At 42.7% G+C, this 57671-nt stretch carries 54 protein-coding genes and 1 pseudogene (1 of these 55 running past the window's edge); 15 read left to right on the top strand and 40 right to left on the bottom strand.

Annotation, left to right across the window (positions count from 1 at the left end; genetic code table 11):
• The 4 genes from AB3N61_RS17330 to AB3N61_RS17315 form a co-directional block, all read left to right on the top strand.
• Window positions 1-931, top strand: partial view of a protein kinase gene (locus AB3N61_RS17330; protein WP_367899283.1) — the 3' portion only. The gene continues 23 nt to the left of window position 1, outside the view; only the last 931 of its 954 coding nucleotides appear in the window; the start codon falls outside the window, past its left edge; it ends in the stop codon at window positions 929-931.
• A gap of 49 nt (window positions 932-980) precedes the next feature.
• A complete protein-coding gene (locus AB3N61_RS17325; protein ID WP_367899282.1) occupies window positions 981-2567 on the top strand; it encodes an LA_3751/LA_3752 family putative glycosyltransferase in 1587 nt (528 codons plus the stop codon).
• A 45-nt stretch (window positions 2568-2612) separates the two neighbouring features.
• A complete protein-coding gene (locus tag AB3N61_RS17320; RefSeq protein WP_367899281.1) occupies window positions 2613-3842 on the top strand; it encodes an ankyrin repeat domain-containing protein in 1230 nt (409 codons plus the stop codon).
• Between the two features lie 320 nt (window positions 3843-4162).
• Window positions 4163-4969 (top strand): acyl-CoA desaturase, encoded by an 807-nt coding sequence (locus AB3N61_RS17315; protein ID WP_020770046.1) that lies wholly within the window; start codon window positions 4163-4165, stop codon window positions 4967-4969.
• Window positions 4970-5030: 61 nt separating this feature from the next.
• On the opposite strand, the gene AB3N61_RS17310 is transcribed toward AB3N61_RS17315, so the two are convergent.
• Window positions 5031-5510, bottom strand: a complete 480-nt coding sequence (locus AB3N61_RS17310; protein WP_020770076.1) for a hypothetical protein — start codon at window positions 5508-5510, stop codon at window positions 5031-5033.
• Window positions 5511-5991: 481 nt separating this feature from the next.
• Between AB3N61_RS17310 and AB3N61_RS17305 the strand changes: the two genes are divergently transcribed.
• The 3 genes from AB3N61_RS17305 to AB3N61_RS17295 are packed head-to-tail and all read left to right on the top strand — an operon-like array spanning window position 5992 to window position 9663.
• The gene (locus tag AB3N61_RS17305) at window positions 5992-8373 is read left to right on the top strand and encodes a SpoIIE family protein phosphatase (protein ID WP_020769936.1); all 2382 of its coding nucleotides are present in this window, start codon (window positions 5992-5994) and stop codon (window positions 8371-8373) included.
• Between the two features lie 47 nt (window positions 8374-8420).
• Window positions 8421-9323, top strand: a complete 903-nt coding sequence (locus AB3N61_RS17300) for an NAD(+)/NADH kinase (protein WP_020769982.1) — start codon at window positions 8421-8423, stop codon at window positions 9321-9323.
• A complete protein-coding gene (locus tag AB3N61_RS17295) occupies window positions 9316-9663 on the top strand; it encodes an STAS domain-containing protein (RefSeq protein ID WP_020770065.1) in 348 nt (115 codons plus the stop codon). Before AB3N61_RS17300 ends, AB3N61_RS17295 begins: the two co-directional genes overlap by 8 nt.
• Here the strand turns inward: AB3N61_RS17295 and AB3N61_RS17290 are convergent.
• Entirely contained in the window at window positions 9660-11330 is a 1671-nt protein-coding gene (locus tag AB3N61_RS17290) for a PhoX family protein (protein WP_367899280.1), read from the bottom strand. The two genes, AB3N61_RS17295 and AB3N61_RS17290, sit on opposite strands and share 4 nt — an antisense overlap.
• 109 nt (window positions 11331-11439) lie before the next feature.
• Between AB3N61_RS17290 and AB3N61_RS17285 the strand changes: the two genes are divergently transcribed.
• On the top strand, window positions 11440-11934 hold the full coding sequence (locus tag AB3N61_RS17285) for a hypothetical protein (protein WP_367899279.1): 495 nt from the start codon (window positions 11440-11442) through the stop codon (window positions 11932-11934).
• Here the strand turns inward: AB3N61_RS17285 and AB3N61_RS17280 are convergent.
• From AB3N61_RS17280 to AB3N61_RS17200, 18 genes and pseudogenes are all read right to left on the bottom strand, one after another.
• On the bottom strand, window positions 11915-12442 hold the full coding sequence (locus tag AB3N61_RS17280; RefSeq protein ID WP_020769951.1) for a hypothetical protein: 528 nt from the start codon (window positions 12440-12442) through the stop codon (window positions 11915-11917). The genes AB3N61_RS17285 and AB3N61_RS17280 overlap by 20 nt on opposite strands.
• Before the next feature lie 57 nt (window positions 12443-12499).
• Window positions 12500-14329, bottom strand: a complete 1830-nt coding sequence (gene htpG / locus AB3N61_RS17275) for a molecular chaperone HtpG (protein ID WP_020770092.1) — start codon at window positions 14327-14329, stop codon at window positions 12500-12502.
• Complete coding sequence (locus AB3N61_RS17270; RefSeq protein WP_367899278.1) at window positions 14326-15921, bottom strand: BatD family protein; 1596 nt, start codon at window positions 15919-15921, stop codon at window positions 14326-14328. The genes htpG and AB3N61_RS17270 overlap by 4 nt, the downstream gene beginning before the upstream one ends.
• Window positions 15918-16616: a TPR repeat-containing protein BatC gene (gene batC, locus AB3N61_RS19025; protein ID WP_369750160.1), complete on the bottom strand. Its 699-nt coding sequence runs from the start codon at window positions 16614-16616 to the stop codon at window positions 15918-15920. Before batC ends, AB3N61_RS17270 begins: the two co-directional genes overlap by 4 nt.
• 15 nt (window positions 16617-16631) lie before the next feature.
• A pseudogene (batB, locus tag AB3N61_RS19020) lies at window positions 16632-17627 on the bottom strand (VWA domain-containing protein BatB); the annotation flags it as partial.
• A complete protein-coding gene (gene batA, locus AB3N61_RS17260; protein WP_367899277.1) occupies window positions 17624-18568 on the bottom strand; it encodes a VWA domain-containing protein BatA in 945 nt (314 codons plus the stop codon). The gene batA and the pseudogene batB, both read right to left, overlap by 4 nt.
• Entirely contained in the window at window positions 18565-19467 is a 903-nt protein-coding gene (locus tag AB3N61_RS17255; RefSeq protein WP_367899276.1) for an LB_053 family protein, read from the bottom strand. Before AB3N61_RS17255 ends, batA begins: the two co-directional genes overlap by 4 nt.
• Window positions 19464-20288 carry a DUF58 domain-containing protein gene (locus tag AB3N61_RS17250; RefSeq protein WP_367899275.1) on the bottom strand — a complete coding sequence of 275 codons (825 nt, stop codon included), beginning with the start codon at window positions 20286-20288 and terminating at the stop codon, window positions 19464-19466. Before AB3N61_RS17250 ends, AB3N61_RS17255 begins: the two co-directional genes overlap by 4 nt.
• Before the next feature lie 14 nt (window positions 20289-20302).
• Window positions 20303-21313 (bottom strand): AAA family ATPase, encoded by a 1011-nt coding sequence (locus tag AB3N61_RS17245; protein ID WP_020770069.1) that lies wholly within the window; start codon window positions 21311-21313, stop codon window positions 20303-20305.
• An 11-nt stretch (window positions 21314-21324) separates the two neighbouring features.
• Complete coding sequence (locus tag AB3N61_RS17240; protein WP_052005223.1) at window positions 21325-21939, bottom strand: LIC20036 family protein; 615 nt, start codon at window positions 21937-21939, stop codon at window positions 21325-21327.
• A gap of 206 nt (window positions 21940-22145) precedes the next feature.
• A complete protein-coding gene (locus tag AB3N61_RS17235) occupies window positions 22146-23432 on the bottom strand; it encodes an LIC20035 family adhesin (protein ID WP_367899274.1) in 1287 nt (428 codons plus the stop codon).
• A gap of 302 nt (window positions 23433-23734) precedes the next feature.
• On the bottom strand, window positions 23735-24823 hold the full coding sequence (locus AB3N61_RS17230) for a DUF1574 domain-containing protein (RefSeq protein ID WP_367899273.1): 1089 nt from the start codon (window positions 24821-24823) through the stop codon (window positions 23735-23737).
• 44 nt (window positions 24824-24867) lie between these two features.
• On the bottom strand, window positions 24868-25233 hold the full coding sequence (locus tag AB3N61_RS17225; RefSeq protein ID WP_020770129.1) for a hypothetical protein: 366 nt from the start codon (window positions 25231-25233) through the stop codon (window positions 24868-24870).
• A 155-nt stretch (window positions 25234-25388) separates the two neighbouring features.
• The gene (locus AB3N61_RS17220) at window positions 25389-25808 is read right to left on the bottom strand and encodes an SRPBCC family protein (protein ID WP_020770105.1); all 420 of its coding nucleotides are present in this window, start codon (window positions 25806-25808) and stop codon (window positions 25389-25391) included.
• 15 nt (window positions 25809-25823) lie between these two features.
• Window positions 25824-26636 carry an SDR family oxidoreductase gene (locus tag AB3N61_RS17215; RefSeq protein WP_020769976.1) on the bottom strand — a complete coding sequence of 271 codons (813 nt, stop codon included), beginning with the start codon at window positions 26634-26636 and terminating at the stop codon, window positions 25824-25826.
• 50 nt (window positions 26637-26686) lie between these two features.
• A complete protein-coding gene (locus tag AB3N61_RS17210) occupies window positions 26687-27973 on the bottom strand; it encodes an NAD(P)/FAD-dependent oxidoreductase (protein WP_020769952.1) in 1287 nt (428 codons plus the stop codon).
• Complete coding sequence (locus AB3N61_RS17205) at window positions 27966-28481, bottom strand: low molecular weight protein-tyrosine-phosphatase (protein ID WP_020770123.1); 516 nt, start codon at window positions 28479-28481, stop codon at window positions 27966-27968. The genes AB3N61_RS17210 and AB3N61_RS17205 overlap by 8 nt, the downstream gene beginning before the upstream one ends.
• A 12-nt stretch (window positions 28482-28493) precedes the next feature.
• A complete protein-coding gene (locus tag AB3N61_RS17200; RefSeq protein ID WP_036089864.1) occupies window positions 28494-29258 on the bottom strand; it encodes an SDR family NAD(P)-dependent oxidoreductase in 765 nt (254 codons plus the stop codon).
• A 129-nt stretch (window positions 29259-29387) separates the two neighbouring features.
• Between AB3N61_RS17200 and AB3N61_RS17195 the strand changes: the two genes are divergently transcribed.
• Window positions 29388-30410: a GGDEF domain-containing protein gene (locus tag AB3N61_RS17195; protein ID WP_020770048.1), complete on the top strand. Its 1023-nt coding sequence runs from the start codon at window positions 29388-29390 to the stop codon at window positions 30408-30410.
• Here the strand turns inward: AB3N61_RS17195 and AB3N61_RS17190 are convergent, their stop codons facing one another.
• The 4 genes from AB3N61_RS17190 to AB3N61_RS17175 form a co-directional block, all read right to left on the bottom strand.
• Entirely contained in the window at window positions 30411-30809 is a 399-nt protein-coding gene (locus AB3N61_RS17190; protein WP_036089790.1) for a cyclic nucleotide-binding domain-containing protein, read from the bottom strand.
• A 394-nt stretch (window positions 30810-31203) separates the two neighbouring features.
• Window positions 31204-31809, bottom strand: coding sequence for an NADPH-dependent FMN reductase (locus AB3N61_RS17185; RefSeq protein WP_367899272.1), 606 nt, complete (start codon window positions 31807-31809; stop codon window positions 31204-31206).
• A gap of 108 nt (window positions 31810-31917) precedes the next feature.
• The gene (locus AB3N61_RS17180) at window positions 31918-32619 is read right to left on the bottom strand and encodes a ParB/RepB/Spo0J family partition protein (protein WP_367899271.1); all 702 of its coding nucleotides are present in this window, start codon (window positions 32617-32619) and stop codon (window positions 31918-31920) included.
• Entirely contained in the window at window positions 32603-33529 is a 927-nt protein-coding gene (locus tag AB3N61_RS17175) for a ParA family protein (RefSeq protein WP_020770072.1), read from the bottom strand. The genes AB3N61_RS17180 and AB3N61_RS17175 overlap by 17 nt, the downstream gene beginning before the upstream one ends.
• Window positions 33530-33716: 187 nt before the next feature.
• On the opposite strand from AB3N61_RS17175, the gene AB3N61_RS17170 reads away from it, so the two are divergent.
• The 5 genes from AB3N61_RS17170 (at window position 33717) to AB3N61_RS17150 (ending at window position 38017) form a co-directional block, all read left to right on the top strand.
• Entirely contained in the window at window positions 33717-34811 is a 1095-nt protein-coding gene (locus AB3N61_RS17170) for a putative porin (protein ID WP_367899270.1), read from the top strand.
• Entirely contained in the window at window positions 34808-35914 is a 1107-nt protein-coding gene (gene hemH, locus AB3N61_RS17165; protein WP_367899269.1) for a ferrochelatase, read from the top strand. The genes AB3N61_RS17170 and hemH overlap by 4 nt, the downstream gene beginning before the upstream one ends.
• Before the next feature lie 67 nt (window positions 35915-35981).
• Entirely contained in the window at window positions 35982-36338 is a 357-nt protein-coding gene (locus AB3N61_RS17160) for a YciI family protein (protein WP_020770157.1), read from the top strand.
• Between the two features lie 25 nt (window positions 36339-36363).
• The gene (locus AB3N61_RS17155) at window positions 36364-37596 is read left to right on the top strand and encodes an RNA polymerase sigma factor (protein WP_367899268.1); all 1233 of its coding nucleotides are present in this window, start codon (window positions 36364-36366) and stop codon (window positions 37594-37596) included.
• A 4-nt stretch (window positions 37597-37600) separates the two neighbouring features.
• The gene (locus tag AB3N61_RS17150) at window positions 37601-38017 is read left to right on the top strand and encodes an SRPBCC family protein (protein ID WP_367899267.1); all 417 of its coding nucleotides are present in this window, start codon (window positions 37601-37603) and stop codon (window positions 38015-38017) included.
• A 6-nt stretch (window positions 38018-38023) separates the two neighbouring features.
• Here AB3N61_RS17150 and hemG read toward each other — a convergent pair whose 3' ends face one another.
• From hemG to AB3N61_RS17095, 11 genes are all read right to left on the bottom strand, one after another.
• Window positions 38024-39328, bottom strand: a complete 1305-nt coding sequence (gene hemG / locus AB3N61_RS17145; protein ID WP_020770037.1) for a protoporphyrinogen oxidase — start codon at window positions 39326-39328, stop codon at window positions 38024-38026.
• A gap of 81 nt (window positions 39329-39409) precedes the next feature.
• The gene (locus tag AB3N61_RS17140; RefSeq protein ID WP_367899266.1) at window positions 39410-40375 is read right to left on the bottom strand and encodes an LA_0442/LA_0875 N-terminal domain-containing protein; all 966 of its coding nucleotides are present in this window, start codon (window positions 40373-40375) and stop codon (window positions 39410-39412) included.
• Between the two features lie 126 nt (window positions 40376-40501).
• Window positions 40502-41851, bottom strand: coding sequence for an oxygen-independent coproporphyrinogen III oxidase (gene hemN / locus AB3N61_RS17135; RefSeq protein ID WP_367899265.1), 1350 nt, complete (start codon window positions 41849-41851; stop codon window positions 40502-40504).
• On the bottom strand, window positions 41848-42870 hold the full coding sequence (locus AB3N61_RS17130; protein WP_367899264.1) for a uroporphyrinogen decarboxylase family protein: 1023 nt from the start codon (window positions 42868-42870) through the stop codon (window positions 41848-41850). Before AB3N61_RS17130 ends, hemN begins: the two co-directional genes overlap by 4 nt.
• A complete protein-coding gene (locus AB3N61_RS17125; protein ID WP_367899263.1) occupies window positions 42863-43555 on the bottom strand; it encodes a response regulator transcription factor in 693 nt (230 codons plus the stop codon). The genes AB3N61_RS17130 and AB3N61_RS17125 overlap by 8 nt, the downstream gene beginning before the upstream one ends.
• Window positions 43552-44481, bottom strand: a complete 930-nt coding sequence (locus tag AB3N61_RS17120) for a sensor histidine kinase (RefSeq protein ID WP_020770039.1) — start codon at window positions 44479-44481, stop codon at window positions 43552-43554. Before AB3N61_RS17120 ends, AB3N61_RS17125 begins: the two co-directional genes overlap by 4 nt.
• A complete protein-coding gene (gene hemL, locus AB3N61_RS17115; RefSeq protein ID WP_367899262.1) occupies window positions 44478-45773 on the bottom strand; it encodes a glutamate-1-semialdehyde 2,1-aminomutase in 1296 nt (431 codons plus the stop codon). Before hemL ends, AB3N61_RS17120 begins: the two co-directional genes overlap by 4 nt.
• Window positions 45773-46738 carry a porphobilinogen synthase gene (gene hemB / locus AB3N61_RS17110; protein ID WP_367899261.1) on the bottom strand — a complete coding sequence of 322 codons (966 nt, stop codon included), beginning with the start codon at window positions 46736-46738 and terminating at the stop codon, window positions 45773-45775. Before hemB ends, hemL begins: the two co-directional genes overlap by 1 nt.
• A complete protein-coding gene (locus AB3N61_RS17105; protein WP_367899260.1) occupies window positions 46735-48297 on the bottom strand; it encodes a uroporphyrinogen synthase in 1563 nt (520 codons plus the stop codon). The genes hemB and AB3N61_RS17105 overlap by 4 nt, the downstream gene beginning before the upstream one ends.
• Window positions 48282-49169, bottom strand: coding sequence for a glutamyl-tRNAGlu reductase (locus AB3N61_RS17100; RefSeq protein WP_020770027.1), 888 nt, complete (start codon window positions 49167-49169; stop codon window positions 48282-48284). Before AB3N61_RS17100 ends, AB3N61_RS17105 begins: the two co-directional genes overlap by 16 nt.
• A 303-nt stretch (window positions 49170-49472) precedes the next feature.
• The gene (locus AB3N61_RS17095) at window positions 49473-50300 is read right to left on the bottom strand and encodes an HAD-IIB family hydrolase (protein ID WP_367899346.1); all 828 of its coding nucleotides are present in this window, start codon (window positions 50298-50300) and stop codon (window positions 49473-49475) included.
• A gap of 253 nt (window positions 50301-50553) precedes the next feature.
• On the opposite strand from AB3N61_RS17095, the gene AB3N61_RS17090 reads away from it, so the two are divergent.
• Window positions 50554-51381, top strand: a complete 828-nt coding sequence (locus tag AB3N61_RS17090; protein WP_367899345.1) for a 1,4-dihydroxy-6-naphthoate synthase — start codon at window positions 50554-50556, stop codon at window positions 51379-51381.
• Here AB3N61_RS17090 and metF read toward each other — a convergent pair.
• The 5 genes from metF to AB3N61_RS17065 all read right to left on the bottom strand — a co-directional run bounded on the left by metF (window position 51378) and on the right by AB3N61_RS17065 (window position 57671).
• Complete coding sequence (metF, locus tag AB3N61_RS17085; protein WP_367899259.1) at window positions 51378-52250, bottom strand: methylenetetrahydrofolate reductase [NAD(P)H]; 873 nt, start codon at window positions 52248-52250, stop codon at window positions 51378-51380. The genes AB3N61_RS17090 and metF overlap by 4 nt on opposite strands.
• A gap of 30 nt (window positions 52251-52280) precedes the next feature.
• Window positions 52281-54788, bottom strand: a complete 2508-nt coding sequence (locus AB3N61_RS17080) for a discoidin domain-containing protein (protein WP_367899258.1) — start codon at window positions 54786-54788, stop codon at window positions 52281-52283.
• A 21-nt stretch (window positions 54789-54809) separates the two neighbouring features.
• Window positions 54810-55703, bottom strand: coding sequence for a helix-turn-helix domain-containing protein (locus tag AB3N61_RS17075; protein WP_367899257.1), 894 nt, complete (start codon window positions 55701-55703; stop codon window positions 54810-54812).
• Window positions 55704-56089: 386 nt separating this feature from the next.
• Complete coding sequence (locus AB3N61_RS17070; protein WP_367899256.1) at window positions 56090-56935, bottom strand: ParB/RepB/Spo0J family partition protein; 846 nt, start codon at window positions 56933-56935, stop codon at window positions 56090-56092.
• Entirely contained in the window at window positions 56919-57671 is a 753-nt protein-coding gene (locus AB3N61_RS17065) for a ParA family protein (RefSeq protein ID WP_008589135.1), read from the bottom strand. The genes AB3N61_RS17070 and AB3N61_RS17065 overlap by 17 nt, the downstream gene beginning before the upstream one ends.

Here is a 57671-nt window from a genome sequence, read left to right as displayed (position 1 = left end):
GGAACTCAAAGAACTGATCCAAGAAGCTTCTCAAGGGGAAAAATATCCTCTTGCGAAGCTGATCAGCGAACTGGAAAAACCGGATTCATTCGAATTTCGTAAAGTCCTATTCAAAGAGCTGGAAAACTCCGGCTTTAATGGAGACAGGTCCGTCACTATCGGATTTACTGGAACTCCTGGAGCAGGAAAATCCTCACTCTTAGGAGAGATCTCCACCAATTTTTTACAAACAGTCCCAGATAAAAAAATGGCGGTAGTTGCCATAGATCCTTCCAGTCATATTAGCGGCGGCTCTTTACTAGGAGATCGCACAAGGCTTTCGCTCCCAGTCCGCGAAAAGAGGATCTTTTTCAGATCTCAACCCAGCCAATTGGAACTGGGAGGTTTAAATCCTTATACTTACCATGTGATCCGACTGCTCCGTTGTTTTTTCGATTTTATATTCGTTGAAACGGTTGGGATCGGGCAAAACGAGATAGAAGTCTCCAAATTGGCGGATCTTTCCTTTTTAGTCATGGTCCCTTTGGGAGGAGACCAGATCCAATTCATGAAAAGCGGGATCATGGAAGTCCCGGACGCATTCATATTAAACAAATGTGATGAAGAATCCTTAGCAAGAGCTAGTTTCCATACTCTTTCGACCACTCTCGAATTTTTACGAGATATTGTTCCAGGAGGAAGTATCCCCCCTATTTTCCTGACCAGTGTAAAAACGAAAAAAGGCATCCAAGAACTATTGGATTTTGTTTTGAAAAGTAAACCTCATCCGAAAAGATCTTCGGAAACCAAGGTCCAGATCGAAAAATGGATCAAGACCGAGTATGGGAATTTTGGGCTTTCTTTCTCCGAGAAGTTAGGAAATATTCCCCAAAAGAATTATGAAGATTGGGAAAGTTTCTTTCAATCAGAAATTCGTAAAAGACTATTATAAATTCTAGATACTTAGATCTTATTTAAGTATTTTCAAAGAGGCGAAATAGATGAGATCCGTATTTAAAAAAAGAAATCTCCTAGGGTTCTTATCCCTATTTCTTTTCTGCATCGTCCTGATCAAATCATCTAAACCGGAAATTTCACTTGCATACGATTCCAGAACAAAATCTCTCCAGACCCACGCATTAGTTTACTCAGGTTTCCGATCGGAAGCGCTTCCCTACCCTGCAAAGTTTATAGATCCGAAAGAAGAATTCCTTCCAATGCCTGCGAATAATTATACAAAATCGGGAGATTCGACTATCTCCGTTTTTCCGATATTACTTGCCGCACTCGCAACTCCTTTTTATTATTTTGCAGGAAACCAAGGATTACCTTATTTTAATTTACTCGGAGTTTTCGTATTTTTTTGGATCTTAAGAAAATTTTGGAAAGCATCCAACACTTTTATAACACTCGCATTCTTCGGATCTTATCTTCCCATCCTAATGATGGAATTTGCGGAACATACATTGTTTATAGCGATCCTACTCGCAAGTCTTACCTTCTTATACAAAAGAGCGGGATTTTATGCAGGGATTTTTGCCGGATTATCCATTTGGTTTAGACATGAAGGCATTGTATTTGCCGGTTGTATCTTATTGGCCTCCTGGATTAGCGAAGGATTTCCGCTATTCAATAAAAAAATAAAATGGAATACTTCTAATACGTTCCGTTTCGGTCTTGGATTTGCACTTATATTTTTCGTTTTCGTCCTGTTCAATTATCTTAGATATTCTTCCTTTTTAGGTCCTAGATTTCATGCAAATTACGGTGAATCCGGAGCCGGCTTTGTGCATAAGATCCAATGGGCCCTCGGTTTCTTATTCTTAAATAAGATAGATGAAACAATTCGGATCGGATTTTTTATCTACATGCCGTTTGCTCTAATAGGGTCGGGCATTCTTCTTTTTAATTTCCGCAAAATTTCCGTAAGAAGAAAAACAATCGTTCTAGGAGCATTATTCTTTCTTTTTACGATCCCGTTTTTAGCGCCAAACTACGGATTCTGGGAATGGGGACCTAGATATTTGAGTGCAGGAATTCCTCCTGCGACCTTGGTACTATTCTGGTTTTGGAATTATTTTGCGAGAAGGAGGAATCGACTCATTCAAAAGTACAGTTTCGGAATTCTGATCTCAATTCCTTTGATCATGACTTTTATCGGGTTAAATTTCTTAAATCAATCCAGAAAACAACTTCTAAAAACATACACTTTATTCCATGAGTTAAAAGCGGATACATTCATATTCCATGATTTTTCCGTAATGTACTTTATGGGAAATGATTACTTATCCAAAAATGTCTTGTGCGCTCCTAAAGAGGATTCTTTATCCGCATTATTAAGGACCATTTCCCAAAAAGTGAAAGGCAAAAGGATCGCACTCATCCAGATCAAAGAAGAATTGATCACTCCTGAAAAATTGGAAAAGACCAGAAAAAGTCCCGTTTTCGATATCATGCTGAAAACGGAACCTTGGAAGAGTAAGAATATCCCCTCCAAAATTTCGGATTTCTATCCGAATGTGCAAAAGGTAGATTCTCCTTTTTTTGATATCTGGGTTGGGGATTTTGAACCCCCCGTTAAGTTATAATAAATTATTGATTGATTTAAACCGGATTTTTTGTCCAATCATTGGATGAAATTTTCCTCAGGTTTATTCTTCGTAAGTTTATTACTTTTATTTTCGTTCGGTCCTGCTTTCTCGGAAGAACTCAAATTCGTTCATCCAACGAATGCTGTCGGTAGCACATTCTCCGGAATCAAAAAAAGAGCGGAACTTCCCTCCCCTACCGTCTCCGGTACAGGTTTAAAAGCGGTTGCGATCGTTGGTGAAGTGGATGGAAATGAAGGCCCTAAGACCAGAGAATACGTAAATAATATCAAAGGTCTCGTAAAAGTCCTAAAAGAAAGAGGAGTTTCCGTCAGCGAATTTTATCCTCCGAATAATCCTTGGTCAGGGATCAAAGAAGCATCAGAAAATGCGAATATAGTTTTGTATGCAGGACACGGGGTCGGTACCAACTTGAACCAGCCTCCTTACGATCAAAGATCCGTAGGCGGATTTTATTTGGGAAAAGAATTCGTGTCGAATGAGCAGATTTCTTCGGGTTTAAAACCCGCCCCCGGAGCAATCGTTCTATTTTTAGGAGCTTGTTTTACCGCGGGGAATATGGCTTATGATATGGGTGTGATCCGGGACGAAGAGACCAAAAAAAGGATCTCTATGTATTCTTCTCCTTTTTTGGAGACCGGATTCAAAGGATATTATGCAACTTGGGCGCCTTGGACCGCTCAGACAATTCTAGCGTTATTATTTACGAATAAGAATTACGGTGATGTTTATTTTAGCCAAACAAATCCACAGGAAGTAACTAAAATTTCCCATCCGAATTCTTCCGGATCCTCCTTGTATTATCATACGAAACCCCCCGCTTCTAGGCCTGTTTATGATTATGCCTTTGCAGGTGATCCTTCCAATTTTTTGAGATCTGAGAGTTCAAATACGGATACGGAGACCAAAATTTCGGAAGAAGAAAGACTAAAACAAAATCGTATCTTGATCGCAAACCTTTACGATAAGAACGAAAATGGATCCTTGGAATCTCTTGAAAAAGGCGCCGATCCTAATGCGGATTATCAGGGCTGGAAGCCGATCCATCTTGCAATCGTATTCGATCTTCCGAATGTAGTGAAAGAATTAGTTCGTAAAAAAGCCTCCATCAACGCTCAGGCGGACGGGTATACCCCTTTGTCTTTGGCACTTGTCTACGAACGAAAAGAGATCGCCGAGTTTTTGGAAAAAGAAGGTGGGACTAGAAGCAGGGCCGCCTTTAAAAAACCGAAGTTCCCGAATTTGAAAAAGTAGATAGTGTCTTATTATTAAACATAACTATCTGCTGTTTCGTTTGACCTTCGGTCACCGACTCAGCGGAGAATAAGCTTGGAGTGCTCGCAAAGTGCTGCGACAGGGATACGAAGGGCTTTAGTCCGGCCTGCCGGACGAGCGCGAATGCGCGAGCCCGTAGTAGCCCGATCCGAAGGAGTCGCCCAAAACCTGCCTTTTTTGCGGAGGAATCCTTCTAAAGAGACCATAATCGCCTATATTTCTCCGGTTCACCCTCACATTTTTTTGCAACCTACCCTCCCCAAATGACTCGTATCTTGTAGAAAAAAAGGGAGCCCTCCATGGCAATCATTCTAAGTTTTTTTGCGGCACACTGGATTTTAGCCGCTTTCGTTCAGTCGTTCTTTTTACATCGTTATTCTGCGCACCAGATGTTCAAACTGAACCGTTTCTGGGAAAAGTTCTTCTATTTCTTTACTTTCGTTGTGCAAGGTTCTTCCTTTCTCAATCCGAGAGCTTATGCCATTCTTCACAGAAGGCATCACGCATATAGCGACACGGAAAAAGATCCGCATTCTCCGGTAGCTTCTAAAGGGTTTTTAGATATGATGTGGACGACCGCTGTCGTTTACGAAAATATTTTGGATCGTAAAGAAGAAGTGGAGAAGGAATTCAAAGGAAATTATCCTGAGATCCCTTGGTTCGATCGTTTTGCGGATTCTTGGTTTGTTCGTTTGTTCTTCGGAACTTCTTATACTCTTTTCTATATGGCTTTTGTTCCGGCTGACGCAGTTTGGCTCTATGCTTTATTACCGATCCACTATCTAATGGGACCGACTCACGGAGCTATCGTAAACTGGTGCGGACATATGTATGGTTACCGCAACCACGCAAAAAATCCGGACAATTCCAAAAACACCTTAGCTGTGGACTTTTTGATCATGGGAGAATTGTACCAGAACAATCACCACGCTCACCCGAATTCCCCGAACTTCGCCTTCCGTTGGTTCGAGTTGGATCTTACATACCAAGTGATGAAGGTACTACATTTTATGGGGATCATCACCATCCAAAGAGCGGTCTGGACCGAAAAAGGAAGAAAAGAACTTTCAGGTACGGCTCCTTCTCCCCTAGCCGACGTAGCTTAGTTTAAGACCTCAAGTTCTTAAAGTAGAATGTTATAAGGCCGCTTGGGAACAAGCGGCTTTTTTATTCTTCTCGGATCCGATCCAAGTCTCCTCTCATCTCTTTGTCGTATTCTTTCATTAAGAGAGGATAAAATTCCGGGCTTAATTCTATTTTCCCGTTCAATACCAATTGGAATAATGCGCGGACCAATTCTTCTTTTTCGAAACCGGTACAGATCCACTCCAAAAGTTCCAGCGCTAGGTCGAGTCTACCTTCTACCGAGATCGTTTTGCGAAAGATGTCCTGGACCTCTTTATCTTTTCCGGCCTCCAGGAAACTTCTGAGTTCCACAGGCATACTTTGTAAAAGGAGTTGTTTTTTTGCGTTCGGAGTAAAAAGGAATTCGGATTGTCCATCGGGCAAGTGAGAGTAAATAGCCTTTTGTATTTCTTCTTTAGAATGTCCTAAGGCGACTAAGGTCCTTCCCAATACCTCTCCCAACACGAAATCTTCCAGAGGGCGAAACGGAAAGCCCTGCTTTTTAGGTTCCTGATCTTCCATCTTGTTAGAGTTCCTACCGACCGTATCCCGGTCAAGTCCATAGAGGCGCTGAGTTTGAAAGAGACGCAGGGTGTTTTCGCACAGAGGTCACGGAGGGTTTAATTTGTTTGTCAATGTTGGAATTCCTACATCGTATTCCAGACTTACTGATCCTATCTCTGTGTGCTCAGTGACCTCTGTGCGAAGCTTGTTTTCTTATTTTTGTTTCGCACGGAGAGCACAAAGAACACAGAGGAGCAGGATTCGTGTGAATTTTAAGAAACGACTTCAAAATATTCCAGAGGACCTAAACTCTGTGCCTTCCATACCGACTAACTACCCATTAGGCGGAATATTTTTGTAACCTGAATTTCACGAATCCTTAGTACGAATGGGATTTTTCCAGTGTAAGTTTTAAATCTCTTTTTCCAAAGAAAAGAAAAGGCTAAAAATACAAAGTGTGCCTTCCCGATTTAGGGAGATTTCATTTCCGGAACAATATATGAGTTTTAGACAGAAAATTTTTCTCATTCTGGGAGCAAGCCAGCTTCTTTTAGTACTTATCCTCGCGGTCACATTCATACAAATGATCGACCAAGTAAAAAACGAACCCCAGGACAAACGAGCATTAGACCGCTCCTTAGAGTTCAGGAAGGAACTCAAACATAAGGAAGAAGTTATCCGTCTTCTTTTAAAAGAAATAGAAAGAAATCAAAAAACTCTTTCTATTTTAGAGAACGGTTTGGGTAATCGAGGTATTCTTCAAAACAACCTGGAATATATCAAAGGTATTATGACTCAGTATGGTCTTTCTATCTTTGAGATCCATGATAGAACAGGACATGTTTATTTTAGATTTCATAGACCGGCCGATTATGGCGACGATAAGTCGGGACAGAAGATCGTTCAGGAAGCTTTGCAAGGTAGAATCGCTTCTACCCTAGAGATCGGCCATAGCGGTCTTGGGCTTAGGGTCACCGCACCGCTTAAGAACGGAGGGATCTTGATGGTGGGCCAGGTAGTGGACGATAAATTCATCCAGGCAATCACAGGTTCGGAAGACGTTCACCTTGCCATTTATGAAAAAGAAAAACTGATTTCCTTTTCGGACAATACAATCTCCAAATATTTAGGGGATAGAAAACCGAAAGACCTTGTGGGAATTTCCAGATTCACTTTGGAAGGAAGACATTATTATCTGACTCAAGTCCCTTATGAAAATCAAGGATTAAGTAATCTTAAACTAGATTTCGTTCTCCTGATAGATGAGACCGAGTTGTATGAATCTACTCGAAACCTTTGGTTATATTGTGGCCTCATCGCCCTTGCGGTTTTCGGCGGGATCTTATTCGCATCCTATAGATTTTCCAGAGATATTATAGACGCTGTTAAGGCTCTTAACTTCGCGATGCAAAACCCGAACGAAGACGAATCCAAAATTGTGGACTTAAATCGTTCCGATGAATTGGGAGAAATGGCGGAAGTATTCATCGAAATGAAGAAGGATCTTTTGGACCACCAAATGTTCTTGGAAAAAAAGGTGGAGGAGAAAACCAAAGAATTACAGGAAACCTTGGACGATCTCCGCACATTGAAGGAAAAACAAGACGGAGATTATTACCTGACTTCCCTACTTCTACGTCCGCTTGCTACCACTAAGTATGAAAGCCCGAATACTAAGATCAGCGGCATCTTAAGACAAAAGAAAACTTTCGTATTCAGAAAAAAGGAGGCCGACATAGGCGGGGACCTGGTTTCCATCAGCGAAATCACATTGTACGGCAAAAAATACCTGAGTATCATGAACTCCGACGCTATGGGGAAATCCATCCAAGGAGCGGGTGGTGCACTCGTAATGGGAACAGTATTCAAAGCGATCGTAACCAGGACTCAACTTTCCAGAAGTAACCAGAAAAAAACCCCCGAAAAATGGCTCAAAGACTGCTACACCGAATTACAAAACGTATTCGTTACATTCGACGGCACGATGCTTGTTTCAGCATTACTTTGTCTTCTGGATGAAGAAACCGGTGCATTATATTCCATTAATGCAGAACATCCTAATATGGTATTGTACCGAGATGCTAAGGCAAACTTTTTGGATTCGGACTTCCCGATCCGTAAATTAGGTTTTTCGGAAAATACAACCGAACCTTTGGTGCGAGTGGATAAACTGGAAGCTGGAGACAGGATCTTCTTAGGCTCGGATGGAAGAGACGATATCCTCCTATATGACCCGAACTCGCCTGAGCCTGTAATGAACGAAGACGAAAACTTATTCTTAAGATTCGTGGAACTTTCCGGCGGAAATTTGGAAGATCTAGAAAGACTGATTAACGCCGCAGGAGAAATTTCAGACGATCTAAGTCTTTTAAGTATCAGTTATAAAGAGGTGAAAATTCCTTCTTCTCGCACGAAAGTAATTTCGGAAGAATACAATCGGTTACTACAGATCGGGATCAAAGAGTATAAAAAAGGGAATACCGAAAAGACTAAGGAAGTTTTTGTACAAGCGTTAGCGATCGACGATTCGGACCCTGCACTTTACAAACAAATGGCAAGGATCTGTATCAACGCGAAAGAATTCGAAGAAGGTGCGAAATATTCAGAGACGTATCTTTCAAAGATCCCGTTCGACAACGAGTATATCTTCTATCTTTCCTATTGCCTCAGAAAAACCAAGGATTACTGGAAGTCTTTGGAATTCGCGGAAAAACTCAGATCCAGAGAACCTGAAAATATTAGAAATCTAAAACATTTGGTCGCTTTATACAGACTTACCGGAAATCGAATGAAGTTCAGAGCCACTATGTCCGTTCTAAAATTGATCCTCGCAGACTCGGACCCTAAGGCAAATAATTCCTCGGAACCCGCATTGGTTTGATTTTTTTCGTTTTCTGGGAGACCTAGTTCCGTCCAAATTGGTAATCCATGTCGGCGGAAATGCGAAAAAAGATCGAATCTGTTCTGGTAGTCATCAAAAGAACAAAATACGAATTAGATCTGGAGAGTTACGGCTCTCTGGATGAATTCAAAAGAGTAGCACAGATCCAAAACGATTCTTTCTCTAGGATCTACCAATCCCATCTTAGACAGATCCAAAGCAGAGAAGAGTTAAAACGTACTTTCCCGAACGGGAAGTTCATATTCCGAGAAGAATTAGAAAATATAGATATTTCAGATTATGATCTTGTGATCGCATTAGGCGGGGATAATCACTTCACTTACGTTGCCCATCATGCTTTGGACAATCTAGTCCTAGGGTGCAATTCGGATCCGGAAACTTCGGTAGGCGCCCTTTTATCCTTTCATACTTCCGATATTTCCAAAGCTGTTTCCCAAAATTGGGAAAATGTTCAAATAGAAGAATGGCCCAGGATCAATGTTAGGATCGAATATCCTGACGGCAAAGCGATAGAAACTTTCCAAGGGATAAGCGAAATTTCTATCCGGAACAATAGCCCCGATTTGACTAGCCGATTTTTGATCTCTCATGAACAGGTCACCGAAGAACAGAAATGTTCCGGGCTTCTAGTATATACCGGAGCGGGTTCTACCGGCTGGGTTATGTCTTGCGAAAATAAAGACGTAAGCTTTGACAAGCAAGAGCCTTATTTCAAAGTGTACTGTAGAGAGTTGCGTAAAAAAGAAAGTTTCCAGTATAAGTTGGATCACTTCACTGTTCGCAATTCTTTCCGTCTAATATCGGAAATGCGCGGAGGGATCTCCATCGATTCCTTGGCGGAACGTATATACGATTTCCCTCCCGGGGCAAAAGCGGACTTTTCCGTTTCTCCGGAAAGATTGCGGGTGCTGGTACAAAAACATGGATAGTTTGAAAATTCTAGAACAGGATGCAGGCCAAGAGATCAAAGTTTATTTGGTTTCCGGCCGACTAGACGAATCCACCTTTCCCCTGTTTAAGGAAAAAGTATTGGATGTGACCCATGCAAACAACACAGTCTTAAACCTATCCGATCTCAAATATGTTTCTAGTTCCGGCATCCGCGCTATCTTCGAATTAAAGAACAGACTATCCGGCGAAGGCAAAAAACTTTTACTCACAGAAGCGGGAGAGAAGGTCATTCAGATCTTCAATCTATTAGGCCTTTGGAAACCTTTCGTCCATTTTGAAAAAGAAGAAGACGCAATCGCTGCTTGCCTTAAAAACTAAGCCCTTCTGATAACTACCACACCCGGCCTCGGAATATCTCCCTTTGTTCTCCTAGGCCAGCGACTCGTGGGAAGATCGTAATCCTTCGTATCTTCTCCCGGATGCTGCACGGATAAGAATAAATACTCTTCGTCGGGTGTAAACCATGGACCTGTAAATTCAGCACCGATCGGCGCTGAAGCGAATTGGAATGCTTTCCCGGCATCTTCTCCGCTCGTAGGAATAAAAAACAAACCGTTATTCCCGAATTTTTTGAAGATGGATTTTCCGAGCAAACGAGTTGTCATGTCGGTTACCATCCAGAGATTTCCGGAAGAATCAAAGACCAAATTATCCGGAGAAGAAAATCCGCTCTTCCCTCCACCTGCAACGAACACTTCGAACTCGAAACGGACCGATTCGGCATCGGAATTTTCCTCTTTGATACGAACGATCTGTCCGTAAAAATTTCCATGGGAATCGTTATTAGTGAAGGAAACAAAAACAGATTTATCTAATGGATGGACTTCCAGATCTTCCGGCCTGTCCATTGGAGTCCCGCCTGCAGTTTTTGCGGCATCTCTGCAGGATATTAAGACATCCGCTTGGGTCTTAAATTTTAATTTCCCCTCTTTATCTTTTGCGTTTTTCAAATTCGGGTTTTTTTCAAGGTCTAATGGAACCCATACACATTTTTCGAAATTGCCTACGTATAATGTTCCTTCATCCAAAAGTTCCGAGTTCAATTTTCCTTTTTTAGGATCATATTTTTTTTCCGAGACGAACTTATAAACACATTGGTCCTTGGAATCGTCTCCCATATACACGACTAATTTTCCGGAAGGAGAAACGGTTAACGCAGCATTCTCATGAGAAAATCTTCCGAGCGCGGTATGTTTTACCGGAGTGGAAAAAGGATCGAAAGGATCCACTTCTATGATCCAACCGTATTCTTTGGAGTCTTCCAGTTTACAATCTTCCACGACCATTTCGTAGTTCTCTTCACAAGAAAGTACGGTATCCCATAATGTTCTGCCGCCGGAACAGTTGGCGAAGGTTCCATACACTTTTGATTTACCTGCGATCGCCTCGGAACCCGCTACAGGACCTTTTAGTTGGAATTCCGACCTTCCATGTAACCTTCTTCCGTATTTAGAATCGGGATCCAATACCCAAGTACCGTTTAATTTGCGAAGCCCGATCACTGAACCGCCTAAGGAGTAGAGATATTTTTCGATCTGTTCGGAAGTTCTATTATTCGGGCCTGTTTGGTTATAGTCGTAACCGGTTACATAATATTCTAATTCATTTAAGTACTCGTGATTGGTCCAAAGAAGCGCTGAATTTGGATCATTCGGAAATTGGAAGAAACAATTGAAATCAGCCGCATATCCGAAAGTATCTCCCTTTGAGTTGATCTTATCTCCATACACTGCGATCAGATCATACTTAAAACCGGCGGCTAAGATCAGATCGTCTTGAGTATTCGGTTTTATAGGTTTAAAATTATTTCCCGGAATTTTTGAAAAGTTTCCCTTTTTTGTTTTTTGGGAAGAAGAATGTGTAGAAGGTACTTTTTTAGACGGATCTTTTGCGGTTTCGGAAAAAAGATCCAAGGTCCGAACGGCAGTCAGAGCCAACATTCCCTTTCCCATATACTTTAAAAAGTCTGACCTAGATACCTTCATATCCTAAGAATATTGCTCCAGACTCTCTATACCATTCGTTTTTTCTTCCTATAAGAAAAGGAAACTTAGTTGTAATAATCCCTATCAAAAAAGATGATAAAGACTGAGAATGAAACCGAACTCTACCCCATTCTACAAGATCCTCTTTCTCATGGGCTGGGTTTCTCTCGCTTTCTTTCTTCCGCTTTCCGCCGCAGTTTATTGGGAAAATAAAAGTTTAGAATCCATCTACAAAAATTTATCTCTTCCTGGAAACAAGGAGTTCGGAGTTCTGGTTGAGAATACAAAACTCCACAAGTTAGGCAGAACGGTAAATGTGTACACGTACTTGGTGCCGGACGAACAAGGCAAAAAACACGAGGTTACGGAAGAAGTAGATCAAACCACGAATCGTAGAATGAGAGTGGGAGATACGGTGCAAGTCCGCACGTTCGTTTGGAACAGTTTCGGTAAAACGAAGATCCTAGGCAGGATTGTGGGGAACACGGCCCCGCCTCCCGGTTTCGGTTTTATGCAGGACTTTTTATTATTCGGGATCTTGTTCTCTTTCGGATTGGTATTAGTTAGCCTTTATTTCAGAACGTTTAAGGCTGAGGTAGAGTAGAAGAATTAAAGGCGCTGTCCTTTTTAAAGATCAACTGCACCTGGTAAGGCTCTTGGATATATCTGGCAGGATTCATTTCGTACGAGATAAAGCAGTAATACTTTTCATAAACGATCACGAACATAAACTCTTTAAATTTTATAAACTGCATTTGTTTTCTGATCCCGCGCATCCAAATGGAATCCTCGAAAACACGCTCGTATCTTACCGAGTTTGCGTTTACTTTTTTTAGTTCTTCCGGATTCATCTTTTCCGGATCCCTTTTTCTCAACTCAAGTTTTAGGGAACGGATCAGATTGTATTCCAACTTCTCCTTTTCCAAAACATCCAAATTAGGAAGGGTTTTAAAATAATATTCGTAGTATTCCTTATCTAAGGACTTGCCGTCCTTATGCACCTCTCCGTCCTCCTCGGAAGACGACTTACCCTTGCTCGGCTCCTGAGAATAAATACCGGCAGTAGTCAGTAAAGTAAGTGTTATTATAATCGGGAAAATCGGTGTCCGCATACCGGTACCAATAAAGATATCGGTACGATCTCCGATTTTCCCCCTTTTTTTTCGGAATTAATCCGAGGAAAGATCTTCCAACAGGTCCCTTTGGCGGCGGATCAATTCGCTCAATTCTTCCTCTCCGATCAGTTTCGCGCCTAACAAGGCCAGATCGTACACGGAACGGGCCAATTTTTCCGCCTTCTCCGGATACACACCTTTGGAAAGATGTAATATATTTTTGAGCAATTTGGACTTACGGTTCAATAGAAGAGTATGATTCTTCAAAAAGTCACCGGGCTTTTGTCCATACATCTGGCCCATCTCCGCCAAACGCCTAAGATGTTCCGGCAGCAGGATCACGGAAGGAATATCCTCCGACTTGAGAGCTTCCGTTTTGATCTCCACGCCTTCTTTGGCGATCGCCTTGGAGAAAATTTCCTTCAGTCTATCTTCCGCTGTTTTGTTGTCTTGGTCTGCGAGATCAGGACTTGCTTCCTTATCCAAAACTTGGTCCGCAAGTTCCGAATCCACTCTCTGGAACTTCCAATCCGGATTTTTGCCTTCTAAAAATTGGAGGAAATGATTGTCTATTCGGGAATCGACAAGCAATGCTTCCAGTCCTTGGGACTTGAGAAGGTCCATATATACGGATGTCAGTTCAGCTTCTCCCGCATAATATATTTTACCGGAGTTCTTTTCCTTATTTCTCTCCACGTAATCTTCCAATTTCGTTAAATCACCGTTAGACGATCGGAAGAAGATGAGATCTTTTGCGGACTCGTAAAATTTCTCGTCGGTCATCATCCCATATTTAACGAATAAGGAGATCTCTTCCCAGTTCTTACGGAATTCGTCCGGATTTTTGGTCCATTCTTCCTGCAGTCTGTCGGAAACTTTTTTGACGATATGAGAAGAGATCTTTTTAACCAATGGATCGTTTTGCAGATAAGATCTGGAAACGTTCAGAGGAAGATCCGGAATATCCAAAGTCCCCTGTAGAACGGTCAAAAATTGAGGTACCAATTCTTTTGCTTCGTCGGAGACAAACACATGATTACAGTAGAGTTTGATCCCCATACGATTAGCGTCTAACTCGTGTTTGAGTCTTGGGAAATACAAAATCCCTTGCAGCCTAAAAGGATAGTCCACATTCAAGTGAACATGGAATAAAGGCTCTCCTGCAAAAGGGAACAGATATTGATAGAACTCGTCATACTGTTCCTTTTTAACGGAAGAAGGTTGTTCGCTCCACAATGGGGTTTGTTTATTCGCCTTCTCCCCTTTTACGTAAATAGGAACCGGAAGAAAATCGCAGTATTTGCGGATTAACTCTTTCAGTTTCCATTGGTCCAAATATTCTCCGGAATCCGCATCTAGATACAAACTGATCTTGGTTCCTCTTTCGGACCTATCACCCGGTCTTAGAGAGAACTCCGTACCTGATTCGCTTTCCCAAACGACGGGAGTACTCCCCTTTTTATAAGACTTTGTCTCAATCTTCACCTTAGAAGAAACCATAAAGCTGGAATAGAATCCCAAACCGAAATGGCCGATAATCTCGGTCTTATCCCCTTCCGCTTGGTATTTTTTTACGAATTCTTCCGCACCGGAAAATGCGATCTGGTTGATATAACGATTCACTTCTTCATCGGTCATCCCGATGCCGTTGTCTTGGACGGTCAAGATCCTAGCTTCTTGGTCGAAATCCAGATCGATCCTATAGTCGGTGCCGCCTTCAAATTCCTCATTCAAGGAGATTTTCCTAAGTTTAGCAATAGCGTCGCATGCGTTAGAAACCAGCTCTCTCAAGAATATGTCTTTTTCGGAATATAACCATTTTTTAATGATTGGGAAAATATTCTCCGTTTCTACGGAGATTCTGCCTTTTACTTCTTCGCTCATTCGGATTCCTCCTTCTGTATTTTATCAGACAACCAACGGGAGATCCTAAGAAGAGTTTCTCGGGAAGAAGGTCCCAGACTCTTATAGGTTTCGGTCAATGGGACCGTTTCGGACTTCCAACCCGCAAGAAGACTAGCCTCTTCCTCCGGCAATCCCTTGGTCATCACTGAATGTTTCAAAACAAAACCTCTTTTGGAACCTATCCAGAGGTCAAGTCGTTTCAATATTACTTCTGCTTGGTATTTTTTACGCAGAGTCAAAACCGCGAAAATACCTGCCCCAATCAATAGGGAAGAAAGAAGAATATAAACTGCCAGAAAAGAACCGCCCCGGCTTGTCGCATCCTCGGGAGCAATATCCTGTTTCGGCCTGGAAGGACCGATTTCCAAATCGGGAAAACGAAGAGAAACAGTTTCATATTTTCCCAAACCTGGATTGAAAAAAGTAAATTTCAGATCTTCCGGTTTCCAGATTCCTTCTTTTTTAGGTAGCACGGAATAATAATAAGAATGATTCAGATAAAATCCGAATTCTCCAGGGCCAAGCTCTCTAAAATCTCTTTGCTGCCTTGTTTGTAAAAAAGTGATCTCCGGATAACAAGGAGGGTCACATACACTCAATAAAGGATCTTTAATGGAAGAAAGATTTCCGTTCCCGGAAATGGTCAGCTTAAACTGAAAAGGTTCTCCTAAAAAAGCGGCTTTAGGATATTCTTCTAAACTTATCTTAAAATTACCGACCGCACCTTTAAATCCGGTCGGAGCAGGGGAAGGCAGATCCTTTACGAAAATTTTACTCGGGATCGTCTTAATACTCCTCATATGAAAGAAGGACTGCTGTCTTCCTTCCAAATGAAATACCGTGGAACCTAAAGAATATTCACCTTTTCTCAAAGGTGTCAGGATGAAAGTTTCCTTATTATAAACAGCCGTTTCGAATTCTATTCCTTCGTAAATCACCTGTTCCGGGATCAAAAGATTGATACCCGAAAGCGCCTCGCTCCTGAAATAAGGAAATTCGATGGAACTGGAAAAATCCCGATCAATATAAGGACGTATCGCGTTTCTGTAATATAGAGTGAAAAATCCCAGGATCGGCTCCCCTACCCAGACTTGTTCCTTGTTCGTTCGAAAAAGGACCTTCAAATCCCCATCTTCAGGACCATCGGTCTCTTCGCTGAAAAAATACCGATTCGAGAAAAAACCGGAAGATTTATTTGTAGTGGAACTTCTTGGAGAAATTTCCAAAGCCATCATTCCGGTCGCCACCTTTTGTCCATCTACTTCTACCTCTATTTCCGGGACGGAATAACGTCCGGGCGCAGAAGCTGTTAGCCTATACTTAATTAGTTTTTTACGATATACTTTGAAGTTTACTATGGTGGTGTTCTCTTCGGTTCCCCAGTAAACCGCCTTGATCCCTTGTCCGTTCCATTCTTTCTCGATCAATCGGACTTGAGCGCTGCCTTCCGTTTCTAGAATGATAAATACAGCGTCTCCCAGGTCCGCTCTGGTTTGGCTAAGATAAAATTTGGGACCTTGTGCAAATAAAGGCAAAACTCCTAATAATAAAAGAAGAAGGAAACGTTTCACCAGAACACCTCTTTGTTCCTAGAACCTGGGCTTCTTCTTTTCACCGGATCTAGATCCATGGACTCCATGATACGATCTAATTCGTCCTCCATCTTGGATCTGTTTTTATCTTTCTGATCCTTTCCGGCGCCGGACTTGGATTGTTTTTCCGCCTTCTCCTTCCCTTTAGAACCTTGTTTGGATGCGGAGGATTTGTCTTCCTTTTCCTCGGATAAACTTTCTTTGTTTTCGGAACCTTCTTTTCCTTCCGGAGGGGGAAGTTTACGCAACCATTCCAAATTTTTTTTAGCGGATTCTAAATTAGGGTTTTCCTTTAGAGAGCGAAGATAATGTTCCGCCGCTTTTTTACGATCTCCCATCTTTAGATAAGAATTTCCTAAATTAAAATGAGATTGTGCTCTTAAGGTCGAATCCTTCGAGTCAGCGGATTTTTCGAAATGACGGATCGCCTTGTCTAAGTTCCCGGATCTGTATTCACAATCTCCTCGATTGAATTCCAACCTAGGATCTTCCGGAAAATACGGATCCGCTTCTTTGTATCTTTCCAAGGAACTTTTATAATCTCCTTGCTCGTAGGAATTCTTACCCTCTTTGATCCGATTCCCTCCGGGATCTAATTCAAAGGTATAAACATCTCTCGACCAAAAAGAGAGAAGGAGCAAAAGAACAGGAGCTGCTTTTTTGGTAAGACCCACCAAATATTTTCCTAAGAACTCTAACACGAAAAAATCAAATAACAAAAGTAGAAGTGCAGGCACTAAAAATTTTTTAGCTCCTTCTGCCCTTCGTCCATTGCGGATCCTTTGTCCCGTGTTTTTTTCCATGGAGCCGATCCAAGATCTTATATCTCCAATTTCCGGAGTTTCGGAATCTAAAGATAAATATCTGCCTTCGTTCGCATACGCCAGTTCCTTTAAAAATCCTGGATTGGATTTAGAGATAATCACACCCGGAGAATTTTCATAAGGAGCTAAGGATCCGTCTCTGGTTAAAAATCCGTATACTCTAGAACCATCTTCCGAATATCCGATAGGCCCTCCTGTTGGAGTTCCTACAGACCAAACCCAAACCTCGGCCGGAAATTTTACAATCCCTGGAGAATCCATATCTTCTCCATCCGATATTAAAACTAAAATACGATTTCGTAATACTTGATTGGAGTTTAAAACTTCTTCCGCTTTTTTAAATGCGGACTTCAAATCAGTTCCTCTGTCCCCTACTATATCCACATCCAGACCTCTCACATACTCCGAAAAGGCGCGAATATCCGAAGTCATAGGACAATACACGAACGGAGAAGCGGCAAACACGATCATACCAAACCTGTTCCCGTTTAACTGGGGAAGAAGTCTTAGGATCGTTTCTTTCGCTCTTATGATCCGAGAAGGACGAGTATCCACCGATTGCATGGAAAGACTAACATCCACTAAGAACAGAAAGTCCACGCCTCTGGAGACCTCCTCTTCCTTAGACTTGGTAGATTCCGTTCGTTGGTATGCAAAATAAGAAAGATAGAAAACGGACGCAAGCAGCAAGATCCTTACAAAAACTATATAAAAAGGAGGGACCTTGGATTCTCTTGGCAGACCTGGATAAAACTTTTTCCAGCGACTCCAATAAAAATAGAATGCAAATTTAAACAAAGTGTAAGCAAAAAAGATCAGCCCAAGTGAGATCCAAAAAGATTCTAAAAAAGTTTCGCTCATACGTAATACCGAAACACCCAAGATCTCAAAAGTAGATCCAAACCTAAAAAAGCCAGGGCATAGGTCAGAAAGATTAAGGATTCCGACTCTCTCACTTCTTCCGGAGGTAAGATCAGAAGATCCTTTTCCAAAGAGTCGATGGATGCCAATACCTCCCGCAACTCACCGATATCTTCCGCTCTATAAAATACTCCTCCCGTTTTTTTGGAAAGTATATCCAAAATTTCGAAATTCACCTCATAAGATTGGTCTTCTTTTCCGATCCCTATGGAATAAATTTTAACTCCTACACCTTTTGCGATCTCCGTAGCTGTGACCGGATCTATACGACCCGTATTCGAAGCACCATCAGTTATGAGCACGATCACTTTAGATTTCGCAGGCGACCTTCGTAATCTATAACAAGATAGGATCAGTGCGTCTCCGATAGCTGTCCCTTGTTCCGGGACCGTTTCTTCCTCTGCTTGACTTAATATTTCTTCTAATACTTCCCTATCGCTTGTTAATGGTGATTGCAGATAAGCTCCTCCCGCAAATACTACCAATCCCAAACGATCATTTTCTCTTTTTCTAATAAACTCTTTGAGTAATTTTTTAGAAACTCCTAGACGGGTTTCGGGTAAGAAGTCCCTACTCTTGGACATTGAACCGGAGACGTCCAGTGCCAAAATGATATCCACTCCCTTGGTTTCGTCGGGAAGAAATCTATATCTTTTCCCGGGACCTGCGACTGAGATCACGAATATCGTTAGGGCAACGGGTCGAATTAATGGTGCAACCGAAGATAAAAACCGTTTTGCGGAGAAGGAACCGTATTGGACTTTTCCCGGGATCCTGAGTTCCATTCCCAAGGCCGGTTGGTTTTTCCAATAGGAATAGAATGTCCAGATCCAAATCGGAAGAATTAGAAAAAGATAATAAGGAGACTCCCATTCCGTCATTTGGAAAGCGCCTCCTTCCAATAATCCCAGGCCTTCAAAGCCTCGGAAGAAGAGATCTCCACTTCCTCTCCGGAATATTGCGCTTTACGGAAAGTATTCTCCCAATTTCGAACTTCCCCTTCTTCCAATCCGAATGAATCATAAATACGTTGGAATAATTCCGCTTCCGTTAGATGCGCAAATGGGGCATTCATTTTTTTCGCCATATTCTCCCGGATATAACCGGATAGGACCCTATAAAAGTTCCTGGCAAATACCGGAGGAGAATTGATTATCTCATCCAATTTACTTTCGTATATTAGAATTTTCTGAACCCAAGGATCCGCCTCCACAAGTGCGTCCATGGTCCTTTTGGATGCGGTTTGGTTTAAATACCAAGCGTAAAAGATCCCAAAACTCAATGCAGCCAGACCCGCAAGGATTGCTGCTAATTTCCAACCGTACTTCCCTGAGAATTCCAAGGGTGGCAGGATCTCTTCAGGGGTTTTGTCCTTCTCCCCCAGGGAAGAACGAACGTTAAGAATCGCTTCCGAACGGAATTCTTTTCCGTCCTTATCCTTCCAAATAATAGGAAGGGAAAATTTTCCGGAAGCGTAATACGAAACAACCAACTTGATCTTTGTGTCGGAAACTTCGGAAGTGATGACTTCGAATAACGGAAGATCCGGAGAATCCGGATCAGGATACATTCCCTTGGAAGGGAGTTCAGGATCCAGGACTTCTCCTTGTTGGAATTCCAACAAATATTCCGCCTGATCTCCTATTCCAACTTCTTTAGGTTCCCAATCTTCGTTCCAAGCAAAAGTCGGGGCTGCAAAAAGCAGAATGGAAAAATAAAAAGTATAGTATAAAAATTGAATACGATCCAAGGATCTACGACGGAACTGCCCCGCCTTCATGACATACTTCTCCAATATTCCAGAAGTTTATTCGGGTCCGTGTCTTTTCCTTCCAGTTCCAAACATCTGGACTTAAATAGAAATTCCAGATTTTTGCGGATACTCCCTCCCGCCGGAAAAGGAAGATTACCTGTTTCAGGATCTTTTAATAAAAAAAATTGGAAAAAACCTTTGGGAGCGGTTTCCTCCAAACTGTCCTTGAATCGTATTGCATGTAGAGTATGGAATTTTCTGAGTCCTGTAAGTTTTTTTAAAGAAGGAAGTCCGTGAAAATCGGAAAGTATATACGAATCGGTGTATCTTCTGATCCTGTTTTTTAAGAGTACGAACGGAAGTTTAGGATCCGTTTTTAGTTTTTTATGCGGATAAGAACGGACTTTTTCCAAAGCGGAGAGAGCTTCTGCCGTGTTACGAATATATCCCGTCTCCCATTCTAACTTGTCCGAATAGAGTAAGATCTTGGCAAGATTTCCTTTTCGTACATAAAGTAAAACTAATAGAGCTAAGACTTGAAAAGCATTCTCCGCCTTGGTCCATTCCGAGCTGCTCCAGTCCATGGATTCGGAAACATCCAGGAAAAAAACTCCGAGTCTTTCCTTTTCTTCGTAAAATTCCCTTACATGCAATTCTCCGAATCTGGAGGTAACATTCCAATCGATCAGTCTCGTATCATCTCCAACTGCATAAGGACGTACATCCTTAAAGTCGATTCCCCTGCCTTTCCTAGAACTTGTAGCCGTGCCTTGCCTATTCCGAAGAGAAAATCCTCTCTCTGGACAATCCAAAAGTTGGATCAGGCTTTGGTATTCTTTACGGAACATTTTAGTTAATTAGATCAAAGCACCTGGGTAGCGTCCGAAACGATCCGGACTACCGACTCGATCCCCACATCTTCGGAGATCGCTTCGAAGGTAAGTAAGATTCTATGACGAAGGATCTCAGGTAGAACGGCCTTCACATCCTCGGGAGCCACATAGTCCCTTCCCTCCCATAAAGCCTTTGCCCTGGATGCTTTTAGTAAGCTCAAACTTGCCCTAGGAGAGGCCCCATGTTTTACGTAAGGAAGAAGATCCGGCACTGTCTTTTCTTCCGGACGGGTATTTCTTACCAAACGAACTATATAACTTTTTAATTTAGGTTCCACATGCACTCGATCCACAAGGGAGGAGATTTTGAGAACATCTTTAGCAGTTGCAGTTTTTTTAATACGTTTCGGGCCGGTAGCGAGTCTGCCATGCTGTTCCAAGATCGCTAGTTCCTCGTCCATATCGGGATAATCCACAAGGACTTTCATAAAAAAACGGTCCATCTGTGCTTCCGGTAACGGATAAGTACCGTCTTGGTCGATCGGATTCTCGGTAGCGAGTACTAAAAAAGGCCTCTCCAAAGGAAAAGTATTGTCACCGATAGTGACCGTTCTTTCCTCCATACATTCCAAAAGAGCGGACTGTACTTTTGCCGGCGCTCTATTGATCTCGTCCGCAAGTAAAACTCCGGTAAAGATGGGACCTTTACGAGTATTGAATTCACCGTTTTTTGGATTGAATACGACTGTCCCGATCAGGTCGGCAGGAAGAAGGTCCGGCGTAAACTGCACTCTTTTAAAATCCAGATCCAGCGCCGATGACAAAGATTTTGCCAAAAGTGTTTTTGCAAGTCCAGGCATCCCTTCTAAAAGAACATGGCCTTGGCATGCTAATGAGATGAGTAGATTTTTTACTACTGCCTCTTGGCCTGTGATCTCTCCCGTCAGTTCCAGCCGGATTCGATCTAACGTATCTTTTGCAAATTGGATATCTGATTCGGTTAAGGGAATATTTTCACGATCTTTGGCAATGGATTCCATAGTATTTCCTATTAACGTTCTGCAAGCCAGCGGCCGGAACTATTTGTACCTTGGTAAGCGCCTTGGATTTTTTTACCGTCCAAATCTCCTGTATACGTTTGGGTGAAAGGTACATTGCTACCTATCTCGGAGCATCTTGCCCCAGCACAGGATCTCACAAAACGAATGGACTTCCCTGTGACCCGTATACCGGTCAAGATCTCGTTGGATCCTTTTCCCCAATTCGTAAAACGTAAAGTGGCTCCTATCCCTCCCGTCTTACGGGGAAAAATACTCAACACTCCCTTATGAATTCCAACTTGCAGCTTATAAGTACCTACAAAGGATTTCTCCGTGTCGCTCAAAGGGACCTGATCCGAGTTCAAACTTTGAGCATCCTCTAAAAACTCTATCTTCTCCACTGTTTCCAGAGGGATAGAAAAATCGGGGTCTTGCAATATTACATTTTTAGAATTTAATGAGACCAGAGTCCCTTCCGTAAACGACCCACTATAGGTCACCTTTGCCTGTCGATTTATGGAGCTACATCCTCGGACAAAATATCCGAGTAAGAAAAACAAAGGAGCAGCCACCAGTATTCCTAGGCTGATTTTTTTGAGATCATTATTAGTTATAATTTTTTCCAAGGCAAGGATTCCCTTTTTTCCATTCTGTATCCATGTTGGAATTCCAACATAGAACGGAGAAAAATTTTACGGATTAAGAAAAGAATTACTGTTAGTCGGAAGCCCGGAGAATCACCTCCAAACTTTTCGCACCAATAGTCCGTTCCGGGTGCTAAAAGCCTGAACCATTCGGAACAGGCTTTTAGAAATGACACAAGGGGTAAAGATCACTTACAGCCCTGCAGTTCCCCCATTTTAGGATTTTCTCTACCGTTTACGTAATATTTTTTACCCTGAGGCGTGGTCCAACAATCGTTTTTTTGGTTGGTTCCAGGCATTATCGGACCTTGCCCGATCTTCGCTCCGGACTCGTCGTACTCGACCGCAGTACCGTTTGCGGCGATTTCAAAGGACTTCTTGCCGTTTTTATAATATGCAAACGGGAAATCAGGCTTATATTTAGCCTTCAGCTCGTCCGCCTTTTCATCCATGAGCAGAAGGTCGAAAAGAAGTTTTCCTTTACCGACGATCGTTCCGTCCTTGTCATATACCTCTGCCGAACTCATCATCATTTCGTTCATCATGGTCCCTTTATACGCAGGATTTCCGTTGCTCCAATAGAAGGTCCATTCTCCCTTACGGGTATGGTCTCTCTGCCCTTCCGCGAATAGCTTTCCGTTTTTATAATATTCTTTCCAAGCACCAATTCTAAGGGATTTTTTTTCGGCCCCCGCACCTTTTGGAGCGTAGTTACCTTCGGACTGGGGAGATCCGTTCTCGTAATAGTTTTTCCAATAACCCGTTTTTAGGTCGTCCGAATTATTTCCTTCGGAAGAGACAGTATTCCCGTCTTTATGATAATTCGTTTCTTTACCGCTTTTTTTGCCGTCTTTGAATTCGATTACGGATTTTTTAGCTCCATCTTCATTATAATAATCTTTCCAAGTCCCTACTTTTTTATCGTCCGCGTAAGTGCCTTCGTCACTCAAGATTCCTTTGTCCGTTTTAGACCAGTACGGTCCATTCTTCTTGTCGGCTTTGTAAATCGTACTTTCAAGTTGTGTCCCGTCTTTCGCGAGTTTTTTCTCTTCACCTTCTTTTAATCCGGCAACATAAGGAGTTTCTCTTAACGTTTCTCCTGTTTCGTACAATGTTTTCCAAATACCTTCTCTTTTATCGTCTTTGTAATCACCTACACGAACCAGAACCGAGAATTTATTCTTTTGAAGATCTTCCTTCTCCACATATTCTTTCCAAGCGCCGTTACGTTTTAATTTTTTGATCTGATCCGGAGTCAAAGCGCTGACTTGATCCGGAGTACAAGGTTTACCGGCGCACTCCAGCTTGACCGGACCTTCTGCCTTTAAATTGAATGTTTCTTTGAATTTTTCTACTCTGATATTCGGCTCTAAAATTTGGAACTCGGCCGCTTTGCCCTTATTTTCAACGACGCTCGTCGAAGAACATCCGATCAAAAGAGAAATTGAAACCGCTGTGGATAGAATTTTTTTCATGGGTTCGCCTTTTGGGGAAAATCTAACGAAGCAAAATTAAGGCAGACAATTCTTCTCGTCAACCTCCTTTCCCAGTGTCCGGCAAATTGACCTTACAATTATCAGTAAGATAGATAAAAAAGAACAAAGGGGGCGCGGGTCCGCATGAGAAAAAGAGCTTTTACAATTTTAGGTCGCACGGAGTTCACAGAGGCCACGAAGTGATTGCGGTGTTTGAATTCCAACAGCCCAATTCAAACTCATTCTATCTCTGTGCGCTCTGTACGAAACTATCTTACGAAAAATAGAGAATGAAAGCCGGATTACTCTCCCGGATATCTCATTCTTAAAAAACGTAAGAATGGACGATAACAGTCCACAGCCATATGACCGCTGTCCGCAAAAGTATTACACTCGTAGTCGGGCGCTTCCGCCATATCGATGATAGGGATCCCGAACTTTTGGTTGATGGGACGTATCCTGTCCCACCAAGGAGCCGGGATATTCAGTTCTTTCAGAAGTTTTTCCAATGGTAGAGAAACTTCCGGACGGACCACCAAAGTAGGAACTTTTTCTTTTGTCACTCTATCCAGGATCTTTTCGTAAAAGGAAAATTGCATTTCGGAGGGTGAATATTTAGGGTAGATCCAACCGATCGTACGGATGGAACTTGCTTCCAATTTGCCGAAGTCCTTCTCCATAAAACCGCCGGCAGGAGAGATCGCATTCCCCTTGTCTCGATGCAGAGATTCTATGGTCAGTTTTTTGATCAGATCCGCTTGTTCGAATTTTTTATTTGTAAGGTGAGAATATACATTCGTCAGGTACGGCTTGTTCTTACTCACTCCGAAGAAATAATTTCCCAGATAATAGTTTACGTTTTCCTTACCTAGGTCCCATGCATTGGAAAGAACGAATCTAAGATCGAAACTATTCGCTAAATTCGATTTTTTGAATGTAGTACTGTTTGCATTAAATTGGAAAGGATCCGCTTCCATAACCAGAAAGTCCGGCTTGACGCCCGCTTCGAATAATCTTTCGAGAAAATAGAGATAATAGGCGGGAGTGGTCACCGCAGACGAAAGATTATATACTTCCCAATCCGGATAGAAGTCCAGGATCTCCTCGTTCTTGAAATACAACATTCTGGAAGAGCCCATTAGAAGTACTAATTTTTTATCGGACTTCTTCCCCGCGCTCTTGCCGAACTTGGAGATCATCTCCTCTAAGAGATCCTGCTTAACGTCGTAATAGATATAGGTTAATTCTACTTTTACGTAGTCTCTGACCTTATCCAAAAAGAACAATTTATCTATGGCAAATATGAATATAAAAAGAAGTACGGGATAAAATAGAAACGGATGGGTGAAAAAATTAATTTTTTCGTTCTGCGGACGTTCGTTCTCGGACACGAACTCAAGACTCCCCGGTGAACCGGGGATGTCAATAGATTATATCAAGCAGTTGCGAGAGTTTCGGTAGCTCTGCGGCGTTTTTGAAGATCTGTCAGCCATTCTTCGGTGGCTTTGCAGTATCCTACCAAACGTTTTACATGCATACGCCGCTCGGGATGTAGGATCTCCCTCGCTTCGCGGACGATCTCTTCCACTATTTTGATATGAAAGGAGAAGTGGCTGGTAAATAAGTTAAAGTATTCTTTGTCTGTGGTGAGCCAATTTTTGGATTGGATATCATTAAAGAAGTTTTCCATCTTAGTGATATCTGAGTCGAATTCGGAATCGTACGGAGAGTTTAAAATCGAAATCGTATCCGTGATATCCGTAAGACTTTGGAAATAAGAGTCTAGTTCTGGAAAGTTCACTGTATACCGCCTTGAAAAGCAGCTCGCTAGCCTTGGTCTCTCATGGAGAAAAAGACCGCGAACACCCTATAATCGGGGCTCTAATGTCATCTTTTTTTAGGGACCCGAGAGTTCAAGCGGAAAATAAAAACAAGATCCTAGGTTAATTAGAACCCTTAGTTCTTCCTGAGATACTGTAACAAATGCATACTTTCTTCGTCCCAGCCTTCGGAGGCGGCCTCGATCCAATGGTCGAATTTTTCTCCTATAGGATATCCTGAGTTAGTGAGTTTAAGAACAGTGGAATCTCCGTCTTTTTCGAACTCTAATTTGAGTTCTATATCACCTGCGGGATGGTCTTGCCACTGAAGTATTAACTCTTGGAAAGGAACTATTTTTTTATAAATACCCGTAGACGTAAGTTCTCCTTCAGGCCCTAGATTCCAAGTCCAGGAAAAAGTACCGCCAAGTTTAGGACGCCCTGTCACCTTATCGGCTAACCAATGAATCAACTCTTCGTTGACCGTGACGGCACTCCAGACTTTTTCCAAAGGAAAATCATATTTGAATTCTTTAATAATACTTCTAGTTTCCATATAGACTTCAGTCCTTTAATGAAAGTCCTTATAAAGTTTTTTGTATAATACCTTTTCCAAAAACGAAGGAGAAATATTCCTCATCCATTGAACGAACCACCCGCTCTTATCCATTACCACAAGCCTTGAATTTGGATCCTCGATCGCGAGGATCATCTTTTCTGCAACTTCCTCCGGAGTTTTACTCTTTCCGGAGTAATGGGGTTCTCCCAGTTTCTGGCCGTCCCCGTCTATACCGCTCGCTCTTAGATTTGTCTTTGTATAAGGAGGACAGAATATGATAAAACGCAAACCTTCTTCCGAAAGTTCTATACGCGCGGATTCCATAACGGCATGTAATGCGGATTTGGAAGAAGAATAAGCGCTTCTTGCAGGTATCCCGTATAGCCCACTGACTGTAGACGTAACCATAACCGCCCCTTTATTCCTTTTTAAGAAGGGAAGAAGTCTCATTGTAAGGAAGACGGGGCCGAAAAAGTTCACTTCAAACGCTTTCCTAAAAGCTTCAATTTGAGTTTGATCGAATCTGGAATGAGCGGTTATGCCGGCGTTATTAAAAAGAACATCGACGCCGTCTGTCAGTTTCGCCAACTTAGCGACGGCTTTATTGATCTCTTTTTCGGAAGAAAGATCCGCTTGGATATGGAAAATTTCAGCAGGTCGTTTTTCCTTCTTCTTGGAAATTTTACGAACTAACTCCGGTTCCGATCTGGAAAGATTGATAATCTTGCAAGGAACCTGGGACAAACTTTCTAATAAAGCTTCTCCTATCCCCGAAGATCCTCCGGTAATTACGATTGTCTTGCCTTTCCAAAGATCTGTCCGCATCGAACTTATTCTTTTATTATGTACGGCCTATTCAAGGATTATTTTCAGCGTTAATTCGGCTGAGAAGACCCGACTGAATTGGATTCAACCTCATCCTGGATCAATCTTGCTTCTGCACGAAACGTAATATAAGACCAAACCCAAGTGATAAAGATGGAGATCTTATTCTTAAATCCTACCTGATAGAAAATATGGATGAATAACCAAACTACCCAGCCGAAAAACCCTCTCAGTCTGAAACGTCCGACCTGGGCGACTGCATCCTGCCTCCCGATAGTCGCCATACTTCCTTTGTCTAGATAATGGAAAGGTTTTCTTTTTTTAGATTTCAGATCCCCGCGAATCAAAGATGCAACATACCTACCTTGCTGCATTGCTACCGGAGAGACTCCAGGTAAAGGTTTTTCCAAACCTTTGGAATAATTCGCGATATCACCGATAACAAAAACTTCGGGATGACCTTCCACATTGCAGAACTCATCCACCATTACTCTTCCCATCCTATCAGTAGGAACTCCTAAGGTAGCTCCTATAGAATTTGCCTGCACTCCGGCTGCCCAGATCACGGTAGAAGAAGGAATTGTTCTTCCTTCTATCTTAACTCCGTTCTGATCTATTTCGAGGACTTTGGTTCCTGTTAAAACTTCCACTCCCCTTTTTTCCAGACGAATCTTCGCAAACTCGCTTAACTTAGGAGCGAATGAGGCAAGAAGCCTAGGAGACGCCTCGATCAGAGTGATCTTTGCCAAGGCAGGATCGATGGTATGGAATTCGTTTCGAACGATCTCATGAGAAAGTTCCGCGATGGAACCGGCAAGTTCCACACCTGTAGGACCTCCACCGATAATTACGTAATTTAAATGTTTTTTGGCTACTTCCGGATCTCCCGCTAGTTCCGCTTGCTCGAAAGAGGTTAAAATTTTAGTGCGAATAGAAAGTGCGTCTTTAAGGGACTTTAATCCGATCGAGTATTTTTTCCAATGATCGTTCCCGAAATAGCCCGATTTAGCACCCGCGGCCAATATTAAATAATCGTAATCTTCTGTATGCCCTTGAAAATGGACTTTTTTAGCCTGGATGTCCACCTTCTCCACTTCTCCCAAATAGACCGTTACGTTCTTTTTGTCCCCGATAAGGGATCTGGTCGGGATCGCAATGTCGGCGGGGCTCAATACCGCAGTCGCTACTTGGTATAATAACGGTTGGAACAAATGATGGTTTTTTTTATCGATGGCGATGATTTCCAGATCTTCTTCTTTGGATAATTTTTTGATCGCCTGCAATCCCCCGAAACCCACTCCGATTACTACTACTTTCTTTTTTTCACCCTTAGGCATTCTTTACTCCATTTTTACTCAAGACGTATTCCAGAAATCCTTCCGACGCCTCGAAAACGATCTGGTGAACTTCCTCGAAGTCCTTCAAAGTTCCATAATACGGATCAGGAACCTCGGATTCCTTTCCTTGGCCCTTCTGAAACTTTCGGAACAAATGAATTTTTTTTCTTTCTTCTTCATTCGAAGCGAGTGCTCCCAGATCTTTATGGTTGGATCTGTCCATCGCCAGAATAAAATCGTAATATTCAAAATCGGATCTTTTAAATTGTCTCGCCTTATGAGTGAGTTCTATTCCCTTCTTACGGGCTGTTTGCCTGGTCCTGGGGTCGGCCAATTCTCCGATATGGTAGCGAGAAGTTCCGCAGGAATCCACTTCAAATAAGGAAGAAAGGCCCCTCTTCTCCAGAAGATCGATAAATGCACCTTCCGCCGCGGGAGATCTACAGATATTCCCCAAACATACGAAGAGGATCTTGTAAATATTTGAAGAATCTGGAGTTCCTACCATAACCAAAAACCTTTATCTAGGCCCGATCTTTTCCCATAAAAACTCTGGGATCGATTTCATCAGAACTCCGATCAATGCCCAAGGAAACCAAGGCACAGTGGCGGATCGAACTCCTGACTCTATCCTATCGTAAATTTTTTTAGCGCCCTTTTCTGCGGAAACAAGAAAAGGACGGGATTTCAGCTTTTGATTGATCGGCGTATCGATAAAACCGGGATGAATGACTGTGACCTTCACACCGAATTGTCTGACTTCTCCCCTAAGCGCTTCCAAATATGTGGAAACTGCGGCCTTAGAAGTGGAATAACTTGCCGAACCTGGGAGGCCTCTAAAAGAAGCCACGGAAGAAATTCCTACGATCTGTCCTTTTTTTTGTTCTCTAAAGATCGGCTGCAAAGAGGAAATGCCAGCCATGAGTCCGATCAAATTTGTATCGATCACCTTCTTGTCAGCTTCGAAACTTTTTTGACCGAACGAAGAGTTGGTAGAGATACCGGCATTCGCAATAAATAGATCCACTCCTCCTAACTCCTTAGCGAGTTTCGGAAGTACTTTAAAATTATCTCCCGATTCGGAAACATCCAAAGAAGCCAAGATCACTTTACCTCCTTTTTGAAAGGAGCGGATCTCTTTTGCAAGATCCTCTAAAACTTTTTTTCTTCTGGAAGTGATCGCTAGATCATGGCCTGCTTTTCCGTATAAAAGTGCAAGCTCTCTGCCAATACCGGAGCTAGCTCCCGTAATAATAACTTTTTTCCTATCGGGACCTTTGGACATAAATGAAACCGCCAAGTAATTCATTAAATTGGTTTACCCCTAGGTGGGAAAAGAATTATTTTGCAAGTATTGTATAACAAACCGGAAAGTTAGGAGTTCCTACCCGACTCCGTATAACCCCGAACCAAAATGCGAAATCTACAAGAAGAACTAAAAGAAAAAGAAGAAGAAATCCAAAAACTCAAGGAACTGCTGGAACTCTATGAAAGAGTTTCCAAGCTGGGAGAAGAAGAACTACTAGCGGCGGAGCAGACCTTAAACGCCCACGAAACGACTGCAAATCTCGCCAGAAACGAACTTATAGAAATGCGGGACCGGTTCAAGGGTCTCGGCCAGATCAACTCCGAAAGAAAAACCGCGATCTTAGAGATCGTAAACGATAAGGAAGCTCCTCTTCCTAGTCTTGCCAATAAATTCGAAGAAATGGGAAAGAAAGACGATTATTTCTACTCCGACTTCTTCAGAATTATCGCAAATTTGGATCTACCTGAATCCGAGGCAAGGTCGCTGTGGAAAGAGATCTATTCCCATGCCGAAGGTTTAAGCAAACAATTAGGCAGAAGTATGAACTTCGTAGTCGCCCTTCTAGATTATATTTACCTAAAGAATCGACTGATAGAAAACCCGAAGATCGTGGACATCTATTCCTTTGAGGAGATCATTCTTAACGCGGTCATAGACGAAGGGACAGGGATCTATAATAGAAGATATTTCAATCTGGTCCTAAACAAAGAGATCACCAGAAGTAAAAGATATAATAGAAATTTCTGCCTATTCCTATTCGACTTGGACAATTTTAAGAAGATCAACGATACCAAGGGACATTCCTTCGGGGATGATATCTTAAAATTGGTGGCCGGAACTCTGATGTATGCCTTCCGAACGGAAGACATCAGCTGTAGGGTCGGAGGAGAAGAATTCGCCGTCATTCTTCCCGAAACCGGTAAAGAAAACGCGAAAGTAGCCATCGAAAGGTTCCGAACCTACTTGCGTAATTCCTCTAAAAACGATTTTGGAATAGAGGTCACCGTATCTGGCGGGGTCGCAGAATATCCGGGAGATGCGGATGAAAGTAATCGGTTATATTCTTTTACGGACGCAAAATTGTACGAAGCGAAAGCGGCAGGCAAAGATCGGATAACCTACGTCTGATCACTTATCGTCTATCTGATATTCGATTTCTTTTGTAGTAATTTCGTTCAGTTTAGAGATCAAAAGTTCGTTCGTATTCGCCAATCGATCCGCTAAGATCCTGACCATCTTAGCGGCAAATTCAGGATTTGCGATCAGGTATCTTTCCAATTGTTGTTTGGATTCCACCGCAACCATTTCCGTATCCATCACAGCTCTTGCAGTCGCAGTCCTCGGCTTAGCCCTGAACAAGGCCATCTCACCGAAAAAATCTCCCTTTTTCATCAAAGCAAGACGAGTGGCCGAGTTTTTATGAGTAAAAAATATTTCAACTGTCCCGGAGATAATGATGTACATCGAGTTGTTCAACTCGCCTTCTCGAAAAATAATTTGTCCGGCCTGGATATTAATTTTATTCATGAATTCCTAACTTTCGAATTAGACCGAAACATCTAAAAATCCGGTCCGTCCTATTTGACTTAGAAACATTTCGTTTCCTAACCGACGGATCGGGATCCGAAAGCTCTCAGAATATATCATCGGGTTAGAAAAGACAATCTTTGAGCCAATTCCGGGAGAAGGAACTCCCCTCCCCTATTCGATTTTCCAGGAAAGACCAGCGCAGAGAAACCGGCGAGCTAAGTTTAAAATTATGTCACATTGTAGATTTCGAATACAATTGGGGGGGGGGCGGCCCCACTCGCTATTGCTCGGGTCGCGCTGCTTCGATTTCGTTTACACTCATCCGGGCAAAGCCCGGACTAAAGATCTACGCATCGCTGCCGCGACAGTACCCGCAAAAAGAATCTCAAGATCAGGACATTCCGTTCTTAAATCTAGGATCCTGGACCACGCCTGACTCACGTATCTCGGACAAAGAATTCGCATAAGCAACTAAGATTTTCAGAGCGAATACACTTCTTTCTCTGATAAAACTATCTTCCGGAGAAACAGGCTCGCCGCCATTGATGAGATGTTCCACATCCCTGAAAATCAAATGTTCCGGAATATAGCAGATTTTAGTATTTTTATAACTGCTTGCCCTCATTTCATTGATCGGAAAAGCGCCACCCCTACCGGAAGAAACGGAAACAAGGAGCCCGGGTTTATGACCTAACTGAACAAGACCCGCATGAAGGAAAAAATTCTTAATAGCTGGACTCGCCATACCGCCGTATTCAGGAGTGATAAAAACGAAACCTTCCGAACTTTTTAAATTTTCATCGATAGGTTTCCAGAAACCGGACCAGACCTTATCGTTGCTTGTCTGAGTGGAATCATAAATGGGAAGAGGATTTTTTCCGAGATCTAATGTCCAAGTTTCCACGGACATTTCTTTCAATTTAGAATTTAAAAATTCACCTACTTTGGAGGATTGAGATTCTTTTTGCTGGGAGCCAACGACGATTCCGATTTTCATTCTATTCCTTTATTAGAAACCCGAGGCGGATATAAAAACCCGCCAAAACGGTAGTATGAGAACAAGATCAAGAGCCTTCACGTTTTCTCCAACGAGAAAAAAAATGTCTTAGCTCAATCCGTATTTTTTCTTTAGGGTGGAAAGTTCTCTTAGGAAAGATTCCCTATTCTTGACGGTCAAAGGTTTCAGGTCCAAGGTGATTCTTTCACCGGGTTTACGGGGTGAAATCGTTTCACCCCCCCGGCCTTCTTTCTTTTTCAGTAGTGCTTCCAGATTTTTTACCGAAAGATCGTTCCCACTTTTAAGCAATTCCGAAACCGATCTTTGGTCCAATCTCGCGATAGAACTCAATTGTTTTACGTATCTTTCCGTATAACCTAGGATTTTGCCCACTTCTTCCGCGGTTTTTTTTCTTTCCTTTCTTAAAAACTGGATCGCCCTTCCTACTTCCCAGGGATTCAGACTTTTACGCTTTTCATTCTCAGCCAAAGCCATCTCATAACATCTGTCTTCGGAAGCCTCGGTCTCTACAACCGGAATGGATTTCCAACCTATTAGTTTTGCAGCTTGGAACCTTCTTTCTCCTGCAACTATTTGGAACTTCTTACCTAACTTGCGGACAACGATCGGCTCTATCAACCCCAAACGTTTCATCGATTCGACAAGATCGCCCACATCCTCTCTACCGAATACCCTAGGTTGTTCCGGGTTCGTAATTATATCCGAAAGAAGTATTTCTTTTTTGAGGGATTCGTCCCCACCAAAAGCTGTCAGTAAATCCAGCCCCGCAAAATCAGCTCTTTTTGCCATTCGCTCTCCTCATCACTTCTTCCGCCAAGGTGGAAAACATCTGCATCGCCTTGGGATCATATTCGGATAAAAGTTTCCGTTTTGCTTGGGACTGAGGGATTGCTTCCCTTCTATACACCACTGAATCAAATACCGGAAAGTATTTCCGGACAGTTTCCGCTAGCCCCGAAAGTGCTCTTGAGTCCTCATACTGATTCAATACAGCGCCCAAAAGTCCAAGACCAGGATTTGCTTTTTTTCGGATCTTTTCAATCGTCCCGTGAAGATCTTTTAGGCCCTGCACACTAAATGCACGAGTCTGGATCGGGACCAAAACAAGGTCCGCAGCAATTAAGGCATTCTCAAGGATTAAGCCGAGAGACGGAGGACAATCTATTATAATATATTCATAAGAAGAACGGATCGGCAACAAAGCTTCTTTCAAAAGGTCGAAGTCGTCTCTCTCGTATGGAGTAGTAAAATTTGCCAAATGAATGGAAGAAGGGACCAAATCCAAACCCGGAGCAAGATTTACGATAATTTCGGAAACGTCTACTTTGGATTCTCCCTTATACCCGAGAGTATGAAAGACGGATTTGTCCGCTTGGCCCACGTACAACTGAGTGATATTCGCCTGAGCATCCCAGTCCAAGAGTAAAACTTTTTTACCCGATTTTGCCAACGCCTCCGCAAGACAGATAGAAACCGTGGTTTTACCTTCTCCACCTTTTTGATTAGAAACCGCAATAATGACCGATTCGTAGGAATGTTTTATTTTTTTGGAGAAGTACTTATCCAAAACCTCAGTCTTATACTTGCCCTTATTGTCTTTGGGCAGGGACCATTTTTCGGCCTTCTCCAGGAACTCATCTTCCGAACTTAAAACGTATTCGGAGAGGACTTCTTCCACACTTAAAACTTTGGCTTTCACTTCAGACCTTGACCCTGTTAATAGATCAGGGGCTAGACCGAATTTGTCAAGAAAACCTATGTCTCATATAGGTTTAAGTGCGAAAAAACCGAATTGAAACGATAGGGGAGGGGAGAATGCTAAGGTTTCTTCTCGGAAAAGGAATTCCGCTAGGGATGAAATCATTTCACCCCTGTTTTAGGACGAAATGAAAATTCAAATTCGAATTATAGCCACATTATTCTGCCTGTTTGCCACGACGGCGCTACTTGCCGACGAGCCCGAATCTCCTAAAGAGATAAAATCCGAAACAAAAATCCCGATAGAGGGGACTTCTCAAACGAAATTCCAGGCAATTCTATCCGAATGGATGATCCGAAGTTCCATCACAGGGATCTATGGAGAAAATGGAGGGCAACATATTTTCGAATCCGGCACAAAGTATCCAAACCTTTCTGGCCTGAAAGCCGGATCCAGGATCACCTATAATAGAGAGTTCGAATACGGAGGTATAGGTTTAAAACATTGGTGGGAGACATGGGAGATCAATCTAGAATACAGAACTACATTTAAGAACAAGAGGACGGGAGAAGGAAAGGACGAGGACTTCTTTTTGGGAAGTGTGAGCCGTGAAAATGGGAACAAGATCGATTTTCAAAACCTAAGTTTTTACGATACTCCGTATACGTTCACAGGGACGCAAAACTTTGCGGACGGAAGAGGAAAACTAAAAATGAAAGACGATAGGATCGGTTTCCTTGCCAGAAAATATTTCGGCGGCGCAAACCCCGATCCCAGAAAACCGGGCTCCGGTCTTTATCTCACAGGTGGGGCGTATTATACGTACTATAAATATTATCTATACGACGTGATACAATGGATCGCCACCTCACCTGTGACGTATGGTCCGATCGGAATAGGACTCAGCTACTCCATTTCCACCTGGGAAATTCCTTTCGGATTCGGTTACAGATATTCCGATGGGACTTGGATGTTGGAAGCAAGTATTTCCGGAAATGTTTGGTATTCACATTTCAGGGACTATCATTATCAAAGAAATTTAAACTTCATCGGGGATACGTCAGGCTATGGACTAGAAACGCATTTAGGCGCAGGGTATATTATGCCTTCTTGGCTATTTTTTATAAAATTAACGGAACACAGATTGTATGGAGAAGGAAGTTTCCAGACTTTCGGAGGTTTAAGTAGAGACGATATATTGTCCAATTATTCGGGAAGATACAGAAACTACCTGAGCACAAAACAGTTCTCAGTCGAATTACAGGTTAGCCACTTTTTATGAAAAACAAACTACTTCTGATCAACTTGGGGGGACCAAGAAATGCTGCAGAAATCCCGAAATTTTTAAAAGATCTTTTCGAAGATCCATTGGTATTCGATCTCCCGCTCCCTGAATTTTTCAGGATCAGACTTGCCGGAAAGATCGCCGAAAAAAGAGCAAAAAAAGTAGAAGAGACTTACGCTTCTATGGGATTCGGAGGAGGCTCCCCTCTTGTTTCCGAAACGGAAAAACAAGCGGAAGGTTTAAAAAAACTTTTAGAAGAATCCGGAGAAAAATGGGAAATCAAAACTGCAATGTGCTGCGGGTATCCGGACATCAGAGAACTCCCTTCCGAATGGACCGATCCGAAAGAAGGAGTGGTACTTCTGCCCTTATACCCTCATTTTTCCAGATCAACAGTACTATCCACAGCCATGCTATTGGAAAAACAATTAGGATATTGCCCTGCATCCAATCCGCTTTGGGTCAGGCCATTCTCCGACAGAAAAGAATATTTAGAATCCATCAGAGACTTGATCTTGGATTTTTTCCAAGGTAAACTTCCGGAAAAAGATTTTTTACATATAAAACAAGAACAGATCCCCGACTGGCAAAACTTGGACATCGTATTTAGCGCGCATGGGATCCCCCTTCGTTTAATTAAAAAAGGCGATGTATATACAAAAGAGATCGAAAAGAATGTACAAGCACTCACTTCTCTCTTAAGAGAAAAAGGTTACCAAGGACAAATTCATTTATCGTACCAGAGTAGGGTAGGGCCGAGCAAATGGACCACTCCTAACACCTTGGATAAGATCCAAGAGTTAGGACAAAAAGGTATAAAAAGGATCGCAGTCTATCCGATCAGTTTTATCAGCGATCATCTGGAAACATTAGAAGAGATCGGAGTCCAGATCCGAGACCATGCTTTTCAAAATGGGATCTCCGATTATTATAGAATACCGGCACCAGGGATTTATCCTGCATTCTTGGAGGCGCTCGCAAAATTCGTATTCGAAGCTAAATATTCCGCGCAAAAAGTCGGGCACTTGAGTTGCCTTTGTAAGGCTTCCGGCGGATGGGATCCTAAGAAGGAAAAAGTAGCTTGCGATTGTTTTTCTTAAATCCCTTGTCCAATTTCTCTAAACTCAATTGATCTAGAAATAAAATCTACTTCCATAGGAGAGAAATATGGACGAATACCTGATCTTAATGCGGCTGGATCTACTCACGAAAGAGGCGCAACCGTCTCCGGAACAAATGCAAGTGTATATGAAAATGTACCAGGACTGGGTGGGGGGAATTGCCGCTCAAAACAAATTCGTAGGCGGCACAGGTCTATCCACGGAAGGAAAAGTTATCAAATCCGGACAGATCATTACTGACGGACCATTCGCCGAAACAAAAGAATCCATAGCAGGATTTATCACGATCAAAGCCGAAAATTTCGAAGAGGCGGCGGATATAGCCAAGGCATGTCCAATTCTGAACGGACCCGGAAATAGTGTGGAAGTAAGAAAGATCGTGGGTGTGGACAATACACGTTAACCGACACTGATTGCGCACGAGTCTTATGCAAAGCCCGGAGATATTGCCTCATCTATTCAGGAACGAATATGCTAAAATTGTCTCCGTTCTTTGCAAACATATAGGTTTCGAAAGATTAGAAATTGCGGAAGAGATAGCAAGCGAGACCTTCTTAACCGCGACCGAGACCTGGGGGGTCAAAGGTAACCCACAAAACCCAACCGCTTGGTTATATGCAGTGGCAAAAAATAAGGCCAAAAATTATCTGCAAAGAAATTCTGTATTTCAAAATAAGATCCTCCCTGAACTCACTAAATCACAATCGGAATCTTTCGAGCCCGAGATAGATCTTTCTCCGGAAAATATATACGATAGCCAACTCAGAATGATGTTTACAATCTGCCATCCCTCCATCTCCCCGGAGGCGCAAGTTGGACTTTCTCTTAGGATCTTATGCGGTTTCGGGATAGAAGAGATCTCAGATGCATTCTTGACCAATAAAGAAACGATCAATAAGAGGCTATTCAGAGCGAAAGAAAAATTAAGAGAAGAAAAGATCCGGATCGAACTTCCGGAATCGGAGGAGATAGAAGGCAGGTTAGGCTCGGTACTTTCTACGATCTATTTATTATTCAATGAAGGGTATCATTCCATCAGCCAAAACAAAACGTTACGAAAAGATCTTTGTTTAGAAGCGATCCGTCTTTGCAGCATGCTAGTGGAGAATACGGTCACAGACAAACCCCAAGTGTACGCACTTCTTGCATTGATGTGTTTTCACACTTCCAGATTCGAAGCAAGGCAAGATGAAAAAGGAGAACAGATCCTTTACCAAGACCAGGACACAAACCTTTGGAATTATGATCTAATTGCGAAGGGAGAAATTTTCCTAAACAAAGCAGCAAGCGGGACCATGCTCACCAAATATCATCTGGAAGCAGGAATTGCGTACTGGCATACTCAAAAGGAAGATACCAAAGAAAAATGGGAAAATATTTTACAATTATACAATCGCCTACTTCAGCTACAATATTCTCCGATTGCCGCTTTAAATAGAACATACGCACTTTCTAAAGCAAATAGTAAAGAAGAAGCGATCATCGAAGCAGAAAAATTAAACCTAACGGATAATCATTTTTATTTTGCTCTTTTAGGAGAATTGTATTTAGATATAGATAGATCCAAGTCGGAAGAAAATTTTCGTAAAGCGCTTTCGCTTGCAAAAACATCTCACGATAAAAGTAGTATCCAGAAAAAGATCGATCGACTTTCAAAGTAAACAAATGTCCAAGACAAAGAATACAAAACATATTAGCGTTACTATCCCCGTCGCCCAAAAGGTCGCTTACGAATATCTCTCCGAACCTAAAAATTTCCCGGAATGGGCCTCCGGCTTATGTAAATCCATTTCCCCATTAGGAAATGGAGAATGGTCTATCGATTCCCCCATGGGACTACTCACCGCAAAATTTACGGACAAAAACCCGTATGGGGTCTTGGATCATTATGTGATCTTTAGTCCTGAAAATATTTCCTATAATCCTCTAAGGATCATTGAGAACGGAGAAGGGAGTGAGCTGATCTTTACATTATTCCAAACGGAAGGTATGACTCCCGAAAAATTCGAAGAGGATTCCGACTGGATCAAAAAGGATCTAGAAGAGCTTAAAGGAATTCTAATAAATAAATTCGCACACTAAGGCGGATCAAGCGTAAAGATCAGGATGATAAAGGGAGAAGGCCCGTTCCAGAATGGATTTCAGACCGATCCCGCTCCTAAAATTCCCTTCCACTCTGACTTCGGGAGGAAGAACTCTGTCCAGGTCCCGATTAAATGCGTGAAGTTGGGGCCCATATACAGGAAGTGCATCTTTCCAAACAGTCACATAATGATTCAAAGGAACTCCGCTTTCGGAAAATAGTTTTTTACGGTCCTCTTCCACTACGGAGATGATCTCTTCTTCCGTTTTGGAGGAAATTTCCCTGTCTCCCGCTCCCCCCATGATAAAAGTTTCGGAGTGGACCCCTTCGGAAGTCCTACCGGCGAATATAAAATCGTTGAATAAGATCCCTCTGCATCTGATCCCCAATTCGGAAGAAAAACTTTTATGATCTTTCGGAAATAAGACTCCGAATCCTTTTTTTCCGTTTAAGATGGAATCCTTTCCGAAACGGGTCACGCTTACGATAGGCAATGTATCCAACATTCCTTGGTAGGATTTGAATTCTTTATATTCCGATTTTAAAAGTTTCAATGCGGTGCCAAGATTCGTTGCGATAGTGATCTTGGACTTAGGATAAGTTGCTCTCAATTCTTTTAAGCTAGCGATGTCCTGATTGTATTTGATCTTTCCTTGGGAAGACACTCTTGCTTCCAAAGCTCCAAGTAAAGTCCCGATGCCTCCTCTAAAACTTACGGTACCCCTTCTTCCTGGAAGGAGTTTCGGCTTTCCTTTTTTAGAATTTCGAAGATGTAGAATGTTTTTCCAAAGAGGAGCTTGCTCCGGAAGAAATTTTCCAAGCACAAATTCCGCAGACATTACATCCAGATCGCCCGCGTAAATTCCGCCTAACGCAGGTTCCAACACTTTGCTAAGCGTTTTTTCGCCCAGGACCCTTTTACCCCATTTGTAAATGGATTCTCCCGGGATGGGCTGGGAAGGGACAGTCAATACGGAAAATGCCAGAGAGATTATTTCGAAAACGGAAAGAGGCATTCTTTTCATCTTCCCGTCCGAGAATATATAACGTTTTTTAGATGCAGGATTGGAGAATAAAATATCCAGTCCCAATCGAGAAGAGAGGTTTTCCAACTCCCAACAATTCAGAATACCGTTGGCTGCCCTTTCCACAATCCCGTATTCCGTGCGGACAGAACGGATCAACCCGCCGGCACTTTCTTTTTTTTCCAGCACTAATACGGACTCACCTTTCTCTAAGGAAAGGAATGCGTGCAGAAGGCCTGTAAAGCCAGCGCCGATTACTATATGATCCGGAACCCATTTCGCCACGGATACAAAGTAATGGAATAGAAACTATTGGCAATAAAATCCTAGATTTTCCTCCAAAAGGAGGAAAAGTTTTTATCAAGATCAGAATTCGAATCTGTAACCCATAGTATATTTGGTTTCCATTCCGGAGTAGGTCCCGTTACTGGAAAATCCGCTACCCGCTCCGACGCCTGCCGGTATCGCGGATATTACCATCCCCTTACTTTGACCGTCTGAAAACTGGACTACCGATTTGATAGAATTTGCAAACACATAAGAATCGATCAGGTTAATTAGGTAAATTCCACCTAACACGTATAAGGCGCCCTGATACTCTCTGAAATTTTTGTCAGCCTCTTCTCTTTTTAACTGAACTTGACTGGATTGATTCGCTAAATATGCATCGATGGGGGATAAAGAAGGGGTAGCGGCCGCTTGTGCCTGACCGAGAGCCGCAAGTGTCAGACTTTCTTTCGTGTATGGATTTCCTAGATCGCCATACTCTTTTACGGAAGTTCTGTATACTCTGAACTTATCGTAAGCTACGAAGGCTGCGGCTGCGAATAGGGTAGGGTAGAGGAGCGATTGGAACTTTCTATCCGTATAATATTGTCCCCAACCGGGAACGACGGCGGATCTCATGAGTGCATTGAGAGGACGTTTTACCTCTTGTTTTCGAAGTTCTTCCTGTCGACGTGCTTCTTCTTCCGCTGCGGCTTGTTTTTTCAGATCTTCTTCTTTTAGTTTTTCTTCCTCTAATTTTCTCTGAGCGGCTTCTTTGTCTTCTTCTTCCTTTTTTTCCGCTGCGAGTTTGTCCTCTTCCTCTTTACGGATCTTCTCCTCTTCGTCGTCGTTTACTTCTTGGAAAAGGATTTTAAGGATCAGGTCTTTATCTATTTTACGTTTTCCTGATTCTGTTTGAAGAAGGACCGAATGTTGATTTTGTGTGATGATTTCCCCATTTACCTTTCCGCCTTCTCTCAAAAGTACGGTGACCGGGAAAATACCTATAGGTGCAAAAACGATCAACAAGATCGGGATTATTTTTTTTAAATGTAAAGATAACATTTCAAAAGCGAAAAAGTGTTAAACCACTAAAGTCCCCAAAGTATTGGACGAAAAGAAATTAATTTCCAAATGAGTCCTTTCTAAAGGAAGAAACAGCTATTGGACCCGAATATTTCAGAAAGCGAGTCAAATAGACTGAGAAAATACCTTGGTTTCAGGACTTTTTCTCCTCAAACGCATGTCCAAGCCGGTACATGCATTCCTTAAGAAAGGTTTTCCCAGGTCCGTTAAAACAAGGGTTTTTCCTTTCCACTCGATTAAATTATCGTCTTCCATACTGGCCAAATAGAGGCGAACCTCTTCAAAAATCGGCTCCGGCACCTCTACTTTTCCTAGAGTGGAAAGTTTTAGGATCAGTTCTCTATGAACTAGATCTTCCGAATTTAATTTATGTCCCCTGAGTATTGCCTGTCCGTTTTCCGAAATTCTTCTTTGGTATTTTTTCAGGATCTTTTCGTTCTGATAAAAACAATCCCAACTATCCGAAATTGCAGACACCCCCAAACCTAAAAGTAAGTCGGTAGACTTGGTGGTATAACCCATAAAATTTCGATGAAGATTTCCACTCTGATAAGCTGCGTAGAGCGAATCCGACTCTAAAGCGAAATGGTCCATTCCGATTTCTTTATATCCGGCGCTTAAAAAAAGTTCTCTGCCGATCTCATACAGTTCCCTTTTTTCTTCTCCCTTAGGAAGATCGTTTTCCGTGAATAATCTTTGTGCCGCTTTGATCCAAGGTACATGAGCATAACTGTAGAATGCGATACGATCCGGCCTAAGGTCCAAAGTTTTTCGGATCGTTTCCTTCATACTTTCTTTCGTTTGTTTAGGAAGCCCGTATATCAGATCGAAATTGACGGAATGATATCCTAACGTACGAGCACCTTGAGTGATTGTTTCCGTCAGTTCAAAAGGTTGGATCCGATTTACCAATCTTTGCACTTCCGGATCGAAATCCTGGACCCCCAAACTGATCCTTCTAAATCCGTACTTTGCCAGTATTTCCAGCTGGGAAAGCCTGGTCCTTCTCGGGTCCACTTCCAAAGAGAATTCGGGAGAATCGGATACATTCCAAGAATCTAAAAGTGGCTTTAACAAACTTTCTAAATTGGATTCGGAAAGATACGTAGGGGAGCCTCCGCCTAAATGTAACTCCCTCAATTCCCGTTTAGTTAGTTCGGGAAGCTCCTCCTGGTATTTTCGGAATTCCTGTAATACCGTTTCTATATAAGGATCTTCGACAGAGTGATTCTTAGTAATGGAAGTGTTACATCCGCAGAAAGAACAAAGAGTTTCGCAAAAAGGAATATGAAGATACAAGGCTACGGAAGAATCGTCAGGGACCAACCTTCTTCGAAGCGCATCTATCCATTCTTCTCTTGTAGGATTATCTTCCCAATAAGGAACGGTGGGGTAGCTAGTATATCTAGGTGCCGGAACATCGTATTTTCGAATCAAATCGGATTTGGAATTCATACGAAGGCCTCACGGATGGTATTTACGAAAGTTCTAATATTCGCTTCCGGGGTTTTTGGCAGGACTCCATGCCCTAAGCCGCAAACCCATCCCGCTCTTTTTTCCGGGATCAATTCTAAGAAAGGCCTGATCCAACGATTTAAATATTTCTTAAATTCTCCGGACTCCATGAATAATAATGCCTGATCGAAGTTTCCTTGCACAAAATGAGATCCGTTTCCTAGAAAGCCGACGATGTCGGTTCGATGATCCATCCCAAAACCGGTCAGACCTGAAACTTCCCTAAGAGACTGCAAAGAACCTGGTGCCAGATTTTTAGCATAATAACCGATTTTGCCGGGAAACGCCTCTACCAGAACTTGGATGGTTGGCAAAATCGCCTCTTGGAAGAATACTGGAGAAGCATCCCCCGCTGCTGTGTCGAAGATCATCACGATCTCAGCGCCACCTTCCAATTGAAGCCTTATATTCTCTTTTAATAATGCCAGGATTCTCTCGTAAAAACCCTCCCTCAGTTCCGCAGAAACTTTTGGAAGTATTAGATTTCCATCATGTTTACCCTGAGTAGCATAACAAAACAAAGTCCAAGGCCCGCCTATAAACCCGATCAGGGATTTATCCTTCGGGATCCGTTTTCTGGTTCGGATCACCGCCTCCTTCTGGAATCCCATAAACTCCACCGCTTGTTCCAATGGATAAAACCGTTTCAGATCTTCTACGGTAGAAAGATGCCAACCTAGCTTAGGACCTTCTTCCCCGAAACGTAATCCCATTCCGAATGCCTCTAAAGGAAAAAGAATATCGGAGAATAAAATGGCAGTATCAAAATCGAAATCATTCACGGGACCGAAAGCCACTTCCGCCGCAAGTTCTGGGACCTTACATAACTCTTCGAAAGAATATTTCTTTCTTAAATTTTGATAATGCCAGTGATAACGTCCGGCCTGGCGCATCATCCAAATCGGAGGAGTCACCTGAGGCTCTAACTTAAGTGCAGCTTGGAATCTAGTATTAGACATTTTTTAAGTCTCCGATCCATTGGTAGCCGACTCCTCTCACGGAACGGATCGCATCTTCGCCTCTATCTCCGAAGGCTTGGCGTAATCTAACAATGGAATTATCTATAGTTCTATTTGTGGGGAATTTTTCCTCTCCCCAAAGGCGGTCCAGGATCTCATCTCGGCTGACCGTTCTTCCTCTTTCTTCCACTAAAAAATTCAAAAGAGCGCAGTCTCTTTTGGAAAGATGGATCTCTTCTTTGGAAGGTGTATGAATACAATATCCGTAAAAATCCAGAAGGTAACCTTCGTAAGAATATTTAGCCTGTTTTATGGAATGTTTATGAGATTCTAATACGTGCTTAACCCTGATCAGCAATTCCTTTAAGTGAAAAGGTTTGGGTATAAACTCTTCAGCACCAAGTTCGAATCCCTTCAAACGTTCCGGCGCACCCGAATGTGCGGTTAAAAACAAAAATGGAGGACAATCTTTTCTGGATTTTAATTCTTCCGCCAACTCGAATCCATCTCCGTCCGGCAAACGAACATCTAAAAGTATCAGATCCGGTTTGGATTCAGCGGCTAAAACTTTTGCGGACTGAGCGGAAACGGTCCATACCATTTCGTATCCTTCTTTTTCCAACCGTTCCTTTAAAGTTTCACCTAAAGAGCGGTCATCTTCCACTAATAATAATTTCGCTTTCATGCACCACTTCTCCTTTGAGAAGAATAAGAGGGGAGGACCAACTCCGCTAAAAATCCTCCCGACTCGGAATTTCGAACGGAGAAGCTCCCATCCATTCTTTTAGCCAACTTTTCGGCGATATACAATCCTACACCGGTGCCGCTAGTGCTTGTATGCCTTAAAAATAATCTTCCTAATAATTTAAAATCACCGGAGAAACCTTTTCCGTTGTCTTCGAATTTGAATTTGATCTTATCTCCGGAAATCGGTTCGGAAAGAATTTTTACTTTTGTGGCCCTTCCGTGTTGGACAGAGTTTTCTAAAAGATTTCTGAAAATACTTTCTAAGGCCCTTCTATCCGCTAACACTTTGGTCTCTTTCCATTCCGTTTGGATATCCAACTCGGACCATTCTTCTCTTAGACTTTCTTCCCAGTGTCGGAGGTCCAACTCTTCTAAATATAATCCTTCGGATCTCATGAGGCTCGCCAGATATAGCGCCTTGTTCATCTGGGATTCTATCCGATCGGAGTCTTTTAATAATCTATGAAGAAGTTTGTCTTTTCCCGCATCCACACCTTCTTCCAATAAACTCTCCGCTTGTAATCTGAGACTTGCCAAAGGAGTTTTCATTTCATGGGTAACAGTGGAAAAAAAATCGTGAATGAGTTTATTTCTTTTTTCTTCTCGGAAGGTAAGCCAAATTAAAGTTCCGCCGCCGGTCACTAACAAGAAGAGAAAAAAGGTGCCTTCCATTTTGATCATGGAACTTTGTCTTTCGAGTTTATCTAAAAAATCGCTTTCGATCTTGGAACCCAAACGAGATGCAAGTTCGGTCGCCATTCTATTTTGTCTTAATCCCAAAAAAAGCCACCAGACCCCGAGCGAAACCGTGGTCAAGACCCAGATAACCGGTAAAACGATCTTTTTAGAGTCTGAGATCTTCATACTTTCAATTTTTTTAATGCGGAATCCGCTTTCTCCAATGTTTCGGAAAGTATTCTATCGGAATGAGCATAACTTAAAAAACCGACTTCATAACCGGACGGAGCCAGATAAATTCCTTCCGAAAGAAACGCATGGAAAACTTTTGCAAAACCTTCCTTATGGCCCGCAGGGATTTTATCCACAGTGCGGATCGGGGAAGGGGACCTTTTATGGAACCAAAACAGAGAAGAATGTATACTGGAATCCCAATCTCCCTCCGGATCTCTCTCCCTTAAAATAGAGACCATCCCGGAAACAAAAGACTTGGTGCGATTTTCTAAAACCGCATGCACATTTTCTTTTTCACATTTTTGTAAAGTTGCAAGGCCCGCCCTCATCCCGAAAGGACTAGCGCTCAATGTTCCCGCTTGGTAAACAGGGCCCTGAGGAGCGACCAGATCCAATAAGTCGGCTTTTCCAGCATAGGCTCCGACAGGAAATCCGCCACCGATGATCTTTCCGTACGTCACAAGATCGGGTGCAATCCCCAATTCACCGCTCATACCGGTTAGGCCCACACGAAAACCGCTGATGACCTCGTCAAAAAGAACAAGACTTCCATGTTTTCTAGCAATCTCGACGATCTTCGATAAGAATTCTTTTCTTTGTATCAATAAACCGTAATTTGCCGGAAGAGGTTCGATCACTAATGCGGCGATATTTTTGCCTTCTTTTGCAAAAAGTTCCTCTACCGCTTTTTCATCGTCTAGAGGAAGAACCAATGTGTTTTTGATCAGCTCGGAACCGATCCCGGCGCTATCGGAAGAAGATTCTCCCGCAAGTCCTGAGCCCGCTTTTACAAGCAATGCATCCAAATGACCATGATAACATCCGTCAAATTTTAGGATCTTATCCCTACCGGTTGCCGCACGGGCCACACGTAATGCGCTCATTACCGCTTCGGTTCCACTGTTTACAAATCGGATCTTTTCTACCCAAGGGATCTTGGAAACGATCCATTCTGCAAGTTCTAACGAATAAGGTTCCGCGGCCCCAAAACTCCAGGCAAGATCTGCGGTTTCGGAAACGATTTTTTGGACTTCTTCGTCTCTATGACCTAGGATCAAGGGCCCAAAGCTTAAACAATAATCTATATATTCTTTTCCGGAAACATCCGTAAGTTTCGCACCTTTTCCGGATCGGAAGAAAACGGGATCTCCTCCCACGGAACGAAAGGATCTAACGGGAGAATGTACTCCCCCCGGCGCTACTTTTTTTGCTCTTTCAAAAAGTTCCTTAGAACTTGGAAACATCAGCCTAAAATCTCCTTTCCTCTTCTTGCTGCGTAAGTGATCAGATAAGAAGCGCCGGCCCTGGAGAACACTTGCCAGGTTTCCTTAAGTGCATCTTCAAATTTACAAAATCCGTTTTCTGCAAGCATTGCAATCGATGCATATTCACCGCTCACTTGGTAGGCGCCCACAGGCAGACCGGTTTGTTCTTTGATCGGCAAGATCAGATCTATAGAAGTTATACCCGGCTTAACCATTAAAAGATCCGCACCTTCTTCCGTATCTCTGACAGAAGAAAGAATGGAATCTTCTCTGTTTCTCACATCGATCTGATACGAAGAACGGTCCCCATGACCGGGAGCCGACTCTGCTGCTTCTCTAAACGGACCGTAAAAATGGCTCTTAAATTTTGTGGAATAACTCATGATCGGAACATGCTGAAAACCGTTGGAGTCCAGAATATTTCTGTGACTTCTAATTCTTCCATCCATCATATCGGAAGGAGAAATTCCGTCCGCACCGGACTCCGCATAACAAAGCGCAAGTTCGGAAAGTCTTTTGACGGAACTTACATTGTCTATTCTACCTTTCGGATCCAAAAGCCCGCAATGACCGTGAGTGGTCAAAGAACAAAGACAAGTATCCACCCAAAGAAACGCCTCGGGGAATTTGGATTTAATATTACCTATTACATTTTTATAAAACGATTTAGGAATAGAATCGTCCGACTTTTTCTCGGGAACCAGGAATAGAAGAAAATGTTCCACACCATTCTTCAAATCCGATTCGATCTGGAAAAGAATGGATTCTTGGCTATCTCGGAATACTCCCGGTAATGAGGACATTTTTTCGGGAGATTTCAGACTTTCCGCCACGAATATCGGTTGGACTAGTTTTTTAGGGTTCAAACTCTCCGAAGACACCAAATTTCTGAGCGGGGCATTGAGGCGATTTCTTCTCAGGCCCAACAAACTCTCGGAACTCATACAACACCTCTTTTTGTACCGAAATCCAGGACTTCACCTTTGCAGGCCTTTTCCCAGGATTCAAAGTTCGGAAATGCGAAAATTTTCGCATCCGAACCTAATATTTTTCTAATATATTTATACGTGGCTCCCGTCCCGCAAGAATGGATACGAGAACCGATTTCCGGATTTTTTTTATAAGCACGATCGAATTGAGAAGCACTCATCCAGAAAAAGTGGGAATATCCGGAAAGATCAGGCTGTTCCGAATCGAAATCCACTTTATAAGTTACGAATCTTCTCCAGACACCTTCTATAATATCGCTTTCCTCATGCGTGAGTTTGATGAAGTCGGGATCGGATTCGTAAAAACTAACGATTTCTTTTGCATCCTCTTCGCCTAAACCGTCGGTGGAGCCGTTCACCCAAACATCGCGGGAGGCTAATTTTTCCCAGGTTTTTGCACCCGCTACAATAAAGATCGTATCAGTCCCTGGCAATTCCCAATCCTTTGGCAAAGAATCCGCACGAGAAACAAACCAAAACTTTTCTTTCGGAACGGAGGTTTGGACAGGAGAACGTTTCATTCTAAAACCCTGTCTTGGTTTCGGAAACATAAGATCCAAGGAAGAAGGCAGCGGCAATTCTTCCCCTCTCCATCTATCGAAAGCATCCAGCTCGTAGCCGTTATCCGTTTTACCTCGAACAAATAGAAAATCGGAAGGTCCGCCCAAAATCACGGAAACTCCGATCTTTTGGTGACAACCTCCGCCGAAATAAGAGAGAATTTTTCTCTCTTCTAAGACCGCTTCTTCTTCCTTCGGATTAGTAAGCGGAAGCAAAAGTTTTTTCGTCTTTTCGTCGCCTTTTCGGATTTCGGCAGCAAGCGCGCCTTGCGCAGGTGCATTCGGATTTTTTGATAAAGGCAGAACCATAAAAAGTTCATTTGTGATCGAAGATCGGATCTCCTTTCTGAGTTCTGAATATTCTTCCGTGGAAGAAAAAGAAAAGTTTTCGGAAATAAGACGATCCAGCGCCGCTTTTGCAACCACAAGGCCGGAGACTTCCGGATCCGCTTTCCATTTGCGAATCCTTGTTTGGACATTTCCTCTTACGGGATGAAAACTGATCGGCAAATTTTGGAGCCGAGAAGGGAGTGCAGTCGGAAGAAACGCGGAAAGATTATATTCTCTTCTGGGACTAGAAGAATGGATCTTAATTTCTTTAGGAGGATTTGCATAAGAAGATCTTTTAAAAAGCAGAACATCTCTTTGGTCTGCACGAGGAAGGACCATTATAATTTCCGTGCCTTCGTGACCTTCCAGATCCAGATCTTTAAAGGAATGAACGACTACATCCACATTTCCTTGGACGAGTTCTTTGGTTAAATCTTGGGTGAATACACCTCTAGTTCCCATTTTCCAGAGAGGAGTGCTTAGGTCTTGGTCCCCACTTGCTTCCTTGAAAAAAAGTTGGAGCTCCAACTCAGGATACAATTTGCGCAAGTGATCATGTACGAGGCAGGTCTGTAATTTTGCGAGGGAACTTTTTCGGGAACCGATTCTTAAAACGTCGGACAAGGTAGGTCATCCCAACCGAATACAATTTGATGAGCTTCCAGTTCTCTTTCTTCCAGAAGCTCGTCTAAGACGGATTTTAATTCTTCCTTCACTTTTTTAGTCCTTTCTTCCGTTTCTTTCAAAGAAGAAAGCATATCTGCAAAAGAAATGTATACGATATCTGTAGGCCAAGATCCTTCCAAAGGTTCTTCTCTGAAATCGAGAACCAAGGTCCCTGGGGTCAATTTATCCATCCAAGCGGAAAAATCCATAGGAGCTGCGATCACCCAAGCTTCTCCATTCGGAGACCAGTCTTCCATTAAATGAGAAGTGGAACCGGAAACAGAAGATAAAAATTCCAACCGATTAGGATTACGTCCAACGATCTTAGTCTTTCTATTGGAATGCGAAAGCCAAGGTAGGATTTTTTCAGCAAGCTGGCCTGTCCCAAACAGTGTGATTTCTTTCGGAGGATTGGAAGCCTCGGATAAATATTTATCCGCCAAACCACCGTAAGATTGTTCGCCTAAATTTTGCAAATAACCGGAGCGAAGAGTCCTACAATCCTCGATCAGATTGTCTCTGAGTTTTGCCAAATAATCTCCGAAAGCAAGATCAGGTACTTCTTGAAATCTTTGTTTGAACTGAGAAAGGACTTCCGTCTCTCCGAACAATTTCGATCTTAAGCCGGAGATAATTTCAAGGAGAAGTCGGTATGCTTCGTAACCGGATTTCACTTCCCAATGAGCCGGGAGATCTTCCGGATTTGGATGAATCCTGGAATCGGAAACAAGAACAGTGCGCATACAAGTCTTCCAAGAAAAAGCCTCAGGAAGAGAGAATAATTCCCTGTCGGAAGATTCAGAATGAAAAACCTGTAATGTGGACCACATCTATCTTCGATCATACCTGATTCAGGGCCTTATTTGTCAAAATACTGTCAGAGAGATCCGAAAAATATTCCTCTTGCAAGTGTTGAGAACGAATTTCAAAATGACCTCATGGTTTGGGACATAGGATTCCAAGATAAAATTGTGTATCTCGTTGTCGGCTCTGCAGCGGTTTATTTGAGCTTTCCGCTCGTTTCTTCCATGAAAAGTTTATTTAGCAAAACTCAAACAAAAGAGACGAGTTTCGGTTGTTACGAAGCCGCCTGTTCCTCTTGCGAAGTGAAGATTGATAAAAATCAAAAAACCTTATCGAAACGAAAGCAGGGATAATTCCAAAAGAGTCATCGCAATCCCGTCTTCATTATTCGAATATTTGGTAATATAAGAAGCTCCTTCTTTCAAACTGGACACTGCATTCTTCATCGCAAATCCATATCCGGAAGAAAAAAGCATTTCTTTATCATTCAATTCGTCCCCGAAAGAGATCACTCCCGCCTCGTTTAAATCTGAAATATTTAAATATGACTGGATTGCCGTCCATTTGGAGACTCCCTTCTCCAAAACTTCCAAACAATACGAAACTCCGGGGATTTTTGTGATTACGGTTCTATACTCCGAGGCCTCCGGCAAAGAGAGAAGTTCCCTTTCCAACTCGATCAATTCTTCCTTTATTAAAGAAAGATAACATACCACAAGCGCTCGATCGGAAGAATGTTCCAAAAGATCACCGACCACCTTGGTCCTCGCGATATCTCCGCCTGAATAATGATGATATTTATCGTCCGTGATCGGAGACTCGAGCAAGATATCGATCCCTTCTTCGAAGCGGTCCACATGGAGAAGGGGAGAATGGCCTTTCTTCTTTCCCAAGGATAAAACTGCGGTTGCTGCTTCTTTGGAGATATATGTTTCCGAAATTCTTTCTCCAGTCGGTGAACTTCTGAGCACTTGCCCATTATTAGCCACTACGGTTACATTTCCCCGAAATTCCAGAGCATAGGGAAGAGCAGAAGAAAACCTTCTGCCAGTAGCGATGATCAGCCCAACCCCTTGATCCAATGCGGACTGCAAAACATAATGATTCAAACTAGAAATGGAGGCCCGAGAATCCAGCAGAGTCCCATCCAAATCCATGGCGATCGTATGGAAGGGTAGATGCCCATCCAATTTTGGGAATTTATAGTCCGTCCCTACGCTTAGGTTATCGATAAGTATCCGCTTTTTGGCCTCAAGAGCCTGGACCTTTTGGTCCGGGCTCTTATCGGAATGAGAATTCGAAATAATGTCCAAGGAAACCTACAATTCTTTTCCAGTAGACCCGGGGGCAGGAGTTCCTTCCACCCCCTTTTTTCGTTTCCAAGAGAATCAAAACCGATTCCCTGGAAGAATGGAACTCAGTCTGGCATATTCTCCCTGCCCAAACGATACATTCATCTTCTATCATCTAATTTCCGGAAAGACTCAGGCGCCATTCTCCATCAAAGAAGAATTATACGATGTGGAACAACTGAACCAATTCGCGGACAAAGGAAAATTTCAGGCCACGAAAATTTCCTTCGCCGCATTATTCCATGTAGCTGATAAATATTCTCTTTTGGATAGCGGGTCTGCACTTGGTAGGAACTGCGGCCCAATCATCGTAAAAAAAGCGGGCTCCTCGGTAGGAACTCCCAACGGAAAAAAAATTTTGGTCCCAGGGCTTTGGACAACTGCCAATTTACTTACACATCTATATTTAAAAGGGGATTTTACACCGGTTCCCACACGCTACGATCTGATCTTGGACAAAGTAAAAAACGGAGAGGCTGATTTCGGGATCGTCATTCACGAAGAAAGATTCACCTACCAAGCAAGAGGTCTCGAAAAAGTAGAAGATTTAGGAGAATGGTGGGAAGGCACAACCGGAGCCCATATTCCGCTCGGATGTATTGCGATCCGCAGAGACCTTTCTTCGCAAATCAAACAGGACCTGGACTCGGCAATTAAGGAAAGTCTGTCTCTCGCATACCAAAACAGAGAAAGTATGTACGATTATATCTTAAAACATTCCCAAACCACAACGAGAAAAGTGGCGGATGCGCATATAGATCTGTATGTGAACGAATTTTCTAAAAGCCTAGGAAACGAAGGAGAAAGGGCGATCCGCTTATTACAACAAAAGGCCCTCGAAACAGGATTACTTCCTCCCGAAAAAGAGAAGGAACTATTTCTTTAATTTTTCAGTTCTCTCACTATATCCAAACTCGCAGGAGATTGGTTTAGAGTGTAAAGATGAATTCCAGGAGCTCCCAGTTCGACCAATTCACGGCATTGACCTACGGAGAATTGTATACTTCTTTTATAAAATTCTTCCGGTATATCCTTTACCTCTTCCAGATCGGAAACTAGTTTTTCCGGAAATTCGCAAGCGGCCATCGACTTAAATCTTTCTATCTGAGCAAAAGAAGTGATCGGCATGATCCCAGGGATCACAGGAACATTGATGCCTTTTTTTCGGATCAAATCCAAAAAAGATTCAAAATTGGAATTTTTAAAAAACAATTGAGAGACCAGATAAGAAGCGCCCGAATCCACTTTACGTTTTAGGTTATCCACATCGGATTCTAGGCTTGGAGCTTCGGGATGTTTTTCCGGATAACAAGCGGCCCCCATACAAAAATCGAAACCTTCTTGTTTAATAAAAGAGATAAGCTCGCTTGCGTAACCGAAACCGCCTTCTACTTTTTTGAAAGTCCCTTCTCCTTTCGGAGGATCTCCTCGGAGAGCCATTAAGTTCTCGATCCCGGACTCTCGAATCTGTTTTAAGATCACCCGGATCTCGTCCTTATTGCCGCCAACGCAAGTAAAATGAGCCGCCGCAGGAAGAGAAAACTTTTTAGCCAACTCGGAAGTGATACGAATAGTCTTATCCCGGGTAGAACCTCCCGCCCCGTAGGTCACAGTGATATAACCCGGATCCACCTTTGACAATTCTTCCACTGCTTCGAATAATTTCGTTTCTCCTTCAGGAGTTTTAGGCGGAAAAAATTCGAAAGAGTAAACCGGCGCTTTTGCCGTTTTATAAATTTCTAATATCTTTTTCATTCTAACCTTTCCCCGCAGATGGGGAATTTTTCAACTACAGCAGAGAAGGACCTGAATAGGGCCTCTGCCGTTTCTTTGTAAGCCCAGAGATTTTGCGACAAGCGCCCCGGGTTTTAAATTTTCAGGAGCAACTCGGACTGCATGGCCTCCGGTAAGACCAGAACATAATAGATCTCCAGGTTGTACAGGATAAGATTGAGCCTCTACATTCGCAAGGACCACTCCCGCAATTGCAACAAGCCATTGGCCTTCCGCTTGAGGTTTATCCCCCAAGACCAATGCCGCAGATTTCACAGCAACACCTACGATATTTGTGGCATTCGGCTGTCTGGATTTATGAAGTTTACCGTCTTCGCCCATAGCAAGAAGATCACCTTCAGCAATCACATCGGAAGATTGTACGGGGAAAAATTTAGCGATACAATCCGTACCTTTTCCCGTTTGCAAATATACAGTTCCTATAAAATCGGAATCACCTTCAGCCAAGATCGCTTTGCCTGAACCTGTTTCGTTCAGACTTGGTATCCCTTTCCCGCTCGCATATACCGCGTGACCTGATCTAGAATGGAACCATCCACCGAATCCTCTTTTGGCTAGACCCAAAATACCGGCGGATTCTTTTTCTCCGGAAGCGCTATCACCTCGAACTCCGAATTTTTCTCCGAAGCCCAAGATCCCGGAAAATCTACCGGAACCAACAATACCCGCTCCTTTTTCGCTCTCATTTCTTGCATAAGCAAGTCCTGCGTTTTCAGGAGGAGGGGAGATATTTGCATAAGGAGCCTCTATGGAACCCTTCAATCTCAGATATCCGGTATGAGAGCTGAAATCATGCTCTTTTGGAGCGTAATCATGAGTATGAGAAAGAGGCTGCCTTGCATCCGACAATCTAGGATCATCGGAAGAAACCACATGCCCAGGGATAGATTTCCCCTTTGGAGCGACAGTTACGATACCCGGATACTCGGTACTAGCGTTACGCAACCTTTCGTCGTCACCTTGGACGACCGCACCTTCTTTCGCTTCTCCGGAACGTGCCAGCTTTACAATCCCGTAAGACTGAGGAGTGGAAATTTTTAATCTCTTATCATTTCCCTGAACTGCCGCATCCGCAGACTCTTCTCCATTGGAGGCAAATCTCAAAATACCGGGACTTTCCGTAGTCGCATGGCGTAGCCTAGGATCATCCGAAGTGACCACTTTTCCGGGGCTTGCATCTCCCGGGGAAGCCAATTGTACTAAACCGAATTTTTGAGCAGTCGCATGTTTTAGACGATCGTCATTTCCCTGAACAACGGTACCTTCTTTCGTTTCGCCATTCTCCGCAAGCTCTACGATACCAAAACTTTGAGTGGTAGAAGGTTTTAAACGATCATCATTTCCTTGCACGACCCTATCTGCCCGATTTTCGCCGTTGGATGCAAGTCTCACAAGGCCGTAAGAAGCCTCAGTGGAATGTTTTAATCTTCTGTCGCTACCCTGGACAACGACACCTTCCTTTTCTTCTCCATCGGAAGCAAGCTCCACAATACCTTTATACTCGGTAGAACCGTCTCTCAACCTTCTATCATTTGCCTGAACTGCGGCACCTTCGGAAGTTTCGCCGTCGATTGCAAGCCTCACAAGTCCCGATCTTAAAACGGTAGCATAAGGAAGAGGTTCCGCAGTAGGTTTATGAGTCAGCTCGCTTAAATACGGAGCCGCGTACAATTCCACCTCTACGATGCTTGTGGAGTATTTTTCTTTGCCTTGGACCTTACGAGGGCGAGAAACGAATTTCAAAAAGCGAATATTCGTAGGCAAAAATCTCCATTGATACCAGGTTCCCAACTCGGACAAGAATTGGTTCTCCTCTAAAAGCTGATTCCAGGTCAGATCGTCTTCGCTATAATATACGGTAAACGTTTCTGGAAAAGGTAAATGACCGTCCTTCGGCGAAAGAATTCTCAACTCGTTCACTCTACTGATAGAGCCTAGATCCATCAGGAAAAATTCTTCCTTCGGCTGATTCGATTCGAGAGAAGACCAGCCGTAATCCGGTCTTTCATCGATCAGATTTTCTTTTACCCAAAACCTGTCTTTTTCGGAGCTTACTTCTAATTTAGTGACCCCTGAAATGCCGACTTCCAAAGTGCCGATAGAAACTTTAAATTTGGATCCTTCTTTTTCGGAAACCTTACTGACCAATTTTAAAAAGTTAGCGCGGACCAAGGAGAAGTTCCATTGTCCTACTTTTTTATTCAATCTCCTGAAACCTGTTTCCTGTAGGATCGGTTCCCAAACTTTTCCATCCAAGGAAATTTCGAATTTGAAAGAATCGGGAAAGAAGGCGCCGGATTGTTCCGATTGATATAACTTGATCTGATTAAAACTAGAGCCTTGATTTAAAACCAAAGTCAAGACCCCGACACCGGAATGGTCCAATAGCTCAGAATAAGAACGAAGTCCTCCATCCTTAAATTCGAACGTACCTTTGGTCTTAATTTCGTTTACTTTAACTTGTCGAGGATGGCTGATCCGGATGGATTCTTCATTCATAAGAGCTTTAACGTGGTCCTTTTAAACATGTACCCGGTTTTCTTCGGCTTTTGCAGAAAATATAACCAGTATCGAGGGGTGGATTTTGTCTGTGAAGTACTTTGTAATGATCATTCTCAGTGGATCAGGAAGAGGATCTTTCACTAAAAGAGTTTTGCCATCCGGTTCGACCTGAACTTTCTCCAATACTTCCACACTGCTTCTAGAAAGATTCCCCTTACACCATTCTAAGAACCCCATCCAAGAGGCTTCTTTTCCAGAAGAATGTCTCAGGTCCTGGGGCTGGATAGGGGAGGTGTGCTCAAAATTCGGCCGCCTGGTCGCGGAGAGATTTTTACAAATCCCACGAATATAATGTAAATTATCACCGAGTCCTTGTGCCTTCGCAATTTCCATTGCTTCGGTGAGTATGTCTTCTCCGTAACGGTCTTTTAAAGAATCCAAACTTAATTCTTTCTTTTCCAAACTAGGTTTTTGGTTTTGGGTATTATGGATGGTTATATTTATATTGTTTGGGTTTCCGGCTCCACCCCCCTCCGGGCTACCAGCCAACACCCCAGGGGAGCCTCCCGATCCACCTCTGGGGTTTCCAAAAATAACCCCCTGGGGTGGAATTTTGGACCCGGGGTAGTTGAAGCAAAAATAGTAGGTAGAGTTTTTATGACCAGTCCCAGGGACAAATTGGAGAAGGCCCGCTCTTACTAGGTCTTTCTTTCCTTCATTGATGGATTTTTTAGTCTTTAATCCTGTAAGCCGGATCAAACTTTCGTTACTAGGCCAGACGGGCTTAAATGTCTGGTCACTAAATTTAAGCAGGACGAGATATAGGGTCTTTGCAGCTGGAGAAAGAGTGGCCCAAACCCCGGAATCTATGATGTCCGAGAGGAATTTTATATATGGAAAATGCTCGCCCATACCTTGGATCCTCTTTTGCCCACTAGGCAAAAAAATTAATTTTAAGCAAAAAATCCGAAGGTAGTTGACATTTATCCGACATAAGGTTATTTATGTCTCATCCAACAACATTCCTTCGGGAAGGTCCGGCCCCTGGGCAAACCAGGGGAGTTTTTTTATCTCAGACCGACGGCAATGTTTCTTCCCTCTCTCTTCCGGTTCGGGAGAAAGTACTACATTTCCGTTTAGAATATTATGTCACATATTGGGGCTTTTTTCAGCTTCGTCAACTCATTCCCAAATTTTTGAGCCCGAGTCCGATAAAATCTTTTACTAAGTACATGTTTGCACCTTAGTAATTCGTTTAACAATAATTGTTATTCGATTTTGTCTTTCGGTTCCGGATCTTATTTTCCGAATTTTTTGGAAATTTCTTTTTTCACGAATTTATGAAGTTCGGCAAGGAAGGTTTCATCTTCTGTCGAGATGATTACACTTGTGCCTTTTTTTATAATTTTATAAGGGTAGGGGGAAGCTGCGGATTTTTCGGATCCGGATTTGGTGCTGATTTGGCTTGGGGAAAATAATCCACCTTCTTCCGCTCTGTTAAAAGTTTTTGCGTCTTTTACTGTTTTTAATTCACCGGAATTGAATTTTTCGAGAAAATCCTTTAGGGTACCTTTTTTAGCTGCAGAGGCTGCCTGCACCAACAGGTTTTTCGACTCTATCCCTGCATCTCGGCAAATTTTTAGGTCTTCTTTGGAAAGAGAGGAGATCCCCAAAAGTTCAGTCATATAACTTCTACTTTTTCCAAACAGATTACCTAATTCCAGGTCGGTATAAGAAAAAGAACTTTTGAGATGAGTCATGGCTTCTATCTCTTCATACGGAGATAAATTTTCTCTCTGTAAGTTTTCTATGATTGCAAGTCGGAAAGTTTCCTTTGCATCCTTGTCCAAGATTTTACATTCCACTTCCTGCCATTTGAGAAGGGTAGCAGCGTGAAATCTTCTTTCTCCGGCGATGATCGTATAATATTCTTCGTCTGCTTTTTTGGTGACTAAGATGGGCTGAAGAAGTCCATCCTTATCCAAGCTTTGGGCAAGCTCTTCTACGCCTTTTTTTCTTTCTTGTCTAGGCTGGCTTTCCGAAGGACGAATCTTATCCAGTCGGATCTTTCGGATTGTACCTTCCAGTTTTTCTGCCTGAAATACATCTGCGAGGGAGCCTAATCGTTTACTTTTTGAGCTCATTCAAAAATTCCTCAATGAAGCCTTCATATTCCTGGGCTTGGCGGCTAGACTTATTGTATTCGTAAACTGACTTTCTTGCCAGGTGAGATTCTCCCACTGCCACCCCGTCCGAGATACTATTGTCAAAAATCCTAAAATATTTCGTAAGGACCGGTATAATCGTTTTGGTAAGAAGTGTCTGGGGCTTGAGTTGAGTAACCAATGCTCCCATGATTTCTAAACTGGGATTGATCCTTTTTTTAATACTAGTAATTGTTTGTTGTAGTCCTAAGATCCCATCCACGGAAAACTTTTCCGCCTGAAGGGGGATGATTACATAGTTGGAGGCAACAAGAGCGTTTATGGTAAAGATCGAAAGGCTAGGCGGGCAATCGATTATACAAAAATCCATTTCCTTTTCTAGGTCCGCAAGAGCATCCCTTAAAATATAAGGCGCGTCTACGATAGCTGCAATTGTCTCTGCCTCTGCAAGGGTCAGGCGAGAGGGGGCGATGTTCAGGTTCTCAACCTCGGTCTTAACCATAACTTCCCTGATTTTCGCTTTGGATTGAAAAATATTATGCATGGATTTTTCTAACCCTTCTGGATTCAGGAAAATCCCTGTGGAATTTGCCTGAGGGTCGATATCGATCAGTAGAGTTTTTTTACCTCTTCTGGCGAGACCCCAGGCTAAATTCAGGGAGGTGGTGGTTTTGCCTTCCCCTCCCTTTTGGTTTGCGATGGATACTACAATCAT

The sequence above is a fragment of the Leptospira sp. WS58.C1 genome (genome assembly GCF_040833995.1).
GTDB classification, from domain to species: Bacteria; Spirochaetota; Leptospiria; order Leptospirales; family Leptospiraceae; genus Leptospira_B; species Leptospira_B cinconiae.
The sequence above is the reverse complement of the archived record's forward strand: the minus strand, read 5'-3'. Positions and strand labels throughout refer to the sequence as shown.

Excerpts from the sequence above, each read along its gene's own strand:
- AB3N61_RS17325 (WP_367899282.1), top strand. The coding sequence starts at position 981 with ATGAGATCCGTATTTAAAAAAAGAAATCTCCTAGGGTTCTTATCCCTA.
- AB3N61_RS17320 (WP_367899281.1), top strand. The coding sequence starts at position 2,613 with ATGAAATTTTCCTCAGGTTTATTCTTCGTAAGTTTATTACTTTTATTT.
- AB3N61_RS17315 (WP_020770046.1), top strand. The coding sequence starts at position 4,163 with ATGGCAATCATTCTAAGTTTTTTTGCGGCACACTGGATTTTAGCCGCT.
- AB3N61_RS17310 (WP_020770076.1), bottom strand. The coding sequence starts at position 5,510 with ATGGAAGATCAGGAACCTAAAAAGCAGGGCTTTCCGTTTCGCCCTCTG.
- AB3N61_RS17305 (WP_020769936.1), top strand. The coding sequence starts at position 5,992 with ATGAGTTTTAGACAGAAAATTTTTCTCATTCTGGGAGCAAGCCAGCTT.
- AB3N61_RS17300 (WP_020769982.1), top strand. The coding sequence starts at position 8,421 with ATGTCGGCGGAAATGCGAAAAAAGATCGAATCTGTTCTGGTAGTCATC.
- AB3N61_RS17295 (WP_020770065.1), top strand. The coding sequence starts at position 9,316 with ATGGATAGTTTGAAAATTCTAGAACAGGATGCAGGCCAAGAGATCAAA.
- AB3N61_RS17290 (WP_367899280.1), bottom strand. The coding sequence starts at position 11,330 with ATGAAGGTATCTAGGTCAGACTTTTTAAAGTATATGGGAAAGGGAATG.
- AB3N61_RS17285 (WP_367899279.1), top strand. The coding sequence starts at position 11,440 with ATGAAACCGAACTCTACCCCATTCTACAAGATCCTCTTTCTCATGGGC.
- AB3N61_RS17280 (WP_020769951.1), bottom strand. The coding sequence starts at position 12,442 with ATGCGGACACCGATTTTCCCGATTATAATAACACTTACTTTACTGACT.
- htpG (WP_020770092.1), bottom strand. The coding sequence starts at position 14,329 with ATGAGCGAAGAAGTAAAAGGCAGAATCTCCGTAGAAACGGAGAATATT.
- batA (WP_367899277.1), bottom strand. The coding sequence starts at position 18,568 with ATGACGGAATGGGAGTCTCCTTATTATCTTTTTCTAATTCTTCCGATT.
- AB3N61_RS17255 (WP_367899276.1), bottom strand. The coding sequence starts at position 19,467 with ATGAAGGCGGGGCAGTTCCGTCGTAGATCCTTGGATCGTATTCAATTT.
- AB3N61_RS17250 (WP_367899275.1), bottom strand. The coding sequence starts at position 20,288 with ATGTTCCGTAAAGAATACCAAAGCCTGATCCAACTTTTGGATTGTCCA.
- AB3N61_RS17245 (WP_020770069.1), bottom strand. The coding sequence starts at position 21,313 with ATGGAATCCATTGCCAAAGATCGTGAAAATATTCCCTTAACCGAATCA.
- AB3N61_RS17235 (WP_367899274.1), bottom strand. The coding sequence starts at position 23,432 with ATGAAAAAAATTCTATCCACAGCGGTTTCAATTTCTCTTTTGATCGGA.
- AB3N61_RS17220 (WP_020770105.1), bottom strand. The coding sequence starts at position 25,808 with ATGGAAACTAGAAGTATTATTAAAGAATTCAAATATGATTTTCCTTTG.
- AB3N61_RS17215 (WP_020769976.1), bottom strand. The coding sequence starts at position 26,636 with ATGCGGACAGATCTTTGGAAAGGCAAGACAATCGTAATTACCGGAGGA.
- AB3N61_RS17210 (WP_020769952.1), bottom strand. The coding sequence starts at position 27,973 with ATGCCTAAGGGTGAAAAAAAGAAAGTAGTAGTAATCGGAGTGGGTTTC.
- AB3N61_RS17205 (WP_020770123.1), bottom strand. The coding sequence starts at position 28,481 with ATGGTAGGAACTCCAGATTCTTCAAATATTTACAAGATCCTCTTCGTA.
- AB3N61_RS17200 (WP_036089864.1), bottom strand. The coding sequence starts at position 29,258 with ATGTCCAAAGGTCCCGATAGGAAAAAAGTTATTATTACGGGAGCTAGC.
- AB3N61_RS17195 (WP_020770048.1), top strand. The coding sequence starts at position 29,388 with ATGCGAAATCTACAAGAAGAACTAAAAGAAAAAGAAGAAGAAATCCAA.
- AB3N61_RS17190 (WP_036089790.1), bottom strand. The coding sequence starts at position 30,809 with ATGAATAAAATTAATATCCAGGCCGGACAAATTATTTTTCGAGAAGGC.
- AB3N61_RS17185 (WP_367899272.1), bottom strand. The coding sequence starts at position 31,809 with ATGAAAATCGGAATCGTCGTTGGCTCCCAGCAAAAAGAATCTCAATCC.
- AB3N61_RS17180 (WP_367899271.1), bottom strand. The coding sequence starts at position 32,619 with ATGGCAAAAAGAGCTGATTTTGCGGGGCTGGATTTACTGACAGCTTTT.
- AB3N61_RS17170 (WP_367899270.1), top strand. The coding sequence starts at position 33,717 with ATGAAAATTCAAATTCGAATTATAGCCACATTATTCTGCCTGTTTGCC.
- hemH (WP_367899269.1), top strand. The coding sequence starts at position 34,808 with ATGAAAAACAAACTACTTCTGATCAACTTGGGGGGACCAAGAAATGCT.
- AB3N61_RS17160 (WP_020770157.1), top strand. The coding sequence starts at position 35,982 with ATGGACGAATACCTGATCTTAATGCGGCTGGATCTACTCACGAAAGAG.
- AB3N61_RS17155 (WP_367899268.1), top strand. The coding sequence starts at position 36,364 with ATGCAAAGCCCGGAGATATTGCCTCATCTATTCAGGAACGAATATGCT.
- AB3N61_RS17150 (WP_367899267.1), top strand. The coding sequence starts at position 37,601 with ATGTCCAAGACAAAGAATACAAAACATATTAGCGTTACTATCCCCGTC.
- AB3N61_RS17140 (WP_367899266.1), bottom strand. The coding sequence starts at position 40,375 with ATGTTATCTTTACATTTAAAAAAAATAATCCCGATCTTGTTGATCGTT.
- hemN (WP_367899265.1), bottom strand. The coding sequence starts at position 41,851 with ATGAATTCCAAATCCGATTTGATTCGAAAATACGATGTTCCGGCACCT.
- AB3N61_RS17130 (WP_367899264.1), bottom strand. The coding sequence starts at position 42,870 with ATGTCTAATACTAGATTCCAAGCTGCACTTAAGTTAGAGCCTCAGGTG.
- AB3N61_RS17125 (WP_367899263.1), bottom strand. The coding sequence starts at position 43,555 with ATGAAAGCGAAATTATTATTAGTGGAAGATGACCGCTCTTTAGGTGAA.
- AB3N61_RS17120 (WP_020770039.1), bottom strand. The coding sequence starts at position 44,481 with ATGAAGATCTCAGACTCTAAAAAGATCGTTTTACCGGTTATCTGGGTC.
- hemL (WP_367899262.1), bottom strand. The coding sequence starts at position 45,773 with ATGTTTCCAAGTTCTAAGGAACTTTTTGAAAGAGCAAAAAAAGTAGCG.
- hemB (WP_367899261.1), bottom strand. The coding sequence starts at position 46,738 with ATGAGTTCCGAGAGTTTGTTGGGCCTGAGAAGAAATCGCCTCAATGCC.
- AB3N61_RS17100 (WP_020770027.1), bottom strand. The coding sequence starts at position 49,169 with ATGTGGTCCACATTACAGGTTTTTCATTCTGAATCTTCCGACAGGGAA.
- AB3N61_RS17095 (WP_367899346.1), bottom strand. The coding sequence starts at position 50,300 with ATGGATTTGGATGGGACTCTGCTGGATTCTCGGGCCTCCATTTCTAGT.
- AB3N61_RS17090 (WP_367899345.1), top strand. The coding sequence starts at position 50,554 with ATGGAACTCAGTCTGGCATATTCTCCCTGCCCAAACGATACATTCATC.
- metF (WP_367899259.1), bottom strand. The coding sequence starts at position 52,250 with ATGAAAAAGATATTAGAAATTTATAAAACGGCAAAAGCGCCGGTTTAC.
- AB3N61_RS17080 (WP_367899258.1), bottom strand. The coding sequence starts at position 54,788 with ATGAATGAAGAATCCATCCGGATCAGCCATCCTCGACAAGTTAAAGTA.
- AB3N61_RS17075 (WP_367899257.1), bottom strand. The coding sequence starts at position 55,703 with ATGGGCGAGCATTTTCCATATATAAAATTCCTCTCGGACATCATAGAT.
- AB3N61_RS17070 (WP_367899256.1), bottom strand. The coding sequence starts at position 56,935 with ATGAGCTCAAAAAGTAAACGATTAGGCTCCCTCGCAGATGTATTTCAG.
- AB3N61_RS17065 (WP_008589135.1), bottom strand. The coding sequence starts at position 57,671 with ATGATTGTAGTATCCATCGCAAACCAAAAGGGAGGGGAAGGCAAAACC.